We start from the raw sequence: 44,430 nt of genomic DNA on the forward strand, positions 1-44,430 counted from the left end.
CGTCGAATCGCATTCCGTGACGCGACGCCTGCCGTTTGCAGGGCCGATCGTGTTCGGCCGCGGCCTCGTAATCACGCTGACGCTCGACGATGCCGCTTTCGAAGGCGCGGCTGCGTTTGTGCTCGGCGCCGTGCTGTCGCATTACTTTGCGCAATACGTGTCGATCAATTCGTTCGCCGAGACGGTGGTGAGAACGCTGTCGCGCGGCGAGATCATGCGCTGGCCAGCGAGGGGCGGACAATGCCTGACGCTCTGACTCTGCCGCGCGAACTCGAAACACACGCATGGCGCTTCGATTTCTTCCAGGCCGTGCGGCTCATCGAGAACGCGCATCGCGACAAGCCGCGCATCGGCGAATCGCTGCGCCCGCGCGACGATGCCGTGCGCTTTTCGCAGGAGCCGGAACTGATCTTTCATCCGGCGACGCTCGCCGCGCTGATCCCGTCGCGCGACGGACACGCGGCACGGCTCGCGGTAAATTTCATGGGCCTGCTGGGGCCGAACGGGCCGATGCCCGTGCATCTGACCGAATACGTGCGCGACCGCGCGCGCAACGCAAACGACCCGACGTTCGCGCGCTTTCTCGATGTGTTTCATCACCGGATGGTGTCGCTGTTCTATCGGGCGTGGGCCAACGCACAGCCGACCGTGAGTCTCGACCGGCCGGAGCGCGACCGCTTTTCGGTGTATGTGGGCAGCACGTTCGGCCTCGGCGAAGCGGCGCTGCGCGAGCGCGACGCAGTGCCCGATTTCGCGAAGCTGCACTTCGCCGGCTTGCTCGCTGCACCGACTCGTCCCGCAGCGGGCCTGCAACTGATTCTCTCGCGTTTCTTCCATCTGCCCGTGCGTATCGAGCAATGGGTCGGCCACTGGATGCCGCTGCCGCGCGACACGCTCTCGCGTCTGGGCGCGCGCGACGGATCGTCCGCGCTTGGTGTATCGACGCTGCTCGGCTCGCGCGTGTGGGATTGCCAGCACAAGTTTCGCATCGTCATCGGTCCGCTGACGCTCGCCGATTACGAGCGTTTCCTGCCAGGCGGCGACAGCCTGCGCCGGCTGACCGACTGGGTACGCAACTACGTGCGCGACGGTCTCGACTGGGACCTGAACCTGTGGCTCAAGCAGGATGACGTGCCGCGCCTCGCGCTGGGCCGCCGCGCGCGGCTCGGCCATACGAGTTGGCTGCTGAGCGGCCCCGCCGCGCAGGATCAGCGTCAACTGAAGCTGCATCCCGCTTCGCATCCGTCTTCGTTGTCCGGACGGCCCGGCGAACCCGAGCGCGGCGACGCACACGCGCGCCAACCGGAATCCCAACACTCATCCAGGGACTAGCAAAATGGCCGAAATCAAACGTGCAGCGTTGTTCGGCAAGCTGAACAAGCTGGCCTATCGCGCGATCGAAAGCGCGAACGTGTTCTGCAAATTGCGCGGCAATCCGTATATCGAGCTCGTGCACTGGTTCCATCAGATCCTGCAATTGCAGGACTCGGATTTGCATCGCATCGTGAAGCACTTCGGCGTCGAGCCCTCGGCGCTGGCGCGCGATCTGACGGATGCGCTCGATCGGCTGCCGCGCGGCGCGGGCTCCGTCGTCGACATCGGATCGCAGGTCGAGGAAGCCGTCGAACGCGGCTGGGTGTTCGGCTCGCTGATGTTCGGCGAGTCGCAGGTGCGCACGGGTCATCTGGTCGTCGGCCTGCTGAAGACGCCGTCGCTGCGCAACGCGCTGTACGGCATCTCGCGTCAGTTCGAGCGCGTTAAGCTCGAAGCGCTCGTCGACGAGTTCGACAGCCTGCTCGGCGGCTCGCCCGAAGCGGGCATGAGCGCGAGCGACGGCTTTCAGGCAGCGGGCGCGGCTCAGGCAGGCGAGAGCGGTGGCGCCGTGCCGCCCGCCGCAATGGGCAAGCAGGAGGCGCTCAATCGCTTCACGACCGATCTGACCGAGCAGGCGCGCAATGGCAAGCTCGACCCCATCGTCGGCCGAGACGAAGAGATCCGCCAGGTGGTCGATATCCTGATGCGTCGCCGCCAGAACAATCCGATCTTGACGGGCGAAGCGGGTGTCGGCAAGACGGCTGTGGTCGAAGGCTTCGCGCAGCGCATCGTGGCGGGCGACGTGCCGCCGACGCTGCGCGACGTGCAGTTGCGCACGCTCGACGTCGGCCTGCTGCAAGCGGGCGCGAGCATGAAAGGCGAGTTCGAGAACCGGCTGCGTCAGGTAATCGAAGAGGTGCAGGCCTCCGAGAAGCCGATCATTCTCTTCATCGACGAAGCGCACACACTGGTTGGCGCGGGCGGCGCGGCGGGCACGGGCGACGCCGCGAACCTGCTCAAGCCGGCGCTCGCGCGCGGCACGCTGCGCACCGTCGCGGCGACGACGTGGGCCGAGTACAAGAAGCACATCGAAAAAGACCCGGCGCTCACGCGGCGCTTCCAGGTCGTGCAGGTGCCCGAGCCCGACGAGACGAAAGCGATTTTGATGATGCGCGGCATCACGTCGACGATGGAAAAGCATCACAAGGTGCAGGTGCTCGACGAGGCGCTGGAGGCGGCCGTGCGGCTGTCGCATCGCTACATTCCCGCGCGCCAGTTGCCGGACAAGGCCGTGAGTCTGCTGGACACGGCTTGCGCGCGCGTCGCCGTGAGTCAGCACGCGACGCCGCCCTCCGTCGACGATTCGAGAAAGCGCATCGCCGCGCTCGAAACGGAACTCGCGATCATCGGGCGCGAGACGGCTGTCGGTATCGAAACGGGCGAAAGGCTCGCCGCGGCGACGGAGCGTCTCACGACGGAGCGCGCGCGTCTCGAAGAACTCGAAGCGCGCTGGCATGGCGAGAAAGAACTGGTTGAGCGCATCCTCGCGTTGCGCGCGCAACTGCGCAACGAGACGGGAAAGGTCGAGGGCGCGGCCAGTGCCGAGCCGATCGAAACCACTGCCCTCGTCGATCCCGCCACACGCGACGCGCGTCTCGCCGAACTGCGCGAACTGCAAGCGAAGCTCGCGGCGCATCAGGGCGAAGACCCGCTGATCCTGCCGACGGTCGATCAGCAGGCCGTCGCATCCGTCGTGCAGGACTGGACGGGGATTCCCGTGGGCCGGATGGTGCGCAATGAGATCGAGAGCGTGCTGAAGCTCGCGGAAAACCTGAACAAGCGGATCATCGGCCAGGGGCATGCGACCGAGATGATCGCGCGGCGCATCCAGACGTCGCGCGCGGGTCTCGACAATCCGAACAAGCCGATCGGCGTGTTCATGCTCGCGGGCACGTCCGGTGTCGGCAAGACGGAAACGGCGCTCGCGCTCGCCGAAGTGCTGTACGGCGGCGAGCAGAACGTCATCACGATCAACATGAGCGAGTACCAGGAAGCGCATACCGTGTCGTCGCTGAAGGGCGCGCCGCCGGGTTATGTCGGCTATGGCGAAGGCGGCGTGCTGACGGAGGCGGTGCGGCGGCGTCCGTATAGCGTCGTGCTGCTCGACGAAGTTGAGAAAGCGCATCCCGACGTGCACGAGATTTTCTTCCAGGTGTTCGACAAGGGCTGGATGGAAGACGGCGAAGGGCGCGTGATCGACTTCAAGAACACGCTGATCCTGCTCACGACGAATGCGGGCACCGATCTGATCGCGAATCTGTGCAAGGACCCCGAGCTGATGCCCGAGCCGGAAGGCATCGCGAAAGCGCTGCGCGAGCCGTTGCTGAAGGTGTTTCCTCCGGCGCTGCTCGGGCGTCTCGTCGTGATTCCGTACTACCCGCTGTCCGATGAGATGCTCGGCGCGATCATCCGCTTGCAACTGGGGCGGATCGAAAAACGCGTGCGCGCGACGCACAAGATTCCGTTCGCGTATGACGACGATGTCGTGAAGCTGATCGCGAGCCGCTGTACCGAGCTGGAAAGCGGCGGCCGCATGATCGACGCGATCCTGACGAACACGCTGCTGCCGCACATCAGCAACGAGTTCCTCACGCGGATGATGAACGGCACCACGGTGTCGAAGGTGCAGATCGGCGCGCGCGACGGCGAGTTCGTTTATACGTTCGATTGAGCGCTCGCGTCTTGACGGAGGATGCATATGCCGCAGCAAGTCAGCATGGGAGCAACGTTGCAGTGCTCGTTCGGCGCGGCGCCCTCGACGCTCGTCGTGTTGCCCGTGAACCGCGTGATGGGCGAGGGGCCGCCTGCCGCGAACATCATGGACCACGTGCCGCTCGTCAACATCATGCCGTTCGGGATGTGCAGCTCGCCCGCGAACCCGACCGTCGCCGCGGCGACGGCCGCCGCGATGGGCGTGCTCACGCCGATGCCGTGCGTGCCCGCGACGATGTCGCCGTGGGTCACAGGCGCGCCGACCGTGCTGCTCGGCAACCAGCCGTCGCTCGACAACGTTTCGAAGTGCATGTGCAACTGGGGCGGCGTCGTCACCATCGTCAACCCGGCCACCGTCAACACGATGATTCCGTGACATGACTACGCAAGATCCGCTCCGCCACATCACCGTCAGTTGTGCGCCTGCCGGCAGCGACCTGCTGTTCCTGCGACTGACAGGGCACGAGGAACTCGGGCGGCTCAGCGAGTTTCATCTGGATCTGCTCAGCACCAGCAACGACCTGAAGCCGGGCGATCTGCTCGGCCAGGATATGTCGATTGCCGTGTCGCTGCCGTCCGACGGCGAGCGGCAGATCAATGGCATCGTCACCGCGTTTCGCATCGTCGCGCCCGGCGATCGCACGCGCAACCGGATGGCGCGCTATGAGGCCGTCGTGCGGCCCCGCCTGTGGCTCCTCACGCGCGCGTCGCACAGCCGCTTCTTCCACGAGATGACCGTGCCCGACATCATCGCGAAGGTGCTGCAGGATTACGACATCGATATGAGCAACAAATGCTCGGCGACGTATCCGTCGATCGAGCATTGCGCGCAGTATCGCGAGACAGATTTTGCGTTCGTCAGCCGGCTGATGGAGCACGAGGGCATCTATTACTACTTCGAGCACAAGAGCGGCAAGCACACGCTCGTGATGACGGATTCGGCGGACGTGCATGCGTCGATCGATCACTACGCGACGATCGCGTACGACGGATGGTATGAACCGGGATACGAGAAGGAGTGCGTGTATCAGTGGTCGTCGGGCGCCGAGTTGCAGACGGGCAAGTACGAAGTCAACGAATACGACTTCGAGAAGCCGTCGTCGAGCAACCAGCAAGGGCTGCTGTCGCGCGCGACGCGGCCGAAGGTCTACGATCCGCCTGTGTACACGATGCAGGAGCATCTGAGCGGCCACATCCAGTCCGGCGACGGCGACCGTTACGCGAAAGTCGGCGTGGAGATTCGCCAGGCCCGCAACGACAGCATCAGTGGACGTTCGAGCGCGCGCGGCGTGTGGCCGGGCGGCCTGTTCAAGCTGCAAGGCCATGCGTGCGATGCGCAGAACCACGACTATCTGGTGGTCAGCGCCGAGTACGAAGTCAATTCCGACACGTACGTATCCACCTATAACGACAATCGCGACGACAAGCGCGACGACAAGCGCGCGCTGCCGTTCTTCGATTGCCGCTTTACCGCGCTGCGCAAGGAAAACCAGTTCCGCGCCGAACGCATCACACAGCGCCCCATCGTGGCAGGCCCGCAGACCGCGATGGTGGTCGGGCCCGACGGCGACGAGATTCTCACCGACAAGTATGGCCGCATCAAGGTGCAGTTTCACTGGGAGCAGTTCGCACCGCCCGCCGATGCGGCCGCGAGAATGAAGCGCTGCTGGGTACGCGTGTCTCACGACTGGGCGGGCAAGCGCTGGGGAACGTTCTTCATTCCACGCATCGGCCAGGAAGTGCTCGTCGATTTCATCGAGGGCGATCCCGACCTGCCGCTCGTCACCGGCTGCGTGTACAACGCGAACACGATGCCGCCGTACGACCTGCCGGCGAACGCCGCGCTGTCCACGCTGAAGAGCAATTCGACCAAGGGCGGCGGCGGATTCAACGAAATGCGCTTCGACGATACGAAGGGCAGCGAGCAACTGTTCTTCCACGCGGAAAAAGACCATGAAACGTGGATCAAGAACGACATGCTGACCAACGTCGGCAACGACCGGCATCTGAAGGTGACGGGCAACGAATTCATCGCGGTGACGGGCGCGCGGCACGACAGCGTGACGGGCGATCGCAACGCGAACGTGCAGGGCAACGACTCGCTGAATGTCAGCCAGAAGTTGCAGGAAAAAGTCGGGATGGACTATGCGATCGATGCGGGCATGAACATCCATATCAAGGCAGGTATGAACGTCGTGATAGAAGCCGGCGTGAGCATCACGCTCAAGGCAGGGGGCGCGCTTGTCGTCGTTGGGCCGGCGAGCGTCGCGGTATCGGGCACGCCGATCCTGCTGAATTCGGGTGGCTCGGCCGGGGCGGGCAGCGGCTCGTCGCCCACCGCGCCTACTGATCCGAAGGACGCTGATGATGGCACGAAGAAGCTCAAGTGATGATGGAAGGGGTGGATGAGCTGCAGCGGGATGAGAGTGGGGTGCTTTGCATGGGACCAGAGTAGGTGCTCTGCATGGGACTGGAGAAAGTGCTAAAGCACTAACTCCAGCCGACAACTGAAGTGCAAACCCTGGTCGACAGCTTTGCATGGGACCAGAGTAGGTGCTCTGCATGGGGCTGGAGAAAGTGCTAAAGCACTAACTCCAGCCGACAACTGAAGTGCAAACTCTGGTCGACAGCTTTGCATGGGACCAGAGTAGGTGCTCTGCATGGGGCTGGAGTAAGTGCTAAAGCACTAACTCCAGCCGACAACTGAAGTGCCAACTCTGGTCGACACGCCAAGGGGATGATAGAGGTGAGCAATCCGGTTCTTTCGTTGCGCGTCGCGCGCTTCAATGACGAACCTGTCGCCGAGCCGATTACGGTCGAGTTCGGCACGGCGGGCGGCACCATTGGACGCGCAACCGACTGCACGCTGGTCCTGCCCGACCAGCAGCGCGCGATTTCGCGCGTGCATGCGCGCATCGAGTTTCGTGACGGCGAGTATCTGTTGTGCGATCTCGGCAGCAATCCGAGCGTGCTGAATCAGCGCGCGCTCGGCGGCACGCGCGAGGCCCGGCTCGCGAACGGCGACCGGCTGATGATCGGCACGTATCTGCTCGAAGTGTCGATCGGCGAACGCGCGACTGGCGCGCGCAGCATGACGGGGCTCCCCGATCCGCTGGCGGCCGTGAAGGTGCTCGGCGAGCCGTCGCCCGCCGATGCGCAAGGTGATCCGTTCGGTCTCGGCGCGCTCGATCCGCTTGGACAGCCAGGCTTCGGCGAGCGCAAGCCGGTCGCGACGGGGCCGCGCTATGCAGGCTCTGAAAGCGATCACGTGGCGCCGGAGTTCCAGGCGTTCTCCGCACCCGTGGCGTCGGTGCCTCTCGTGCCGCCTGTGCCGCCTGTGCCGCCTGGTGCGGCGGGTTCGTCCGGTTCGTCCGCAGCGCCGGCTGCGTCGCCGGGAGGCATTCCCGCCGATTACGATCCGCTCGCGGACGCGCTCGCGCAATGGGAGTCGTCGCCGCGTCCCGGCGGCGCACCTGCCGTGGCCGCGCCTGCATCGCCGCTGTTCGCGCCGCCGCCCGCGCGGGCGTTTGAGTCCGCTCCGGCGCATCCGCCTCCGACCGCAAAGGCGGCCGCGTCCGCAGCCGCGCCGGTGTCGCAACAAGGACCGACGGGCTTGCCAGCCAGTCTGCTCGACGATGCCGCCGCGAGTGGCCCAGCGACGCCATTCGACGATCTGCTCGAGCCGCCCTCACAGCGAGCGCCGCTCGAAGACCCGACCGAGGTCGCGCCCGTTCCTGCTCCCGCGCGTGAGCCGATACAAGCAGCCATGTCCGAACAGCAAGCGCCAACGCCCGCGCCATCGCCTGCATCCGCAGCGATCACTGCAGCGATGCCAGCACACGCGTCTGCGCCTGTACCCGCGCCATCGAGCGAACACGAAACATCGCGCGCCGCGCAGGCGCCGGGCGACGCATACGCCGCGCTGCTCGAAGGACTCGGCCTCGATCCCTCGCGCGCGCCCAATCTTCCGCCCGCCGATCTCGCGCGGCTCGTGGGCGCGATGCTGCGCGATGCGCTGCGCGGCACGATGGCCGTGCTGCGCGCGCGCTCGATGGCGCGTCGCGAGGCGCGTCTCGACGTCACGCTGATCGTCGCGCGAGACAACAATCCGCTGAAGTTTTTCCCCGATGTCGACAGCGCGCTCGCGCAGATGCTGACGGGCCGCGGCGCCGGTTATCTGTCGCCGGCGCAGTCGCTCGCGCGCGCGTTCGAAGACATCGAGTCGCATGAACTGGCCGTGATCGTCGGCATGCGCGCGGCGCTCGCGGAAGTGCTCGCGCGCTTCGATCCCGCGACGATCGAGGCGCAGTTGAAGGAGGGCGGCGTGATCGACAAGGTGCTGTCCAACCGCAAGGCAAAGCTGTGGGACGTGTTCGTCGAACGGCATGAGAACGTCGCGCGCGAGGCGCAGGACGACTTCCAGCGCCTGTTCGGCAACGCGTTCAACGACGCTTACGAAGCGCAGATCGATGCGCTGCGCGCCGCACGCAAGAACGGCAACACAGACCGGTCAGACAAGCGCTGATCACTATCGCCACGAAAACGCCACTAGCTAGCGACGACAAACATGTCCTGGAACAGCAAAGTCATCTGGTCGGAGGGAATGTTCCTGCAGCCGCAGCATCTGCAGCAGCACGACCGCTATTTGCAGACGCAACTGGAAACGCGGGCTGCGGGACTGCGTCCGTATAGCTGGGGGCTGACCGCGCTCGAGATCGACGAGCAGTTGCTCAAGCTCGGCAAGGTCGCGCTGCTGTCGTGCGCGGGCGTGATGCCCGACGGCACGCCGTTCAATCTGCCCGCCGACGACGATCTGCCCGAGCCGCTCGATATTCCGGAAGGCACGCGCAATACGCTGATCGCGCTGGCGCTGCCCGTGCGCAGACCGGGCGTCGCGGAAACGGGCAACGACGAGAACGAAGAAAATTTCGCGCGGCATCGCGTATCCGAGCTGGAAGTGAGCGACAGCAACGATCCGAATGCCGCGCCGGCGCTGATGCAGATCGGCAAGCTGCGCGTGCGCCTCGCGCTCGAAGCCGATGTGGCCAATGCGTATGCGGTGCTGGGCGTCGCGCGCGTCGTCGAGCGCTTGCCCGATAACCGCGTCGTGCTCGAAGGCGACTACAGCCCGCCATGTCTCGACTATCGCGTGGCGCGAAGGCTCGCCGCTTTCGTCGACGATCTCGTCGGTCTGTTGCATCAGCGCGGCGAAGCGCTGGCCGCGCGTCTTGCGCAACCGGGCGTGACGGGCGTCGCGGAAGTGGCGGATTTTCTGCTGCTGCAACTGATCAACCGGCACGAGCCGCTCGCCGCGCATCTGTCGATGATGACGGGGCTGCACCCGGAAACGCTGTACGCGATCGCGTTGCAGCTTGCGGGCGAACTCGCCACGTTCAGCCAGCAGACGAAGCGTCCGCCCGCGTATCCCGTGTACCGGCACGAGCGGCTCAAGGAAACGTTCGCGCCCGTCATCGACGATTTGCGCGCGTCGCTCAGCATGGTGATGGACCCGCACGCGGTGCCGATTCCGCTCGAAGAGCGCAAGTTCGGCCTGCGCGTGGCGCTCGTGCCGGACAAGAACCTGTTCGCTTCGGCGATGTTCGTGCTGGCCGTGCGCGCGCAGATGCCCGCGGAAAACATCCTGACGGGCTTTGCGCCGCAAGTGAAGATAGGACCGATCGAGCGCATTCGCGATCTCGTGAACCTGCAGTTGCCCGGCATCGGGCTGCGCGCGCTGCCCGTCGCGCCACGCCAGTTGCCGTTTCATGCGGGGTTCACGTACTTCGAGCTCGATCGCGGCAATGATTTGTGGAAGCAGTTCGCGACGTCCGCCGGCATGGCGTTGCACGTCGCGGGCGAATTCCCGGGGCTGGCGATGGAGTTTTGGGCCATCCGCCGCTGAAGCACTTCAAGGACTGACATCGTGACTCCAGATGAACCGCGCGGCCCGCTCGACGATCCCGGCGCGACGATCCTGATTCCGACACCGGGTGGCGCGCGGGCCGCATTCGTGGCGGCCGCGGCGAGCGCGGCGCCCATCGCGCCGAACGCGGGCGGCCTCAATCCGCTGCTGCGTGCGGCGAATCCGCTGCTCGAACTCGCCGTGCCGCTGCGCCAGTTGCCGACACATCCGAATGTCGAAGAGTTGCGCACTCAACTGATCCAGATGATGCGCACGTTCGAGACGCAAGGGCGCGCGAGCGGCATCGACGACGAGAAGCTCGGCGCGTCGCGCTATTGCCTGTGCACGTTTCTCGACGAGTCGATTGCGAGCACGCCGTGGGGCGCGGGCATGTGGGCGAGCCGCAGCCTGCTCGTGACGTTTCACAACGAGGCGTCGGGCGGCGAGCGCTTTTTCCTGATCCTGCAGCGGCTCGCTCAGAACCCCGCTGCGAATGTCGACGTGCTCGAACTGATCTACGTGATTCTCGGGCTCGGCTTCGAAGGCCGCTACAGGTTGATAGACGGCGGGCGCACGCAACTCGACACGATCCGCGAACGGCTCGAAACGATGATCCGCTCGCAACGCGGCGCCGCCGAACGCGATCTGTCCGTGCATTGGCTGCCCGTCAAGGCGGAGCGCAAGCCGCTGCTGCAACTGGTGCCGCTGTGGGTCGCGGCGGCCGTTGCGTGCGTGCTGCTCGTCGGCGTGCATCTGGTGCTGAGCTTGCGTCTGAACGACGAGTCGGATCGCGTGTTCGCCGCGCTGCACGGCGTGCGCGTCGCGCCGCCGCCGCTCGCCGCCGCGAAGGCCGCGCCGCCACCCGCGCTTGCGCCTAAGCTGTCGCAGTTCCTCGCGCCCGAGATCGCGCAGGGACTCGTGCGGGTCGCCGAAAAGCCGGACAGGACGATCGTCGAGATCAACGGCGACGGGCTCTTCGCATCGGGCAGCGCGGAACTCACGTCGAGCTATCTGCCGCTGATCCAGCGTATCGGCGATGCGCTGAAGGATGTGCCGGGCAACGTCGTCGTCGCGGGGCACACGGACAATCAGCGTCTGCTGTCCGCGCGTTTTCCGTCGAACTGGCACCTGTCGCAGGCGCGCGCCGATGTCGTAAAGGACATGCTGGCTGCGCGCGCGGGCTCGCCTGGCCGCTTCACGGCCGAAGGCCGAGGCGACACCGAGCCGATCGCGCCCAACGACACACCGGCAAACCGCGCGAAGAACCGCCGTGTCGATATCACCATTCTTGCGCCGGGGGCGGCATCGTGACTTCGTTCGCCATGTGCACGCAATGCACGCAATGCACACAATGCGCGCGAGCCACGCAATGCATGCAATGCATGCGAGACATGCAACACGCGCAACGCGCGCAACACCGCGAGGGCCATCGTCCATGAAACTCCTTGGCTGGCTGAGGCGCCCGATCGTGCTGACGTTCCTCGGCGTGCTGGCGCTTGCGCTGATCGTATGGATCGAAGGCCCGCTGCTGGCATTCGCGGGCAAGGCGCCGCTCGAATCGGCGACGAGCCGCTGGATCGTGATCGTCGTGTTGTTCGTGCTGTGGGCGCTCTATTGGGGCGTGCGCTGGCTGATCGTGCGGCTCGCGAACGTGCGCTTCACGCGCGTGGTCGCCGAGGAGACGCCGCAGCCGGGCAAGAAGGAATCGGAGGCGGACGTCGCCGCGCTCAAGCAGCGCTTCGAAGATGCGATGGCGATTCTGCGCAAGGCGCGCATCAAGGGGCGCTTCGGCAGCCAGTATGTGTATCAGTTGCCGTGGTACATGTTCGTCGGCGCGCCCGGCACCGGCAAGACGACGGCGCTGCTGCACTCGGGCCTCAAGTTTCCGCTCGCGGACCGGCTCGGCAAGCAGGCGGTCGGCGGTGTCGGCGGCACGCGCAATTGCGACTGGTGGTTCACCGACGATGCCGTGCTGCTCGACACGGCTGGCCGCTACACGACCCAGGACAGTTTCGCCGAAGCCGATCAGGCCGCATGGGGCGGCTTCCTGCAACTGCTGCGCAAGTACCGGCCGCGCCGGCCGCTCAACGGCGTGATCGTCGCGCTGTCGGTGCAGGATCTGCTGCAACTGTCCGACACCCAGCGCGCGGTGCAGGCGGGCGCCGTGCGCGAACGTCTGAAGGAACTGTACGCGCGGCTCGGCATGCGGTTTCCCGTGTATGTGGTCGTCACAAAGTGCGATCTGCTGGCGGGCTTCGCCGAGTTCTTCGACGACCTCGGTCGCGACGAGCGCGAACAGGTATGGGGCATGACTTTCCCTTACGTCGCGCAAGGCGCGCCGGATGAAGCGCTCGCGTCGTTCCCCAGCGAGTTCGCCGGGCTGGAGAAGCAGTTGCAGGCGCGTGTGCTGAGACGCATGCAGCAGGAGACCGATACGCGGCGACGCGCGCTCGTGTACGGTTTTCCGCAGCAGTTCGCCGGTCTCGAGAATGTGCTGACGTCGTTCCTCCAGGAGACGTTCAGCACGTCGCGCTTCGATGAAGCAGCGCTCTTGCGCGGCGTCTATTTCACGAGCGGCACGCAAGAGGGCCGGCCCATCGACCGCGTGATGAGCGCCGTCGCGGCCGCGCTCGGCTTGCAGCGCCAGGTCGTGCTGCCCGACCCGGCAAGCGGGCGCGCGTACTTCATCACGCGCCTGTTGCGCGACGTGATTTTCCAGGAAGCGGGGCTGGCGGGCACGAACCCGAAGCTGGAGCGCCGTCGAACGTGGTTGCAGCGCATTGCGCTCGCGCTGATCGGCCTCGCGGTCGTCATCGCGCTGGTGCTGTTCTTCATCAGCTATCAGCGCAATCGCGCGTATATCGCGGATGTCCAGCAGCATGTGACCGCGCTGCAAAAGCTCGCGCAGAACACGCGGCCCGGCGACGATCCGCTCACGCTGCTGCCGTTGCTCAATGCCGCGCGCGATTTGCCGGGCGGCTACGCGGATCGCGACAGGAGCGTGCCGTGGCTCTCGCGGCTCGGCTTGTATCAGGGCGACAAGCTGGGCCTCGAAGCGCAGGCGAGTTACCGGCGGCTCTTGAAGCAGACGCTGCTGCCTCTTGTGGTGCGCGGAATGGAAGAAGAGTTGCGGCGCGGCGACGCGAACAATCCCGACTTTCAGTACGAGGTGCTGCGCGCGTATCTGATGCTCGGCGATGCGTCGCACTTCGACGCGGATTCCGTCCGCCTGTGGGCCGACATCGACTGGCGGCGCGGACCGCTGCGCGATGCGAGCGACGACCAGCGCAACGACATCGACGGTCATCTCGCCGCGCTGTTCCAGCCCGCGCAGTTCGATGCGTCGCTGCCGCTCGACAAGAACCTGATCGCGCAGGCGCGCACGAACCTCGCGAAGATGCCGCTCGCGCAGCGCATGTTCAATCGCGTCGCCCGCGATCTCGAACAGGCGAAGCTGCCGGAATTCAGCGTCGCGGCAGCGGGGGGACGCAATGCGTCGCTCGTGCTCGTCAGAAAGAGCGGCGCGCCACTGACGCGCGGCGTGCCGGGCGCCTATACGCGGGCGGGCTATCAGAAGTTCGTCCAGCTACGCGACGCGGCCGTGATCGATGTCGCGCGCGACGACTGGGTGCTCGGCCGCGAAGAGTCGGTGCTGACGCCGAACGGCATCGAGGATCTGCAGTCCGCGATGACGCGGCTTTACTACGACGAGTACATCCGGCAGTGGGACGCGCTGCTCGCGGATATCGACGTGGTGCCGTTCGACGGCGTCGAGAAGGGCGCGCGCGTCGCGAATCTGCTCGCCGCGCCCGATTCGCCGTTGCGCGCGCTGATGCTCGCCGCCGCGCAGGAGACGACGCTCGGCACAGTCAAGACGGGCGGATCGCTCGCGGGGCAGGGCGTTGCCGCGCTCGGCAACAAGCTCGATGCGGTGAAAAAGCGGCTCGAAAGCGCGCTCGGCAACCAGCCTGACGAAGCGCCGCCGCCGGCCGCACAGGTCAATCCCGTCGATGCGCACTTCCAGGCGCTGCACGATCTCGCGGGCAAGCCGGGCGCGGCGGGGCCCGTGCCGCTCGATACGCAGCTCGCGGCGCTGAAGGACGCAGCGTCGTATCTCGAAGCCGCCGATGCCGCGCGCAAGCAGGGACTGCCCGCACCGCCCGGCGACGCGCTGAACAAGCTGAAGCTCGCCGCGCAGGGCGCGCCCGCTCCACTCGCGAACGTCGCCGACGACATCGCAAACGGCGGCTCGATGCTGATGATCGGCGGCGAGCGTGCGCGCCTCAATGCGCTGTGGCAGGCGAATGTCGCGCAGATTTGCCGGCAGGCGCTCGACGGCCGCTATCCGCTGGTGCGCGGCTCCACGCGCGATGCGGCATCCGACGACTTCGGGCGGTTGCTCGGGCCCGGTGGCCTCATCGACGATTTTTTCCAGAAGAACCTCGCGACGCTCGTCGACATGTCGGGGCCGCAGTGGCGCTGGCGCAATGGCGCCGATTCGCTCGGCATTCCGCAGGACGTGCTCGTGCAGTTTCAGCGGGCCGCGCAGATCAGGGATGCGTTTTTCCGCGCGGGCGGGCGCGACGTGTCCGTGCGCTTCTCGCTCAAGGTGCTCGATATCGATCCCGCGATCGACCACGCGACGATCGACATCGACGGGCAGCAACTGGTTGCCGCCCATGTCGATCAGTCGATGGTGTTCCAGTGGCCGAGCGGCAAGGGCACGGGACAGGCGCATGTCGATTTCGAGCCGTCGGGCGACGCGTCGGCGCCCCGCGCGGATGGGCCGTGGGCGCTGCTGCATCTGGTCGACGACGCGCGCTTGCAGCCGACTGCGCAAGCGGACCGTTTCAAGATGACCTTCGACTCGGATGGGCGCACGCTCGTGCTTCAGCTCGACGCAAGCAGCGTGATGAATCCGTTCCGTCGAGGGATATTCGACCAGTTTCGCTGTCCTGATCGGCTATGAGCGAGTTCGTCGCAGAAGGGCCGGGTTTTTTCGGCAAGGTGCGCACGCATGGCGATTTCGTCACGCGGCGTCTGCCTGCCGCGTTCGTCACGCCGTGGGACGCGTGCCTGCAGCAGGGCATGCTGTTCGCACAGCGGTGGTTCGGTGCGCAGTGGCTGCCCGTGTATCTGAATGCGCCCATCTGGTGCTTTGCGCTCGGTGCGGGTATCTGCGGTGAGTCGGCATGGGCGGGTGTCGTGATGCCGGGCGTCGACAGAGTGGGGCGTTATTTTCCGTTCACGATCGCCGCGCCGATCACGTGCGGCGATGCGGCCGCGTGGCTCAGTGGAGCGCAGTGCTGGTACGACGAGGCGACTCGGCGCGCGCTGTCGACGCTTGCCGACGATTTCGTGCTCGAGCGCTTCGATGAAGAACTCGATGCGTGGGGGCCGCTTACGGTCGCGCCAGTTGCACCGGCCGCAAGCGGCGCGCCCGCATGGCGGCTGTATCCGCTGGAACAAGCGCAGGCGGACGGCATGCAGGCAGTCGCCACGCAAGGCGGCTTTTCCGCATTGCTGGCTGTCGGCATCGAGACGGGATCGAGCGCGTGGTGGACGCAAGGGTCGAGCGCGGTGCCTGCGTCGCTGCTATGCGGACGGGGACTGCCCGATGGCGAGCGCTTCGTCGGCCTGCTCGACGAAGCGCGCAGCGGCTGGCAGAGGGTTGTGAAATTGCGCGAATGAAAGCGGGTGAAGGCGGGTGAAAGCGGATGAAAGCTCGCGCGCGTGTGGACAGGTCAAGCGTTGATCGGAGGTCGCGGTATGTCTGACTCAATCATTTCGTTTGTGGACGGGCGCACGGCACGCAGGGCGGTGACGATGGCGCTGTGTGCGATCGCGTGCGTGCATCTAGCGCATGCCGCGGACCCGGTCGTCAAGGAGCAGGACATCGACGAACAGTCGGTGACGAAGGCGCTCGCTCCCGAGGACAACGGCGACAACATCGTCACGCGCGGCTTCGTGTTGTCGAACAAGCAGCCCGGCGCACCGGCGAAGCCTGCAGGCTCCGCGAAGCATCCGTCGCTGCAGATGCTGATCACGTTCACGACCAACTCGTCGACGCTCACCGATAGCGCGCAGGCCGCGCTCGACAAGGTGGCTCACGCGTTGCAGTCGGAACAGTTGGCGGCGTTCCGGTTTCGTGTCGAAGGACATGCCGATCCGCGCGGCTCGGCGGATGCAAACATGAAGCTGTCGGAGGATCGCGCTGCTGCCGTCGTCGATTATCTGACGCACAAGGACGGCATCGCGCCGGAGCGCCTGTCGTCGGTCGGCAAGGGATCGACCGAGCCGCTGAACCGGCGCAATCCGATCGCGCCGGAAAACCGTCGCGTCACGATCGTCACCGTGACGGACTAGCGGCGATCGCGGGCGCTGGCGTCGATGAAGTCTTTTCGCACACGTGGCATCGGGCTCACAGCGGCATGCGCGCTGTCGTTGTCGGCGATGGGATCGCTCGCCGTCGATGCCTGCGCGCAAGCAGGCGCCGCTGAACTCGAAGCGCAGAGCGAACACGCGGAGATAAGACGCGTTCCGCTTGCGAGGCTCGAAGCGTCGCTGCCAGGCGATGCGCGGCTCGTGCTCTTTGCAATTACCGACCGGCCCGGCCTCTACGTGATGCACGCGCCCAGCCTCGCCGGGCAGGGCGCAATGTTTTCCCGCGTCGTCGCGCTGTTTGAGCGCCGCGACATGCCGCGCGATCACATCGTCACGATGACGGAGATCGCCACGCACGCGCGGCGCTTTCGCACCAATGCAGCGGACCTGACAGCGGGCAACAACTTCAGCTCGACCGAGCTTGCGCATTTCTTCGATCTCGCGCGCAGTCAGCATCTGACGCTGACACCCGGCGAGCGCGCGCTGCAGCGTATCGCCGTGCAGATGGGCCTGATCGGCGAACGCAACGGTGACTGGCAAGCGCGCAGTTCGCGCGATTTTCTGATCACGATTCCCGGGCTTGGAAAGGGGCCGGGCGGCGAGATTATCGATGCGCCCGTGAGGGCTGCCATCCTCAGTCACGAACTGGGCCATTGGCAATATTTCTCGGACAACGCATACGCGCAGGCGTGCCGCTCGTTCTGGTGGCGCGAACTCAGCTACGAGCAGCGCGCGGAACTGACGCGCCAGCTGGAAGCGTTGGGCTATGACGCGAGCGACCGGATCGTCATCGATGAAGCGCAGGCCTATCTGCTGCATACGCCCGCGCCTTATATGCCGCTCGCTGACGTGCCCGGCCCGAATGGATTCGACGTCGCGGCGATACGCGGCAGGTTGAAGCAGAGAGTGGCCGAGGCCATGCGGTGACAGGGTGACACGGCGACACGAGTCAATGCGATCGAGAGGTGTGATATGTCGACGCTGATGGAAATCGAACTGCAACGCAAAGGCGAGCACGCATTGACGCTCGTCGCGAATCGGATCAAGGCGCTCGGCGACCGGATGCGCGGAGCGACGATTCAGATCGCCTGGGTCGAGATCGGCGAAACGCGGCTGTTCATTGCGGGCATCAATTCGTCGGCTGGCTTCAATGACAGGCAACGGGACGAATTGAAGCGCCTGGGCATTCTCGAAGTGCCGTGTCATCTGAAGGGTGTCAGGCGCGAAGACGGCGGGGCGCCTCATGCGGAAGAAAACATGGCCGCTTACATCCACGATCGCGGCGGCAGGGGACTGCGATGGAGCCGGGCGGTAGTAGGGGGCGTCTTCGATACGAGGCGCGGTTCTCAATCGTACGTATGCGCTGCGTGCCGTGCGATGGTCGAGCGCGTCGGTGGGGTCATAGAACCGCCGTTTTGAGGCACGCGATTCTGGTTCGCGCAGTTCTGGTTCGCGCAGGTCTGGTTCAGGTAGGCAGTTGCGCAGTTGGAGCGCAGCACACGATGTCGGCAATACGCGGTCCGTCTTCTTACAGGTTTCGACGAGATGACTCTTGAGGGCATTCACGCTTTCAATGAATGCCGTTAAAGGCGAATTCGCCAAGTACGATCAATTTACTTTAAGGGGCAAAATCATGGCATTGGCAGACAACATCCGGCTAGGCGAAAGCGCGGTCAGAGAGGTGAAGGGCCTGGGCGTTCTGGCTTGCAACAAGCTCGGGGATCGCCTCAAAGCGGCGGGCGGCGTAGACAACGTGGTCGGCTACGGCTACGACGACACGGCGGGAGCGGGTGTCGACAGAACGCGAAGCGCCGGTGTACGCACCATGACAATCGGGAATATGCGCGGCACCGCGGAGCACGTGAGAAATACGAAATACGGTAACTGCTGGGAGCAGGCCATCATCGCCTTCGTTCATCTCTACGACAAAGGTCTGCGTCCGCTCGATCTGATGCAGTTCACCACCGCGGGTTATGACCATGTGTGGGTCGGCATCGGCCTGCATCCGGGATGGCAGTCGAACAACCTGCGCTCTTGGGGCCCCGACGCAGTCTGGTGCGATCCGTGGCAAGGCGACGGTGTCGTGTTTGCGGTATCCGATCTGGTCAAGGGCGCCGTGCGCAATCTGAACGCCATCTACAAGTGCAATACCTGTGAACTGGTTGAAGCCGGAATGCCGCTGTCGCTGATACGGGTCGATTGATGGTGGATTACGCCGCCGGGCGTCGTGATCGCGATGATGGTGAGCTGTCCGCTGGACCGGACGCATCGTGAGGTCCAGCGGCGCGGTTGCGGCTCGGGCATGCCGTCGGCCACCTTCTGAATCTGCCTGTACCTGTCCAGTTCGCGCATCGTCATCGTTATCCGTTCTGTCGCAGCCGTCGAAGCTCCCGGTGCCGGCGGCCGGTCAACTTGCGCGGCGCGAAAGCGGACATAATGAAATGGCCAGCCCCATCAGCGACCGTTCTACGATAGGCAGTTCGGTCCACGGTAGAACTGAAACCTGAAATACCAACGTCCCGCGCAACTGATGACCACCGCCGGGAAAGCGATGACCGTGGTAACGCGATTTTGCGTTTTTCATCAGGCGATCTCACTCGACCATCTCTGCAACGTGCCAGTGCCCCAGGACGATCATAGAGTCTTTCGCCATTCCAGCCTCCCGTTGGTTTGATTGTCGCGGCTTTTCTGTGCTGCAAAAGCGGCATGGAGCATCTGCGGTCGCTTGTGCCAATCATCCTGACGACGTAGAAATCGCTTTCCTGTGAGAATTAATTTACCGTGCGTAAGGAAAATTCTGGTTTTATGTCGATGCTGATCCAAATCAGCAAAAAAGATGAATGAATTTTTACTCGAAAGTAATTTCGCGTAAATTAATGTCAGCAGCAACCGATGGAGTCAGGTTGCGTTATGGAGTTTATATAGATAGACGGAAAATAATCCGATACAAAAAAGATACTTAGGATGGCTTTATGAACGACATTGTCAAAAACCAGATCGCCACCGTTCCTTCAAAGGGGCGTAAGCGTCACAGTTCAATTTCCGCGCTCCACGATGCGGCAATGGGTCATGAGATTCAAAACGCGAACGCGGGAACGCTCTGGTACGATTCGCGGTCGATGCAAGATGAGTCTGAGGAAAATCGCGCAAATCTTATTAACAAGATAATTGAGGCTGGTTTTAACGGCGTTGTTTTTTATCCCGATAATTGGACGCGCGCCGTTAATGATTTTCCTGCCGGCTTTAGAAAAATCGTGCACTTCGCTAACTCTGTTGAATGGGAGGACGCGAATATACACGGTATTTTCTCTGATTCGATGGGCGGCAATGGATCCCCCGTTATTTCGAGTAGTGACGCAGAATTGCTTGCTCGTGTCCGGGAAGACGGTTGGCAGACTTGCCTTCGCATTCACGTGGATGATGCCAATACGCTGCAACAGTCGTTCACCTGCGGGGCCGTTCACGACTACGTCATGGTCTCGTTCAGGGACCCGACGAACATACCGCTCGAACTCGTGATTGCCGAGCTACACGACAGTTCAGTATGGCTGCTCAAGGAGGTAGGCACGGACGTCGACGACGCCGTGATCGCACTTGGTGTGCTGGAAGTCGGGAGCGACGGGATCGTGGCGGGATTCACCGAACCCGCGCAGTTCGACGAATTCGTCGCGAAGCTTGAGGCGGCGCGCAATCCGCCGATGACGATCCAGACCGGAACCGTCAAGTCCACCCAGCACCTGGGCCTCGGATACCGCGCCTGCATCGATACTACGCACTTGTTTGAGCCTGACGAAGGTTTGCTGGTCGGCTCGACATCGACAGGCGGCATCCTGTGTTGCCCGGAAGTATTCCATCTGCCGTACATGGAACTGAGGCCGTTTCGCGTCAACGCCGCTTCCGTACACAGCTATGTTTTTCACGCGAATGACCGGACCAACTATATTAGCGAGTTGCACGCAGGTGCGCAGCTTACTGCCGTCAACGCAAATGGCCGCACACGTCAGATTTTCGTTGGCCGAATCAAGACGGAAATCCGGCCGCTTCTTTTGATCGAGGTCGAGTTCGAAGAAGGCAAGAGCGTCAACATCGTCATGCAGGACGACTGGCACGTGCGCGTATTTTCGGACAAGGCGCTTCCGCGTCATATCACTGAGTTGCGTCCCGGCGACAAGATCCTCGGTTATGTGACTACGCCGGGACGTCACGTCGGCGTGAAAGTGGACGAGCACATCATCGAGGTCTGACTCGAATCATTTACGACATTGGCGAGAAGAATTTATCAGGTCGTGTCTTATTTACGTAGGAATGCAAATGAAGACGTTTATGTTGACGGGCGCGACAGGATTTGTCGGTAGTGCATTGGCGGCAAGGTTGATGGTGAGTGGTAATGCTGTAGTGGCTCTCTCGCGCAACGACCCCGATGGTTCGCGAACCCGGCACGCCGTGCTCGACGCCGCGGCTGGATGCGGCATCGATATCGCCGGCCGGATGGCGCCGCGCTTTAGAGTCCTGAATGCCGGGGATAGCCCGCTTGCCGACGTGCTGGACCGCGATCTGGTGCGCAACGTGGACGCCTTCTGGCATTGCGCGGCTGAGATGACGTACTCGTCCAGCAAGCTCGTGCACGCGTTCCGCACGAACGTGTGCGATACGGTAGCGTTGTATAGGAAGTTCGCCGATCAGCAGACGTCGTGTCGCCGCTTTTACTACGTTTCCACCGCATATACCGCGGGAATGCGCGGCGGAGATGCGGCGGAGCTGCTCCACATCGGCAACCCTTGCATCAACACATATCAGCTTACCAAATGGTGTGCCGAGCAATCTCTGTTTGCGTTGCATGCTGAGCGGAAGCTGCCCGTCACGATTTTCCGGCCGACGATTGTCGTCGGACATTCGCAGAGCGGTTGGACGCGGCGAAACGGTTTCGGCATGTACATGTTCGTTGACGCGATCAATGCCGCACGCAGGTTGGGCATCGCAAAGGTGCGCTTCGATCTGCCCGATGGCGTCAGGCCGGATCTGGTGACAGTGGACCGTCTCGTCGAGGACATGGCTGGACTGACGTTTCGGGCGACACAGGGCACGGGGTTCGAGATATTTCAGTGCTCGGGCGGACGTGAACTGACGACGCGACAGGTCGTGTCGACAATTGGAGAGACGGCGGGCGTCAGCGTGGAGTACGGCGCGCCATTGACGGCCGTCGAGCAGCGCATCGACCGCGCGATCGATGCCAATCGGCCTTTCGCCAGTACCGATTGGGCATTTGGCCGGTCGCGTCTGGACGAGGCGCTCGGGCGTCGCGAGATCAGTCCGCCTGTCACCAAAGCGCTGCTCGAACGCCTCGTGGCATGGTACCGGCAGTCCCCGGATGCGGATATAAGAGCAACACACGGCGCAAACCCGGAAGTGGCGGCGTGATCGTGTGCGAAGAATCGGTGCCTCGTTCCCCCCAGCTTGCGTATCAGCCGCGGATTGAGCCGCTGGATGCGCTGGCCGCGGCATTCGTCGAACTTGCACGCTACGACAACACCAACACCAATCAGATCGTAATCGTCCAGGGGGTAGTGGACGCAGGCCGGCTCGCATCCGCGGTGGTGCGGGCAGCCAGCGCGTTCCCGTTGCTGCTGTCGCGTATTTCGCCGCGTGTACGCGAGCCGGATATCGCGAGCATCGTGGTCGCAGTGCGCCACTGCGAGGGCGAGTGCGACTTTTCCGATGACAGTTTCCGACGGCTGTTGATGTCGCTGAATCAGCACCACAGGCTCGACTGGAGGCGTCGCTTGCCGTTCCAGGTTTACCTCGTGCTGGACGCCGGGCGGAGGAAATCGTGCGTTTACGTGAGCAGCGCCCATGCCGTCGCCGACGCGCGCAGTGATTGCCTCCTGCTCGAACGAATCATGTGGGAGTACAGGCACTGCGAAATCGACCGCGCTCGCGCAAGCGGTGGCGGACGCATCCATCCGCACGCCTCGCTCCGGCAAATCCGCCCGCAATGGTACGGGTTGATAGCGCGCGTCGCGCGGCTCGCTCACGCGGGCGCCGCCATTGCAGCCGATGTCGCACGCCGCGACTACGGCATGCCGTGCAAACGCGACGGGCGCGTTCCGTCTGATGACATCGATTTCTATCACAGTCTGATGGACGAAGGGCTTGCGCAGACCGTCGGGCAGATGGCGAGACGCGCTGGCGTGACATTGAACACGGTTCTGTCGGCAGCGCTTGCGCGTCTCCTCGAGCGCCTCAACGATGCCAGGCGTCCTGTCAGGCTGACCTGTGCGGTGAGTCTGCGTTTCACGCTCGGGCGCGAGTACGTCGATACGTTCCGCAATTATCTGGTTGCAACGGCATTGCGCGTCCCCGCCGGGCTCGACGCCTGCGGCCTGATCGCTTATATCGACCGTTCGATGCGGGAGGCGCGCCGAAGTCCAGGTCTGCTGCGCGAACTCGGGCGACTGGAGTGGCTGACCGTCATGCTCAAAGTGCCGATGCTGTACCCGCTGACACGCGCCGTCGTGCGCCGTGTGCAGGGCACCAATGCCTGCTTCTCCAATCCCGGTCTGATTGCCGAAGACCTGTCCACTTTCGGCGTTTCCTCAACCGGCGATGACCGGCCGCATGATGTTTTGCACTACACCGGATTCGGATGTCTCGTCGAGCCATACGACTTCATCCTCTATACGCCCACCATCAACGGGCGCCTTCAACTTGATGCCGTCTACCGGCGCGCGGCATTCGGCGACGTTCGAACACAGCTGATCGAACGCTATTGCGATGAGCTCAGGCTGCTCGCCTCAGAGCTCGACGGTCGGTTGCCTGCGCGTGCGCTCGACGCCGTGCCGCCTGAAACAGGAGTATCTGCATGATCGCAATTGCGCTCGCCTGTGCATGTGCATTGGTCCTGGTTTGGCTCGTCTTTGTCCTCCGTGAATTCGGGCTGGTTCATCGTCTGGCCAGTCTGCGGTGCGCGAAACCGCCGCTAGGCGCCATCCTCGAAAAGGCCGCTGCGCAATACGGTGACCAGACTATCGTTGAACTCGACGAACCGCTTGATTGGGCCGATTCGCTGGAACCCTCACGCACAGCATGGTCTGCAACGATGACGTTGGACGCCGTTCACAGGCTGTCAGCGGCAATCGCATCCCTGTCGCTGTCCGCCAACGATCGCGTCGCGATCTACAAGCGCAACGCGTTCGACATTTTTCTGTTCTCGGTTGCAGCCAATCGCGTTGGCGGCATCGCAGCGCCGATCAACGCAAACCTCGATGGCGCAACCGCGCTGGCCTATCTGGACCGAATCGGCGCAAGCATCGCGATCGTCGACCGCGCTTCGCTGATTCGGCTCGTGGAGGCTGGCGCACCCGGCAAGGCACTGCGCGCGCTGATCGTCACATGCGGAGTGGGCGATGCATGCATACCTGCGTCGTGGGCGCATAGCGTGCGATTCTGCTCTCTCGACGAACTGCTATCCGCCGAAGTGCCGGATGTGAAGGCTGTCGTGCACGGCGACGACGACCCGCTCTATATCTTCCACACGTCCGGCACGACGGGTGTACCGAAAGGTGTAATCGTCTGCGCCGGCGGCATGGCGCAGTCCCTCCGCTCGGTGTTGCTTTTCAACCTGGTATCGACGCGTGATTTCGCTTACTTCGCCCTTCCGTTGAATCATCAGGTCTCGCATTTGTACTTCTATGCGCTCTTCCTGTTGCGCGTACGCGCGATGGTGGGCGCGCATTTCGACGTGAACCACGCGCTAGAGACGATCAAAGCTCGCAGAATTACGGTCTTTTTCGCGTTCCCTGTTACCTACACACGGCTGCTCGCGGCACTGACTCCGAAGCACGATCTGTCATCGATACGCATCTGGGGCACGACGGCAGACGCAAGTCACGAGATCCACCAGCGCACACTTGTAAAACATGGGAGTTTTTTCAGGCGTATCGGCATTCCGCTCGACGGCTCGCTGTTCATCGACGGTCTCGGTTCGACTGAAGTCGGGATTGCGGCGCTGCTGCGCATCGTGACGCCATGGACGCGGACCTTCGGACGCCGTGTCGGACGACCGACGCCGGGCGGACCGAAGATCAAGGTGGTCGACGAAACAGGGCGAGACGTCGTTCGCGGCACGCCCGGACGATTGATGATAAAGGGGCCTTGCATGTTCCGTGGCTACTGGAACGCGCATGATCTGCTGGTTCAGTCGACACGGAACGGATGGTGGTTCACAGGCGATATCGTATGCCGGGCAAAGGGTGGTGAATTCATTCATCTCGACCGGGAGGTCGACGTGGTGCGAGGGCCGCATCACGTAACGTACACGCTGCCTGTCGAAGAGGTGATTCTGAATCATCCTGCCGTGCTCGATGTCAGCGTTTTCGGCGTTCGAGTGCCGGCGGGACACCAGGCACCCGCTGCGCTGGTCGCTTTGCGCGCAGGAAGCGCACCGTATTGCGCGGCTGCACTGCTCGCGGAAATCAATACCTGTCTGCCTGTCGAGGATCGACTCGCACAGCTTTGGATCGAGCCGTGGTCCGTATTCCCCTTGGGTGCGACGGGCAAGACGCTGCGTCGCAAACTTCGCGAGCGCTTTCCGTCCTCGACGTCGACGTTTGCCGGCAAGACGTCGACAGATGCGGTCAGCGTGCGCGGTCAGGCTGACGCCGATGTTGCGGAAATGTCGCAATGACGCGAGGCAGTCAACGGCTTGCCGCCGCAGTCGTGCGGGCGACGTTGGCAGGCTCTTCGATCGATGCTCACGCCACGGAGGACATGTTGTCCGGCTATGCGTGGACTCACGCCGCGATGCTGCAGTTCATGCAGGACAACGTTCAATACGGCGGTGATTTCGGCTCGTCGAGTGATCACACGCTGAACGCCGAGGCGCGCATCGACGTAGCGGGTCGCTGCACTGAATCCTGGTGCCAGGGCGTGAGCGCAATGTTGAAGCCACGCGTGCGCTACTTCGCGTCTGCGGATCCCAATCCCTACGTCGTGCAACCGAAACGGTTCCTGTGGAACGAGGCCTATCTGACAGGGACGACAGCATGGGGGGCGACATGGCTCGCGGGCAAGCGTTACCTGGCCTGGGGGCCGGGGCTGCTCTTCAGTCCGAGCAATCGTCTCTTCCCGGACAACGGCAACGCGACGCCCCGACGGGAAATCGCAGGAAAGCCGCTCGTGACGCTCAGCGCAAACGTGTCTTCGCGACTGACATTGTCTGGCGTCTATGCGGACCCATACCTGGAGCCTGTCCCTGGCGTCGATGAACGCGGCGCGTTCGGTCTGCTGCGCGCCGAATATTCGAGCGACGGGAGCCGGCCCACGACGGCGGGCATGGTGATCGGCGGCGGTGGCGGCTATCGGCCGTACATAGGTGCGTACATGCAGCACCTGCTGGGTGAAGCATGGACGGTGGGTGCCGAGATGTCGGCCTCGCGTGGCTACGCCAGACAGGACGACACCGGCCCGCAACTGCAGCAAAACCGCGATCGCCTGATGGCGGATGCGCTTGTCAACCTGCGCTATGGATTGCCGTCGGGCGGGGAAATCAGCGTGGAAGCCCTATACAACGGCTATCGTCTGAGCACCGCCGAGATGGCGATTGCGCGACTGCCAGCGCAGCCTGCGGGTGGGCTATGGCAGACCCGCAACCGGCCGTTGCATCCGCTGCCGGAAGGGCGCTACGTGTTGCTTCAGATGCTGACGCCGGGACTCTTCGGCAATCGGAGGTTCGGCATGGTCGCGCGATCGCTATTCGAGTTCAGCACGCCTGCCAACCAGACCTTCGTCGAGCTGTCCTATAGCCCGCGCGACAACCTCACCGCGTATCTCGGCGCAGCGCATACGTCCGGCAGCAGCCGCTCGGAGATGACGCGCACGATGGGTGACGAGGTGTATGTCACGCTTGAATTTTTCTTGTGATCAGGAGGATAACGTGCCCCTTGTAGAACTCAAGTCGGTTACGAAAACGTATCGCCTCGGCGAAGTAACCGTCAATGCGCTCGATGACGTCAGCTTGTCCGTCGACGAAGGTGCTTTTGCCGCTTTGACGGGGCCGAGCGGAAGTGGCAAGACAACGTTGCTGAATCTGATCGGCTGCCTCGATCGGCCCGATACTGGCACGGTCCTGATCGACGGCAGGCCGACGGGTAAGCTCGCCGAGAAGCAACTCGACCATCTGCGTAGCAGGGTGGCGGGGATGATCTTCCAGTCGTTCAACCTGGTGCCCGTGCTGACTGCCCGCGAGAACGTCGAGCTGCCGCTTCATCTTCATCCGCTGTCGCGGGCGGAGCGCGCGGCGCGAGTCGACGATGCACTTGCATCAGTCGGCCTGACCAGGTGGGCGGATTTCCAGCCGGACCGGCTGTCGGGAGGCCAGAGACAACGCGTTGCCGTGGCGCGCGCGCTGGTCATGAAGCCGCGTCTGATTCTTGCAGACGAGCCTACCGCGAGTCTCGACACTGCGAATGCCGTCGCGTTGGTGGATCTCATGCGGCAACTGAACGAGGAACAGCGCGTGACCTTTCTGTTCTCGACTCACGACGATCGGCTTCTGCAGTGCGTCCGGGAGGTGGTGGAGTTGCGCGATGGGCGTATCGTCAATATGGGCGCCCCGAAGCATCGCGCTGAAGCGTCGCATGGACTACGCTGCGTTTCGGCGGAGGTGCGGTGATGCTCGGGCTCGCTGCAAAGAACCTGCGCCGCGACCGTCGGCGCACCGTGGCGACGATCGTTACGATGACGGTTGGCATGCTTGCCATACTCGTGTTTCTGGCCTGGGTCGAATTCGTCGAACGGTCGCTTGCGCAAGTTGTTATCGAAGATCAGGCAAACGGCCACATACAGATCTACCGGAAGGATGGCCCGATCAATCTGTCCGCGTTTCCAGCGCAATATTCGATCAGTCGCGACGATCAGTACCTTGTGTCCCGTCTCGTTCGCGAGATCAGCGCTGTACGAAATGTGTCTTATGACATGACTGGCGTGGGCATGGTTCAGCACGGTACCCGCAGTTCGATTTTTCTCGCCACGGGCGTCGAGCCCACGACAGGCCAAGGGCAGCTGAACGACGCCGACCGCGTGCGGTTGACGGCCCAGCTTGCCGATCTCATCGGTGCGCGCCGAGGCGCTGATATCCAGCTGGTCGGCGCGACTTACGGCAACAGAATGAATGCCGTGGACGCAACCTTCGCGGACGAATTCTCGACGGGTACGGAGGCAACTGAAGACAAGGGTTTGAAGATGCCCTTGAGCCTGATGCAGTCACTGTACGACACGGATTCCGTCTCACGCGTGATCGTGCGCATTGGCGATCGTGTGGACACGGATCGCATTCGTGACGCCATCGCAGCGGGACTCGAACAGCGGGCGCCGGGACGTTTCGAAGTGACCACCTGGTCGAGTCCGCAGGTCGGCCAGCTTTACACAAGCTTTATGGGCTTTTTCAAGATGCTATTTCTCTTCACGGGGACGGTCATTGCGCTCATCGCCGGCACGACAGTGCAGCACGCGGTGCGCATGAATTTCGACGACCGAATCAAAGAGATCGCCACGATGCGGGCGATCGGCTTCTCGCGTACGCGTCTCATGTTGCTTTTCGCGCACGAGACTCTGTTCTGTGCGGCATTTTCCGCAATGCTGGCAATTGCTTTGACAGGCTGTCTCTTCGCATTACTGGACGTTCTGCATGTCACGACGACGTTGCCGCGTGTCGCATTGCCCGTGCCTCTTTCTCTCGAGATTCCATGGACGCACTCGGTTGGCGTAGTAGGGCTGAGCGTCGCGCTCGTCGTTGCATCGGGTGCTTTCACGGCCGCACGATGCATGAGGCGCACGATGGGCGCCGCACGGGGCAAGCTTGCGCGGGACCGCTCGCTGGCGCGCGCGCTGATGGGCGGCGCAGTTGCCGTCGCATGTGCGCTGTTGGTGCCAGCCGGCGAAACGCGTGCAGCAGAGCCCGATACGGCCACGATGACGCGTTGGCTCAACCGGGCTGACATCGCGCGCGGCGGTATTGGTACCTGGAGCTGGACAGTGCGTGTCCACTCGAGTGAGCCGTCTGGCGGCACCGACACGACATACGCGGTCGCTGTGCGCGACGGCGATGCGTTGGTGCGCACGATCGAACCGAAGCGCTACCAGAATGAACGGATTCTGATCGCTTCGCGCACGATGTGGTACACGAAGCCGGGTCTGCGTCGGCCGATCAGCGTAAGTCCGCAGCAAAGGCTGGTTGGCGAAGCATCAAACGGCGATATCGCAGCCACGCAATATGCCCGAGACTACACCCCCGAATACGCAGGCGAAACACGAGTGGAGGGTCACGACTGCTATCGGCTCAGGCTGAACGCGACGCGCAACGACGTGACGTATGCGGGCATCGTCTACTACGTCGACAGGCGCACGCTCTTGGGCGTCAAGGCCGAGTTCATGACGCCCTCCGGTGAGGTATTCAAGACAGCGACGTTCGACTATCAGACACTGCGCGACGCCGACGGCAAGGAAAGTCCGTTCGTGTCTGCAATGACGATCGTCAATACGAACTTCCCCGATCGCATGAGCCGCCTCGAATACAGCGAAGTCCAGCCGGCCAGCTTTCCCGCAAGCTTGTTCTCGCTTTCCAACTTCACGTCGATGTAACGGACACTTTGACGGGAGACATGATGCATTCTGGAATTCTGTTATCGCTTTCCTGGAAGAACCTGCGCAGGCATCGCAGACGCTCGCTCGGGAGCGTGGCCGTGGCAGTCGTATCCGTATTGGCACTGTGCGTGCTCTTTGGATATGTGAGCGCCAATCTTCATCTGACGAGGGATGCTTTCATGCGTTGGGGCGCCCGGGGGCATCTGATCATTGAACGGCCGTCATCGACACTTGCGCAGACGCTTGAAACAGGCGCAAAGAATCCAATTGATCCCGCCATGCAGCGGAAGATCGACGGCATCCTGTCGACTGAATCTTCCATTCTTGCGGTAGCGCGAGTGCTCGAATTGTCGGGCATGGCGACGACTGCACGCGTGACGACAGTCTTTTCAGGCATCGGCGAGGATGTCGATAGTGTGCGGAAAATCAAAGGTCAGGCCTACGAGTTCGATGTGGTCGCTGGACGTCCTCTGTGGATGACCCCTGCGCCAGATGACGTCGTGCTAGGGCAGGGGCTCGCCGCTGTTCTCGGCTGCGATGTGCCTTCCGCGGGCTTCGCTCCGTTGCGGGCGGGCGAATCCCCCGCGAAGAGGTCGTTCTCGTGTCCTCGCGATCCGCTGCAGCTGTCGGTGATCGCCGAAGGTACGTCACATCCGAACGTCTCGTATCGGCGTCCGGCCGGCGTGATGGACTGGGGAATCAGGGAAGTGAACGACCGGCTCGTGGTACTGCCGCTGTCGGCTGCTCAACAACTTCTGGACACGCGTAGCGTGTCCGCGTATCACATCATGCTGCGCGGCGACGACGACATGAGCGATACGCAGCAACGTCTTGTCACGGCGTTCCGCAGGGCCGGCATCGACGCGCAGATATTTCGCTGGTCCGATAGAGCTTCGTTTTACTGGCAGGTCAGAGGCATTCTGATGACGTTCTTCGCGTTCATGCTGAGCGTGGCGATTATCGTCGCATTCGCGAGTCTGCTGAATTCGAGCTACATGAACTTCATGCATCGAAAACGTGAGCTGGCGTCGCTGCGATGTCTGGGTTATACGCGCCGGTTCTTGCTGGCGCTCGCCGCGCTCGAAAATGCATGGCTTGCGTTGATCGCGGGAGTGTCAGGTGTGTTAGCCGCAATCGCGGTAACTGCGTTGGTAAGGTCTGCGGGCTGGATGTGGACGCCACCCGGATCGAGCAATGCGGTGCCCATCACAGTTGAATGGGTGCCCGTGGTCTATGTCTGTAGCGTCGCTGTGCTCGTGCTGTTGGCTGCCTTGGCGGCAATAATACCGATGCGGCGCATTCTTGCCGTGCCTATCAGAGTGGTGCTTGCCGACAAGTAAGCTTTTTTCGGCCCAATTGATAAGGATTGCATATGAGTATTACAGGTAGGGGGCGACGTTGGTCGCGATTCATTGAGGGTTCGAGCGGACGCGCGCTGATCGTGCCGATCGATCACGGGCTGACGCTCGGTCCGGTGCCCGGTATCGACCGGCCCGATGATATGGCTGACTGGCTTGCGGACGATCTGATCACAGGACTCGTCGTACACAAAGGAATCGCGGAGCGACTCGGTAGCGTAGGCAATGCTGGCGTGATGATCCATCTGAACGGAACAATGTCGCTGGACGCACAGCCCGACCGGAAGGTCTTGCTGACACGTGTGGATGCGGCCATGCGACTGGGTGCAGACGGCGTCTCGGTGCAAACCAATTTCTGCTCTGAGAACGTCGGTGAGAATCTTCGCATCCTTGGCGCAGTGGTAGACGATGCTCACGAGTACGGCCTTCCCATCATGGTCATGCTGTACGACAAAACCGGGCCGCAGACGGGCAGCGAGGCCATGGCACGGATGCGCCATTTCGTTCGCGCGGCCGTTGAACTCGGTGTTGACGCAATCAAGCTCGGCGCGCCGCCGGATCTTTCTTCGATCGGGGAACTGATCGACGGAGTGCAGGCGCATACGTCGGTGGTTTTCGCGGGTGGGGACCGCAAGTCCGACGAGCAACTGCTTGCACTTGCGCGGGCAGCCGTCGAATACGGTGCGCGCGGTCTGTGCGTCGGGCGCAACGTGTTCCAGCACGGCGACCCGCGCCGTATGCTTCAAGAGCTCAGGAAGGCGTTGGGCATGCCGGGGCCCCGCGCCGCTGACGGCGGCTGTGAAGGCGCGCGTGGGGGCGCGTGCCGGTGCGTCGGCTCGTCGAACGTCACAGGGTGCAATCATCGGCACGGGAGCTCGTGATGCATGCGTCTATCAAGCGCGGCACAGGCTGCGTCGATCTGATGGTCGATCGTCATGTGCGGTCGGGGCGCGGTGCTCATCTCGCATTGATCGAGTGTTCTCGCGACGAACGTCGAACATTGTCCTATTGGCAATTGATGCAGGCGAGCCGACGCATCGCGCAAGAATTCGATCAGCAATTCGGCTCTGGCGTGACGGCGCGACGGATTGCCATAGTCGGCGGGAGCACACTCGAAACGATCTCCGCATGGCTTGGAGCGATGCGCGCCGGTCATCTGCCGTTCCTCGTGCATCCGGGCCTTGGCGCGGACGTATACGGCGCGTTGTTCGCGGATTTCGCGCCCGACTGCATTGTGCGTGATCGACTCGCTTCTCCGGCGAACGGGCGACTGTTGCGGTTCGTGGATCACGTGGACGACGGCGAGAGCGCTGACTCAGGCGACGACGCGGACGGGTTCCCCGAGTCATGCCCGGTACCCGATATGCGCCCCGCTTTCTGTCTTGCGTCGTCGGGATCGACAGGCAGAGCCAAAATCTGCGTGCATTCCCATCATGCCGTAGCGGCGTTCGAGCGAAACGTCACCAGGACGATGTGGGGTATGGGGGCGGACGATATCGTTCTCGGCACGAGCGGGCCGTATTTCTCTTTCGGCTTGCAAGGTATTCATCCCGCGCTGACGCTCGGAGCGACCTCTGTCCTTCTGCCCGACTGGAAAAGGCATGAGGATTTTCTTTCGACAATCGAGCAGGAGTCAGTCAGCGTCTTTCTGGCCGTGCCGACGCTGTATCACCTGCTGATGGTCAGGTCTTCAGGGCTGTATCGGGTGGATTCGCTGCGGCTCAGTCTATCGGCGGGGGAACGTCTGCCACGCGTGATCCGCTCGCGCTGGTCTCGCTTTTCGCGCTCGATCATGCTCGACACCGTAGGGACAACGGAAACCTTTCTGCCATACCTATCCGAGACTGCGGGCGCCGGGCCGGGCCTCCGGACAATCCCTGCGTTCGAATACGAGTTCGCGCGTGCCGAAAGCGATGTGCCCGAATCCGGCGCATTCACGCTACGTCTGACCAGCGACGCCATGATGTTAGGCCAGATCGGCACGAAACGCGCGGCGCAGTTCGAAGCCGCATCGAGGACTTTTGAGCCTCGTGACGTTTTCGCGCCGGAAGGCGACGGATGGCGTTTCCAGTCGCGCCAGTCGGAGCGCGCGAAGATCGGAGGTCAATGGATCTCGCCGCAAGACCTCGAAGAGTTTCTTTTAACCGACGAGCGCATCCTGAAGGCAGCTGCGATGCCGGTGGAAACGGCCGAAGGGCTAACGCGTCTACGCGCATTCATCGTGCTGGCGAATTCATCCGGCGATCCCGATCGCGTGATTCGCGACTTGACGCACCGCATGCGAGAGGAGTTGAAGCCAAACGCGCTGCGGCCTGACCGGATCGAGGTGGTCGATGATCTCATCAGCACACCGACGGGCAAGCTGCGCCGCGAGGCGCTGCGACCCGGGCTGCGCGGCATGCACGGCTATGTTCCCGTCATGCCGACGGTGTAGGGTCGGCTGTTCGGATGCCGATTGCGTGTCGCGAGTGTTTGCTTGTGTTGTGCAAGAAGTAGACCGCAGTCAGAGGGTGGTTTGCTTCGTTGAATGTGATTGAAATAACGGAGTATGTATGACTGAAACAATGGAAAGAACGATGTCGAGCGGCCTATGGGAGGCCGAACAGGTTTTCAAGGACAGGATCAGAGCACATCCTTTTATCGTGTCGTGCAGAGCGGGAACGATGAGGATCGAGACGCTCAGGCATTTCCTGGCACAGCATGCAAAATACAGCGGCCATTTCACTCGCTATTTGACAGCGCTGATGTCGAACCTGCAGACCCAGGGAGATTGCATGGCGCTTGCCGAAAATCTGCTTGAAGAGTTCGGGCTCGACGAAAGCGGTTCGGTTTCGCACGCCGAACTCTACCGGACGATGTTGCGCAATCTCGGCGTCGACGCGGAAGCCGAAAAAACGCTGCCGGAAACACAGAATCTCATCGACATGATGTACATGCAGTGTCGTCACACCGATCATGCGCGAGGGCTTGGTGCGCTTTGTCTCGGCGCCGAAGCGATCGTACCGGAACTCTACTCGGGAATTTTGGACGGCTTTATGAAGGCTGGCGTGTCCCCGGATCACTTGATGTTCTTCTCACTGCACATCGGATGCGACGACAGACATGCGGAAACGATGCGCCAGATCATGTGTCGTCTCGCAGAGACGGATAACGCGCGCTCGATCGCGATGATCAGCGCGGGCGAGGCTGTCGTCAACGCACGTTTGCGCCTGCTCGACGCGCTGGAAGCGAGGTAACTATCATGAATTCGACTCCGCAAGTATTCAGTTCGATCGATTTCCCATCGACGCCATCCGCTATCGAACCATCGATTCCGAACCGGCTGGTTCATCGTCGCGTACTGGAAGTGAACGACGCTGCGTTCTCTGAGGAGCGACGCCATCCTGTGGCACTTGTCGACCTGCCATCGCGCTCGATCAGCATGACCATCGGCGGGCTGGCGCCGGGACAGTCGTCGCGCATGCATAGGCATAACTATGAAACCGTCATCTATGTGACAAAAGGCAGGGGGCGCTCGCGCATCGGCTCGAAAGAGGTCGAGTGGGAGGCCGGCGACGCGCTCTACGTGCCGGTTTGGGCTTGGCATCAACACAGCAACACGGGCGACGAAGATGCCGTCTATGTCGCTTGTGAAAATGCGCCATTGCTGCAGAACCTGGGCGTCGCGCTGCGGGAGGAGCGCTAGGTCTCGAATCGGCCCCCTGATCGACACGTGCGATGCGATCGTACTGCCGGCAGGGCAGCACCGCCCGTTGGTCGGGATACTCGACCACCACGACGTACTCGTGCATCAGCGTGCGGGCAAACGGCGTGTCGTCCAGCAGGTACATCACCCAGTCGTACTGCACCGTCAATGCGTTGGATATCCTGCGTGGCACGCGATAGGCCAGTATCTGCCTGAGATCCTCGTCACCGTGCAACGGCCGATGCGCGTCGTGATCGCTTCGCGGCGGTTTGCTGAAACGCCGGTTGAAGTCCGCGATGAAGGAGGGCGCATACGCATTGGCTGCCTTCCGCGTGCTGATGCCACGCAGCCGCAGCTCCTTGACGAGGCGGTCCTGCAACGTCAGGTTGGCGCGCTCCACGCGTCCCTTCGCCTGGCTCGTGTTCGCGCAGAACGCGTCGATATTGAGCTGGTACAGGGCCCGGCCGAACTGCGTGACGCCGTTGCCCGCCGTCGCCGAACGGTCCTTCACATGGAAGACACTGGCCTTGTCGCTGTAGAACGCCACCGGCTTGCCGTGCGAACCCAGATACGTCGCCAGCGCCTCAAAGTAGCTGAAGGTCGACTCCGTCGCCGTGAAGTGCAGCGCGATCAGCCGCCCGGTCGCGTCATCGATGAACACCAGCAGCGTGCACGCGGGCGCCCGGGCCTCGCACGCACGCCGCTGAGCCGTCCTTTGACGACGGCTTCAATGACCTTGATGCGTTGCAGTTCCTTCATGCTGATCGTGACCAGACCTGGTTCGTTCATCACGGGCTCCGTCGTGTGCGTGCACCAGCAGGATGCGGCACGCGGAACCCAAACCGGACATTTCTAATTGGCCAGAACACGACATTAGGACGTAGCCCCTACAGCCGTTCAGGTGATAATTTATCTTATGTAAAATTAAAAACAGCCAGCGCCGACCTTTGAATCAACGCCGCCCACCAACCACAAACGCGCCCTAGCTATCCGGATGCCCCGCGACAAACCCAACAAACGCGTTATACGGAAGATTCACCGTCGCACCGTCGATCATGAGGCCGTACGTCGTATCGCCGCTATCGAGCACGTAGTACATCACGGACTGGATATTCTTCGTTTTTCTCGCCTGGTAGTAAGTCGCATAGCGCGACGTAATGTAATCCGCGCGATACGACAGGCTCTTCTCGGGCCCGGTATTCCACTCGGTCAGCAGGAACGGCACGCCATAACGCGCCTTGCAGTACGTCGGCAGATCGAAGCCGGGACCCGAGCCGTCGGAGCCGATGTCGAAGATGTCGCCGTACACCTCGTAGTTGTGCCACGTCGTCAGATCCCATCGCACCACCGGATGGCCGCTCGTGCCGTCCGGCTGCTTGCCATCCCACAACGCATCGGCGGCGCCGATGTCCGCGACGCAGAAGTTGACCCCGCATTTCGCACTGGATTGAGCCGACTTCACGCCGTCGATCATCCCGCGCATCACGCCGCGCATGATCGGCCAGTTGACGTTGCTGAAATCGACCGCCTTCGTGCCCGCGTTGGTCGAGTCGAGAATCATCGCGCCGTCGCGCGTCAATTCGTTTCCGCACTCGTACATCACGACGCCGTACGGCGCGAGCGCGCGCGCGACTGTCGCGCCGCATGAATACCCGCGGCTGTATGCCACCGATTCGCTTGCGAACAGCAAGCCGTTCGAATCGCGGATGCCGAGATTGACCAGCACGAACAGCGTCAGCCCCGCCGCCTGGAACGCCTGCGCGAGACTGACGACGGCGCCGAGCGACACCGGATCGTCTATGCAGCCGACGCGATAGGTCGAGCAGCCCATGTTCCGCATGATCGTCACGATCTGGGCCGGTGTGTAGCGATAGTCGTAATGCCCGTTGATGCCGTGGAACGTGCCGCTCGTCGCCGCGACGGCGATGCGCGGATCGCTGCACGGCATCCACTGGTCGAGATCGCTGCAGACATGGAACTGCCCGTCCGTCGACCGGTACCAGAGCTTGCCGCCATACCACAGCAGCATCGACACGTTCGACGTCGCGCCGACGACAGCGTTGTTGCGAAGGACGACGCCGTTGGCCACCGTCCACAGCGCGCCGACCTTGTCGATGATGTATGGCGACGCGGGAATCGCCGTGCCGTCCGCTGACGTGCCGCCAAGCCGCGGATCGTTGCACGCGAACCAGGTCGAGCCGCTCCATCCATAGAACTGTCCGCCTGTGCCCTGATGATAGATGCCGCCGCCGTACCACAGCAGCAGCGTCACGTTGTACGTGTTGCCCGCAGCGACGCCGTTGCGGTAGACCGATCCATTGACGAGCGTCCAGACGGCAGCCTGGTTGTCGGTGATCGAAGCGGCAGGCGGAATCGCGGTGCCGTTCGGCGATCCCGTCGATGTGTCGCTCGATGAACCCGTACTCGTTCCGCTGGATGACGCTGCACCCTTCCCGTTCGACGATCCCACAGTCGCGCCATTCGTCGAAGCGGGCGTCTTGCCGTTCCCGGCCGCAGCCGTCACACCCGCGCTAGTTGTCGTCGCGGACATACCCGTCGTACCCGTTGTGCTGTTGGCGCTAACGCTGGTCGCGCCGCCCTCGCCGCCTCCCGAGCCGCCTCCTCCGCCGCATGCGCTCAGCACGTGAGCACCGCCGAGTGCAGTCAGTAAACCGAGGAATTGACGTCGTTTGACCATGACAAAATAAATCCACTGCCGGGTCGCGCCCGGCGAAAAGCTTTGATGTGTAAGCGCAGCGTGCGTATTGACGAAAAATCGATCGGGTCGCCCGATATGTTTCGCCATCCTGATGAATCGCGTCCGATCTATCGCTGATGAGCCATCGACGGTGCTCCGTCGAGTGGGCACATTCGCGCGTCGGTTGACGGGAGTTCAATACAGGAACGATGCGGTAGTTCTTTCCACTTGCATCAGTGGCGATCTACTGGCTGGATATCGGCAGGCGCGGATCGCGTGTGCAGGGCCTGGCCGAAATAAAAAGAATTCTTTCGAAAGCGCTCGCCGCGTGGAAACGATGTGCTTTTGTCAGCGGTCGCCGCGCGTTGGGCAACGCAGGTGTCAGGCAACGCGGCGATCGCACGAGGCAACGGGCATGATGCGGGAAGACCTACCATCAACGGCACAAGCATGCGCGGGCAAACGCACAGAGGCCAAAGAATAACTTCCTTGTTAGTACCCTGTTTGCGCGCGCAGCGGGCCACTTTTTCCATCACGGCCAAGCCGGCAGACGGTGCGCGACACAGGCACTGAGCGCGTCACATGGATGCCAGAATCTAGGCTCGCGTCCTTCAGGCAGCCCCGCCCGCGCGCTTCAGCGCCTCCCATCACACGGAGAAAAAAGTTTGAAGTATTTCCTTAAAAATTGTAGGTCGATAGGATGCTAACGAATAAAAACCGACATACAATCCCGCCCCATGGCTAATCTTCATCTCCTGCGCCGCTCCGTCAGCAGCACGCTGGTCGTCGCCGCGCGCCGTTGGCGCCGCACGAGCCATACCGTGCTGTCCGCATACAACGTGTCGGAAGCCTGCGCAGGTCCGCTGCTGACGGCCAACCGTCTCGGCGAGGCCGTGCGCCAGGTGACGCTCGCGGAGCAGGTCGGCATCGAAGGGCCGTCGCTCGTGCGACTGCTCGATCAGCTCTGCGCGGCGGGCCTCGTGCGCCGCGACGAAGATCCCGACGACAAGCGCGCGAAAACCATCACGCTCACCGACGAAGGCCGCGCCGTCACCGCGCGCATGGAAGAGCGCCTGATGGACCTGCGCGCGCGCGTGCTCAAAGGCGTGAGCCGCGAGGACCTGGAGACGACGCTGCGCGTGCTGAATGCGTTCAACGCATCGCTCGATGCAACCACGCCGCCGCCCGTATCCGGCAAGGCCACGCCCGGCGACGACGGCCCATCCGCCCGCGCACCGGACCGCTCCGGCAGCAAAGGCAAAGCGTAAGCGCCATGGTCTATCCGTCAGTCCGCGACTGGCTGTTCTCCGCCAAGACGTTCGCGGCCGCGATGATCGCGCTGTACATCGGCCTTGCGCTCGAATTGCCGCGCCCGTACTGGGCGATGGCGACCGTCTACATCGTGTCTAATCCGTTCGTCGGCGCGACGCGCTCGAAGGCGCTGTATCGCGCGCTCGGCACGGCGATTGGCGCGGCGGCCGCCGTGCTGATCGTGCCGCCGTTCGTCGAGTCGCCGTTTCTGTTCAGCGTGATCGTCGCGCTATGGACGGGCACCCTGCTCTATCTGTCGATGAACGACCGCACGGCGCGCAGCTATGTTTTCCTGCTCGCCGGCTACACGCTGCCGTTGATCGCGCTGCCCGCCGTCACCAGCCCGACGACCGTGTTCGATCTCGCCATCACGCGTACCGAAGAGATTCTGCTCGGCATCGTGGTCGCGAGCATCGTGGGCAGCGTCGTGTTTCCGAGCCGCCTCGCGCCGACGCTGATCGAGCGCACCGACGCATGGTTCCGCGATGCCGCGTTCTACGCGAGCGAGACGCTGTCCGGCCACATCGCGGGCGCGTCGATTTCGGCTTCACGCCAGCGGCTCGCGGCGACCGTCAACGGCCTTGAATTTCTGTTGAGCCAGCTGACCTACGATCACACGCGTCCCGACATCGTGCGCCGCGCGCGCGCGTTGCAAGGGCGCATGCAGATCTTCCTGCCGTTGATTTCGTCGATGGCCGATCCGCTGATCGAACTGATGCGCGAGCGTGGCACGCAGCCGCCCGAAGTCGCGGCGCTGCTCGCCGATGTCGCGCAGTGGATCAAATCGCCCGCACTCGAAGCGAGGCACGCCGACGAAATCGACCGCGAGGCGGAAGCGCTGCGCGAGCGCATCGCCGCGATGAAGCCGCCCGCGGCATCGCTTGCAAGCTGGCATGTCGCGCTGCTGTCGAACGCGCTCTGGCGTCTGGGCCAGGTCGTCGATGTGTGGCAGGACATCCGCAGTCTGCGCGCGGGCATCGTCCACGAAACGGCGCAGTGGCGGCCGCGCTTTCGTCACTGGCGCATGGGCGGCACCGAGCGCTTCTTCGATCGCGGGATGATGCTGTTTTCCACGGCGTCCGCTGTCGGCGCGATCATCCTCGCGTGCGGACTGTGGATCGCGTCGGGCTGGAACGACGGCGCGGGCGCGGTGACGCTCGCGGCCGTGTCGTGCTGCTTCTTCGCCGCGCTCGACGAGCCGGCGCCCGCCGTCTTCAAGTTCTTTCTTTCGACCTGCGCGAGCGTCGTGTTCGCGGGCCTGTACGTGTTCGCGGTGCTGCCGCACGTGCACGACTTCGCGATGCTGGTCGTCATCTTCGCCGGGCCGTTCCTGATCATCGGCACGCTGATTCCGCGCCCGCAGTTCAATCTCGTGACGATGCTCGTCGCCGTCAACACGGCTACGTTCATCAGCATACAGAGCGCTTACGAGGCCGACTTCTTCGTGTTTCTCAACAGCAACCTGGCGGGCGTCGGCGGCCTGCTGTTCGCGTTCATCTGGACGCGCGCGACGCGTCCTTTCGGCGCCGAACTCGCGGCTGCGCGGCTCACGCGCTCGGCGTGGTCCGATGTCGTGGTGAGCGCATCGACGGCCGCGATCGAGGACCAGCGCAATCTGTACGCGCGCATGCTCGATCGGCTGATGCAACTGCTGCCGCGTCATGCGGCAACCGATTCGCACCGCCACCCGTCGATCGAGAGCTTCCGCGATTTCCGCGTCGCGCTGAACGCGCTGGACCTTCGGCGCACGCGCCGCAAGCTGACAGGCGACTTGCAGGACACCATCGATGACGTGCTCTCAGGCGTGCGGCAGTATTTCGAGCAATGCATCGCGCGGCGCGCGCGGCAGCCGGTACCGCCTGCGCTGATTGATGCGATCGATGCCGCCGTCGGACTCGTGACGACGCGCAGCATCGAAGAGGCGCAACGCGCATCACATGAGCGGGCGCAACCAGCGCAACCTGGACAGGAAGCTCCGCAAGACCAGGGGCAGAGCCGCACGCCCCCGCCCGCCGAACGCTGGCTGCGCGATACGCTGCATGCGCTCGTCGGCATGCGTCTGTCGCTGCATCCGCCGCACACGGCGCCAGGCAGCAACCCGCCCGCGCAAGAGGAGACGTCCGCCTGATGGCCACTCAACCCTTTTCATTCTGTCGACGCACATGATCGGCGAAATCGACGTTCTCGGCGTATTCGTGCCCGCCGTGCTGGTGCTGATGTTGATCGCCTATCTGCTGAATCTGGCGATCCGCACCGTGCTCGCGCGCATCGGCGTGTATCGCTTCGTCTGGCACCGTTCCATTTTCGACCTCGGCATCTATGTACTGGTGCTGGGGCTTGTCGTCATCGTTTCGCACCGGCTCATAACGTGAAAAAAACCTGGTTCTCCGTCGGGCAGATCCTGCTCACTCTCATCGTCGTCGCGATTGCCGCCGCCGTGCTGTGGAAGCTGGTCGACTACTACATGTTCGCGCCCTGGACGCGCGACGGCCACGTGCGCGCCGACGTCATCCAGGTCGCGCCCGACGTGTCCGGGCTCATCACGCAAGTGAAGGTCGTCGATAACCAGGAGGTCAAGCGCGGCGACGTCCTCTTCGTGATCGACCAGGCGCGCTACGAGCTTGCGCTGCGCAACGCGCAGGCCACGGCGCAGCAGCGCCGCGCGACGCTCGATCAGGCGCGCCGCGAAGACGCGCGCAACCGCGCGCTAGGCAATCTCGTTGCGCGCGAATCCGTCGAAGAGACACACTCGCGCGTCGAACAGGCGGCCGCCGCGCTCGCCGATGCCGAAGTCGCAATCGACACGGCGCGTTTGAACCTGCAGCGCACGGTGATCGTGAGCCCCGTCGACGGCTACCTGAACGACCGCGCGCCGCGTGCCGGCGAGTTCGTGTCGGCGGGACGCGCGGTGTTGTCGGTGGTGGACATGCACTCGTTCCGCGTCGACGGCTACTTCGAGGAAACCAAGCTGCACGGCATCGACATCGGCCAGCCCGTCGACATCAAGGTGATGGGCGAGCCGAACGTATTGCGCGGGCACGTGCAGAGCATCGTCGCCGCGATTGAGGATCGCGACCGCCAGCAAAGCGCCAACCTGCTGCCCAACGTGAACCCGGCGTTCAGCTGGGTGCGTCTCGCGCAGCGCATTCCCGTGCGCGTCGCGCTCGACGAGATTCCCGCCGACTTCCGCATGATCGCGGGCCGCACGGCGACGGTATCGGTGCGCGGCCCCGGGCCGTCGATCGGAAAGCCTGCGGCTTCGGATGCTATTGCTGCATCGGCGCCTGGCGCATCGGCATCGGCATCGGCCTCCGCAGGTGTGGGCGCATCGACGGCGCGCGCGGCTGTTGCCGGCGCGTCGCCGTCCAGCGCAACGCAACCTGCTTCGGGCGCATCACGATGAAACGCAATCCGTTCATGACGGCAGCGCGCGCCGGCCGCGCGTGGCTGCCCGCCCTGCTTCCCGTCGCGCTGGCGCTGAGCGGCTGCATGACGGTCGGCCCGAATTACAAGCTGCCCGACAACGCGATGGTCAATGCGCCGTATGCGAACGCGGCCATCGACGGCGCGGACAACGCGCCCGTCACGCAGCAGCCCGTACCGTCGAAGTGGTGGCGTCTGTACGACGATCCCGTGCTCGATCAGCTGCTCACGCAGGCGCTCGCGTCGAATACCGATTTGCGCGTCGCTGCGGCCAATCTCGCGCGCTCGCGTGCGCAAGTCGACTTCGCCAACGAACAGGGTGGCTTCTCCGGCAAGACGTCGGCGGCTTTCCAGCGCGCTCAGGAATCGGCCGAACAGTTTCTGCTGACGGAGAAGCTTCCCGTCGTCACGGAAGGCGCGCTCGATCTGAGCGTGTCGTATGAATTCGATCTGTTCGGCAAGCTGCGACGCGGCGTGGAGGCCGCGAAGGCCGACGACGAAGCCGTCGAAGCCGCGAGCGATCTCGCGCGCATCACGGTGGTCGCGGATGTCGTGCGCGCGTATGTCGAATCGTGTTCGGCCGCCGACGAACTGAAGATCGCGCAGCAATCGCTGTCGTTGCAGAGGCAACGGGTCAAGCTCACGCAGCGGCTGCGCGACGCGGGGCGTGGCAACCAGCCGGACGTTACGCGCGGACAGACGCAAGCCGACACGCTCGCCGCGGACATCCCGCGCTTCGTCGCGCGCCGCCGCGCGGCGCAGTACCGGCTCGCGATGTTGCTTGCGCGCGCGCCGTCGGATCTGCCGCCCGCTGCCCTCGCGTGCAACAAGGTGCCGCATCTGACGCAGCCGATTCCCGTCGGCGATGGCGCCGCGCTGCTCAAACGCCGCCCCGACGTGCGCCAGGCCGAGCGGCAACTGGCGTCGTCGACGGCGCGCATCGGCGTCGCGACGGCGGCGCTGTATCCGTCCGTGAGCTTCGGCGCGTCGGTGGGCTCGGTCGGCGTCGCCGAAGACCTGTTGGGCGCAGCGACGAACCGCTGGGCGTTCGGGCCGCTGATCAGCTGGACTTTCCCGATCAACGGGCAACGGGCGCGCGTGCATGAAGCGGAGGCATCGACGGGCGGCGCGCTCGCACACTTCGACGGCGTCGTGCTCAACGCGCTGCGCGAAACGCAGACGAGCCTGTCGAACTACGCATCCGACACGACGCGCGCCGATGCGCTGCGCACCGCGTACAAATCGGCCGTGCAGTCGGCGGACGAAACGCATCGGTTATATGCCGCGGGCCGTGAGTCGTTCATCGACGACCTCGACGCGACGCGCACGCTCACGAGCGTCGCCGCGCAGGTAGCGGCTGCGGATGGCCAGGTGGCAATCGATCAGGTGAACCTGTTCCTCGCGCTCGGCGGCGGATGGGAGAAAGACAAGGACGTGGCGGCGGGCGCGAAGAACGAGTAGCCGGCGAGCGGAGCGCCGCTCACCGACTCTCCACTCTTGTCGGAGACTATTTCTCCGGCGCGAACGCCGTGCCCGCGAAGCGCTCGATCACGCCGTTGAAGAGCGCCGGCCTTTGCAGCGGCGCGAAATGGCTGACGTTCGGCAGCACGATCAGTTCGGCGTCGGGGATGGTTTGCGCGAGATACGCGGCGTGCTCCTGTCTGATGAACTCGTCGTGCTCGCCGATGGCCACGACGACGCGCACGCCGATTCGCGCGAGATCGTCGGCCGAATAGTTGGGCTGCGTCCGCTGCATGTCGCTGACGGCGGCGACGAATACATCGAAATCGTCGGGTGTCGCGGACAGCGTCTTGTAGTCTTCCCGATGCCGCTTGAAGCAGCGTTCGATCACGGGCGTCGATGCGAATTCCTTTGCGCCGCCCGGGTCCATGTTGCACGCGAAAAAGAATACGCCCGCGACGCGCTCGGGAGCGCGCCGGGCGAGGACCAGCGCAGTGCACGCGCCGTCGCTCCAGCCGACGAACGCCGCCTTCTGCACATGCAGCGCATCGAGTACGGCGAGCACATCGTCGGCCATCAGTTCGTAGCTGTAGGGCCGCGCGTCGCGCGTGCTGCGCCCGTGCCCGCGGCTGTCGATCAGGATCGCGCGGTAGCCGGCATCGACGAGCGCGGGCACCTGATAGCCCCAGTTGCCACGATGCCCGAGGCCGCCGTGCAGCAGGACGACGGGCTGGCTCATCGCGGGCTGGTTGCCCGCGCCGTATGTCGACCACGCGATGCGCGCGCCTTCGTTGTCCACGAAGCCTTCGTCGTCCGCAGCGGGCAGCGGCGCGGCGCCGTGTGCTTCGAAATGCTTCAGGTCGTCGTCTGATTCCATGTCGGTGGCTCTCCGTCGCGTGGCGCATCGAATGAACGCGTCATTGTGGCATCGGGGTGTTCATTCGGTGCTGTTGGGGGAGCGGTTGGGCAGTGGGGTCACGCGCGACGAAACGCCTGATGGTCGGCCGCTCGCCGCGTTCGCCGGTTATCTCGATAAACCTCTTTTTATCCGTGCGCGGAAATAAGTCCGCGCGACGCGGGCCCTTGAAATCATTGCAGCGGCCAATTTAACGCCCATATTAGCCGGTCTGTCGAAGGTCAAATTTTGTGATGTTTATCTGCTGCGCGTGAACGGCGCCCCATTTTTCGGGTTTCTTTGATTATATTGGCGGGCAATTCCGTTCCAGGGTCGGCGAAAATTCACGGATAAATCTGGACTTCGGATTCCTCATCATCGTACCGTTGGCGTTTTCAAGGAGAACAAATGGCGGAATTCGATCCGTTGTGGCGAGATATAGCGGGGCGTCAGGCGTACTTCCTGGATGTACCAGGCACGGCAAGCGCGCGGGCGCTGTCGGTCGTGTCGTTCGAGGCGGTCGAGAAGATGGGCGCGCCGACGGAGGTCTGCATCGTGCTGACCCACCCGCAGCGGCTCGCGTGTGCT

At 63.4% G+C, this 44,430-nt stretch carries 35 protein-coding genes and 3 pseudogenes (1 of these 38 running past the window's edge); 33 read left to right on the top strand and 5 right to left on the bottom strand.

Going from position 1 to position 44,430, the window contains the following annotated elements; all coding sequences use genetic code 11:
- The 14 genes from tssF to BMW76_RS12460 all read left to right on the top strand — a co-directional run.
- On the top strand, positions 1-256 hold the end of the coding sequence (gene tssF, locus BMW76_RS12395; RefSeq protein WP_090865415.1) for a type VI secretion system baseplate subunit TssF. 1,622 nt of this gene lie to the left of the window's left edge; 256 of the gene's 1,878 nt are visible here — the last part of the coding sequence; its start codon lies beyond the left edge, outside the window; its stop codon occupies positions 254-256.
- Positions 241-1,332 (top strand): type VI secretion system baseplate subunit TssG, encoded by a 1,092-nt coding sequence (gene tssG / locus BMW76_RS12400; RefSeq protein ID WP_090865416.1) that lies wholly within the window; start codon positions 241-243, stop codon positions 1,330-1,332. The genes tssF and tssG overlap by 16 nt, the downstream gene beginning before the upstream one ends.
- 4 nt (positions 1,333-1,336) lie before the next feature.
- Entirely contained in the window at positions 1,337-4,045 is a 2,709-nt protein-coding gene (gene tssH / locus BMW76_RS12405; RefSeq protein ID WP_090865417.1) for a type VI secretion system ATPase TssH, read from the top strand.
- A 27-nt stretch (positions 4,046-4,072) separates the two neighbouring features.
- Entirely contained in the window at positions 4,073-4,462 is a 390-nt protein-coding gene (locus tag BMW76_RS12410; protein WP_090865464.1) for a DUF4280 domain-containing protein, read from the top strand.
- Position 4,463: 1 nt separating this feature from the next.
- On the top strand, positions 4,464-6,476 hold the full coding sequence (locus tag BMW76_RS12415) for a type VI secretion system Vgr family protein (RefSeq protein ID WP_090865418.1): 2,013 nt from the start codon (positions 4,464-4,466) through the stop codon (positions 6,474-6,476).
- Positions 6,477-6,832: 356 nt separating this feature from the next.
- Positions 6,833-8,611 (top strand): type VI secretion system-associated FHA domain protein TagH, encoded by a 1,779-nt coding sequence (tagH, locus tag BMW76_RS12420; RefSeq protein ID WP_090865465.1) that lies wholly within the window; start codon positions 6,833-6,835, stop codon positions 8,609-8,611.
- A 42-nt stretch (positions 8,612-8,653) separates the two neighbouring features.
- The gene (gene tssK / locus BMW76_RS12425; protein WP_090865419.1) at positions 8,654-9,988 is read left to right on the top strand and encodes a type VI secretion system baseplate subunit TssK; all 1,335 of its coding nucleotides are present in this window, start codon (positions 8,654-8,656) and stop codon (positions 9,986-9,988) included.
- Positions 9,989-10,009: 21 nt separating this feature from the next.
- Positions 10,010-11,299 carry a DotU family type VI secretion system protein gene (locus BMW76_RS12430; RefSeq protein ID WP_090865420.1) on the top strand — a complete coding sequence of 430 codons (1,290 nt, stop codon included), beginning with the start codon at positions 10,010-10,012 and terminating at the stop codon, positions 11,297-11,299.
- A 124-nt stretch (positions 11,300-11,423) separates the two neighbouring features.
- Positions 11,424-14,957: a type VI secretion system membrane subunit TssM gene (tssM, locus tag BMW76_RS12435; RefSeq protein ID WP_090865421.1), complete on the top strand. Its 3,534-nt coding sequence runs from the start codon at positions 11,424-11,426 to the stop codon at positions 14,955-14,957.
- Positions 14,954-15,679, top strand: a complete 726-nt coding sequence (gene tagF / locus BMW76_RS12440; protein ID WP_090865422.1) for a type VI secretion system-associated protein TagF — start codon at positions 14,954-14,956, stop codon at positions 15,677-15,679. The genes tssM and tagF overlap by 4 nt, the downstream gene beginning before the upstream one ends.
- A 78-nt stretch (positions 15,680-15,757) precedes the next feature.
- Complete coding sequence (locus BMW76_RS12445) at positions 15,758-16,354, top strand: OmpA family protein (RefSeq protein ID WP_090865423.1); 597 nt, start codon at positions 15,758-15,760, stop codon at positions 16,352-16,354.
- Between the two features lie 24 nt (positions 16,355-16,378).
- Positions 16,379-17,299: a hypothetical protein gene (locus BMW76_RS12450; RefSeq protein WP_090865424.1), complete on the top strand. Its 921-nt coding sequence runs from the start codon at positions 16,379-16,381 to the stop codon at positions 17,297-17,299.
- A gap of 45 nt (positions 17,300-17,344) precedes the next feature.
- Positions 17,345-17,791, top strand: coding sequence for a hypothetical protein (locus tag BMW76_RS12455; RefSeq protein WP_090865425.1), 447 nt, complete (start codon positions 17,345-17,347; stop codon positions 17,789-17,791).
- A gap of 133 nt (positions 17,792-17,924) precedes the next feature.
- Positions 17,925-18,575, top strand: coding sequence for a hypothetical protein (locus BMW76_RS12460; protein WP_143062251.1), 651 nt, complete (start codon positions 17,925-17,927; stop codon positions 18,573-18,575).
- A gap of 296 nt (positions 18,576-18,871) precedes the next feature.
- Here the strand turns inward: BMW76_RS12460 and BMW76_RS42955 are convergent.
- Positions 18,872-18,956 (bottom strand): annotated as a pseudogene (locus BMW76_RS42955) (IS6 family transposase); the annotation flags it as partial.
- A gap of 388 nt (positions 18,957-19,344) precedes the next feature.
- Here BMW76_RS42955 and BMW76_RS12470 point away from each other — a divergent pair.
- The 13 genes and pseudogenes from BMW76_RS12470 to BMW76_RS42805 all read left to right on the top strand — a co-directional run bounded on the left by BMW76_RS12470 (position 19,345) and on the right by BMW76_RS42805 (position 34,054).
- Entirely contained in the window at positions 19,345-20,616 is a 1,272-nt protein-coding gene (locus tag BMW76_RS12470) for a 3-dehydroquinate synthase II (protein ID WP_245763196.1), read from the top strand.
- Positions 20,617-20,746: 130 nt separating this feature from the next.
- Positions 20,747-21,277 (top strand): annotated as a pseudogene (locus tag BMW76_RS42800) (SDR family oxidoreductase); the annotation flags it as partial.
- Positions 21,278-21,301: 24 nt separating this feature from the next.
- Positions 21,302-21,790: a hypothetical protein gene (locus tag BMW76_RS41840; protein WP_245763198.1), complete on the top strand. Its 489-nt coding sequence runs from the start codon at positions 21,302-21,304 to the stop codon at positions 21,788-21,790.
- Positions 21,791-21,807: 17 nt separating this feature from the next.
- Positions 21,808-23,235 carry a hypothetical protein gene (locus tag BMW76_RS12480; RefSeq protein ID WP_143062252.1) on the top strand — a complete coding sequence of 476 codons (1,428 nt, stop codon included), beginning with the start codon at positions 21,808-21,810 and terminating at the stop codon, positions 23,233-23,235.
- Complete coding sequence (locus BMW76_RS12485; RefSeq protein ID WP_090865430.1) at positions 23,232-25,055, top strand: class I adenylate-forming enzyme family protein; 1,824 nt, start codon at positions 23,232-23,234, stop codon at positions 25,053-25,055. Before BMW76_RS12480 ends, BMW76_RS12485 begins: the two co-directional genes overlap by 4 nt.
- The gene (locus tag BMW76_RS12490) at positions 25,052-26,290 is read left to right on the top strand and encodes a hypothetical protein (protein ID WP_090865431.1); all 1,239 of its coding nucleotides are present in this window, start codon (positions 25,052-25,054) and stop codon (positions 26,288-26,290) included. Before BMW76_RS12485 ends, BMW76_RS12490 begins: the two co-directional genes overlap by 4 nt.
- Positions 26,265-27,041, top strand: coding sequence for an ABC transporter ATP-binding protein (locus BMW76_RS12495; protein ID WP_407668944.1), 777 nt, complete (start codon positions 26,265-26,267; stop codon positions 27,039-27,041). The genes BMW76_RS12490 and BMW76_RS12495 overlap by 26 nt, the downstream gene beginning before the upstream one ends.
- Positions 27,041-29,008 (top strand): outer membrane lipoprotein-sorting protein, encoded by a 1,968-nt coding sequence (locus tag BMW76_RS12500; protein WP_090865433.1) that lies wholly within the window; start codon positions 27,041-27,043, stop codon positions 29,006-29,008. Before BMW76_RS12495 ends, BMW76_RS12500 begins: the two co-directional genes overlap by 1 nt.
- A gap of 281 nt (positions 29,009-29,289) precedes the next feature.
- On the top strand, positions 29,290-30,351 hold the full coding sequence (locus BMW76_RS12505) for an ABC transporter permease (RefSeq protein WP_177200365.1): 1,062 nt from the start codon (positions 29,290-29,292) through the stop codon (positions 30,349-30,351).
- A gap of 101 nt (positions 30,352-30,452) precedes the next feature.
- Entirely contained in the window at positions 30,453-31,250 is a 798-nt protein-coding gene (locus tag BMW76_RS12510; RefSeq protein WP_245763199.1) for a class I fructose-bisphosphate aldolase, read from the top strand.
- Positions 31,250-32,803 carry an AMP-binding protein gene (locus BMW76_RS12515; protein WP_143062253.1) on the top strand — a complete coding sequence of 518 codons (1,554 nt, stop codon included), beginning with the start codon at positions 31,250-31,252 and terminating at the stop codon, positions 32,801-32,803. The genes BMW76_RS12510 and BMW76_RS12515 overlap by 1 nt, the downstream gene beginning before the upstream one ends.
- Positions 32,804-32,945: 142 nt before the next feature.
- Entirely contained in the window at positions 32,946-33,605 is a 660-nt protein-coding gene (locus BMW76_RS12520) for a TenA family transcriptional regulator (protein ID WP_281248515.1), read from the top strand.
- 224 nt (positions 33,606-33,829) lie between these two features.
- Positions 33,830-34,054: a cupin domain-containing protein gene (locus BMW76_RS42805; RefSeq protein WP_407668949.1), complete on the top strand. Its 225-nt coding sequence runs from the start codon at positions 33,830-33,832 to the stop codon at positions 34,052-34,054.
- Between the two features lie 7 nt (positions 34,055-34,061).
- Here the strand turns inward: BMW76_RS42805 and BMW76_RS12530 are convergent.
- The 3 genes and pseudogenes from BMW76_RS12530 to BMW76_RS12535 form a co-directional block, all read right to left on the bottom strand.
- Positions 34,062-34,748 (bottom strand): annotated as a pseudogene (locus tag BMW76_RS12530) (ISNCY family transposase); the annotation flags it as partial.
- Positions 34,685-34,843 (bottom strand): hypothetical protein, encoded by a 159-nt coding sequence (locus BMW76_RS41100; protein WP_177200357.1) that lies wholly within the window; start codon positions 34,841-34,843, stop codon positions 34,685-34,687. The pseudogene BMW76_RS12530 and the gene BMW76_RS41100, both read right to left, overlap by 64 nt.
- A gap of 193 nt (positions 34,844-35,036) precedes the next feature.
- Positions 35,037-36,752, bottom strand: coding sequence for a hypothetical protein (locus BMW76_RS12535; RefSeq protein WP_177200366.1), 1,716 nt, complete (start codon positions 36,750-36,752; stop codon positions 35,037-35,039).
- 737 nt (positions 36,753-37,489) lie between these two features.
- Here BMW76_RS12535 and BMW76_RS12540 point away from each other — a divergent pair.
- The 5 genes from BMW76_RS12540 to BMW76_RS12560 are packed head-to-tail and all read left to right on the top strand — an operon-like array spanning position 37,490 to position 42,947.
- The gene (locus BMW76_RS12540; RefSeq protein WP_090865439.1) at positions 37,490-38,020 is read left to right on the top strand and encodes a MarR family winged helix-turn-helix transcriptional regulator; all 531 of its coding nucleotides are present in this window, start codon (positions 37,490-37,492) and stop codon (positions 38,018-38,020) included.
- A 5-nt stretch (positions 38,021-38,025) separates the two neighbouring features.
- Positions 38,026-40,191 carry an FUSC family protein gene (locus BMW76_RS12545; protein WP_090865440.1) on the top strand — a complete coding sequence of 722 codons (2,166 nt, stop codon included), beginning with the start codon at positions 38,026-38,028 and terminating at the stop codon, positions 40,189-40,191.
- Between the two features lie 34 nt (positions 40,192-40,225).
- Positions 40,226-40,435, top strand: a complete 210-nt coding sequence (locus tag BMW76_RS12550) for a DUF1656 domain-containing protein (RefSeq protein ID WP_090865441.1) — start codon at positions 40,226-40,228, stop codon at positions 40,433-40,435.
- A complete protein-coding gene (locus BMW76_RS12555) occupies positions 40,432-41,466 on the top strand; it encodes an efflux RND transporter periplasmic adaptor subunit (RefSeq protein WP_090865442.1) in 1,035 nt (344 codons plus the stop codon). The genes BMW76_RS12550 and BMW76_RS12555 overlap by 4 nt, the downstream gene beginning before the upstream one ends.
- Complete coding sequence (locus BMW76_RS12560; protein WP_090865443.1) at positions 41,463-42,947, top strand: efflux transporter outer membrane subunit; 1,485 nt, start codon at positions 41,463-41,465, stop codon at positions 42,945-42,947. The genes BMW76_RS12555 and BMW76_RS12560 overlap by 4 nt, the downstream gene beginning before the upstream one ends.
- 46 nt (positions 42,948-42,993) lie before the next feature.
- Here BMW76_RS12560 and BMW76_RS12565 read toward each other — a convergent pair whose 3' ends face one another.
- The gene (locus BMW76_RS12565) at positions 42,994-43,824 is read right to left on the bottom strand and encodes an alpha/beta fold hydrolase (RefSeq protein WP_090865444.1); all 831 of its coding nucleotides are present in this window, start codon (positions 43,822-43,824) and stop codon (positions 42,994-42,996) included.
- Positions 43,825-44,250: 426 nt separating this feature from the next.
- Between BMW76_RS12565 and BMW76_RS12570 the strand changes: the two genes are divergently transcribed.
- A partial coding sequence (locus BMW76_RS12570; RefSeq protein ID WP_143062254.1) for a hypothetical protein occupies positions 44,251-44,430 on the top strand: 180 nt, incomplete at its 3' end.

This window comes from Paraburkholderia diazotrophica (assembly GCF_900108945.1).
GTDB lineage: Bacteria > Pseudomonadota > Gammaproteobacteria > Burkholderiales > Burkholderiaceae > Paraburkholderia > Paraburkholderia diazotrophica.

Coding starts and splice junctions, on each gene's coding strand:
- BMW76_RS12500 (WP_090865433.1), top strand. CDS start 27,041: ATGCTCGGGCTCGCTGCAAAGAACCTGCGCCGCGACCGTCGGCGCACC.
- BMW76_RS12415 (WP_090865418.1), top strand. CDS start 4,464: ATGACTACGCAAGATCCGCTCCGCCACATCACCGTCAGTTGTGCGCCT.
- BMW76_RS12445 (WP_090865423.1), top strand. CDS start 15,758: ATGTCTGACTCAATCATTTCGTTTGTGGACGGGCGCACGGCACGCAGG.
- BMW76_RS12495 (WP_407668944.1), top strand. CDS start 26,265: ATGTCACGCTTGAATTTTTCTTGTGATCAGGAGGATAACGTGCCCCTT.
- BMW76_RS12470 (WP_245763196.1), top strand. CDS start 19,345: ATGAACGACATTGTCAAAAACCAGATCGCCACCGTTCCTTCAAAGGGG.
- BMW76_RS42805 (WP_407668949.1), top strand. CDS start 33,830: ATGCATAGGCATAACTATGAAACCGTCATCTATGTGACAAAAGGCAGG.
- BMW76_RS12540 (WP_090865439.1), top strand. CDS start 37,490: ATGGCTAATCTTCATCTCCTGCGCCGCTCCGTCAGCAGCACGCTGGTC.
- BMW76_RS12560 (WP_090865443.1), top strand. CDS start 41,463: ATGAAACGCAATCCGTTCATGACGGCAGCGCGCGCCGGCCGCGCGTGG.
- tssM (WP_090865421.1), top strand. CDS start 11,424: ATGAAACTCCTTGGCTGGCTGAGGCGCCCGATCGTGCTGACGTTCCTC.
- tagF (WP_090865422.1), top strand. CDS start 14,954: ATGAGCGAGTTCGTCGCAGAAGGGCCGGGTTTTTTCGGCAAGGTGCGC.
- BMW76_RS12450 (WP_090865424.1), top strand. CDS start 16,379: ATGAAGTCTTTTCGCACACGTGGCATCGGGCTCACAGCGGCATGCGCG.
- BMW76_RS12550 (WP_090865441.1), top strand. CDS start 40,226: ATGATCGGCGAAATCGACGTTCTCGGCGTATTCGTGCCCGCCGTGCTG.
- tssG (WP_090865416.1), top strand. CDS start 241: ATGCCTGACGCTCTGACTCTGCCGCGCGAACTCGAAACACACGCATGG.
- BMW76_RS41100 (WP_177200357.1), bottom strand. CDS start 34,843: ATGAACGAACCAGGTCTGGTCACGATCAGCATGAAGGAACTGCAACGC.
- BMW76_RS12485 (WP_090865430.1), top strand. CDS start 23,232: ATGATCGCAATTGCGCTCGCCTGTGCATGTGCATTGGTCCTGGTTTGG.
- BMW76_RS12455 (WP_090865425.1), top strand. CDS start 17,345: ATGTCGACGCTGATGGAAATCGAACTGCAACGCAAAGGCGAGCACGCA.
- BMW76_RS12515 (WP_143062253.1), top strand. CDS start 31,250: ATGCATGCGTCTATCAAGCGCGGCACAGGCTGCGTCGATCTGATGGTC.
- BMW76_RS41840 (WP_245763198.1), top strand. CDS start 21,302: ATGTACATGTTCGTTGACGCGATCAATGCCGCACGCAGGTTGGGCATC.
- BMW76_RS12565 (WP_090865444.1), bottom strand. CDS start 43,824: ATGGAATCAGACGACGACCTGAAGCATTTCGAAGCACACGGCGCCGCG.
- BMW76_RS12520 (WP_281248515.1), top strand. CDS start 32,946: ATGTCGAGCGGCCTATGGGAGGCCGAACAGGTTTTCAAGGACAGGATC.
- tssH (WP_090865417.1), top strand. CDS start 1,337: ATGGCCGAAATCAAACGTGCAGCGTTGTTCGGCAAGCTGAACAAGCTG.
- BMW76_RS12490 (WP_090865431.1), top strand. CDS start 25,052: ATGACGCGAGGCAGTCAACGGCTTGCCGCCGCAGTCGTGCGGGCGACG.
- BMW76_RS12410 (WP_090865464.1), top strand. CDS start 4,073: ATGCCGCAGCAAGTCAGCATGGGAGCAACGTTGCAGTGCTCGTTCGGC.
- tssK (WP_090865419.1), top strand. CDS start 8,654: ATGTCCTGGAACAGCAAAGTCATCTGGTCGGAGGGAATGTTCCTGCAG.
- BMW76_RS12505 (WP_177200365.1), top strand. CDS start 29,290: ATGCAGCGGAAGATCGACGGCATCCTGTCGACTGAATCTTCCATTCTT.
- BMW76_RS12535 (WP_177200366.1), bottom strand. CDS start 36,752: ATGGTCAAACGACGTCAATTCCTCGGTTTACTGACTGCACTCGGCGGT.
- BMW76_RS12545 (WP_090865440.1), top strand. CDS start 38,026: ATGGTCTATCCGTCAGTCCGCGACTGGCTGTTCTCCGCCAAGACGTTC.